Source organism: Methanomassiliicoccus sp. (assembly GCA_012719175.1).
Taxonomy (GTDB): domain Archaea; phylum Thermoplasmatota; class Thermoplasmata; order Methanomassiliicoccales; family Methanomassiliicoccaceae; genus UBA6.
On the sequence record JAAYAX010000013.1, the window covers coordinates 113896 to 171566 of the forward strand.

General features: G+C 56.9%; 49 protein-coding genes and 1 pseudogene (1 of these 50 running past the window's edge). 20 read left to right on the forward strand and 30 right to left on the reverse strand.

All coding sequences use genetic code 11. The annotated features are described in order from the left end of the window. Positions 1-55 carry the end of a cation:proton antiporter gene (locus GXX95_10010; GenBank protein ID NLT38473.1) on the forward strand. The gene continues 1232 nt to the left of window position 1, outside the view, so the window shows 55 of its 1287 coding nt (coding positions 1233-1287); its start codon lies off the left edge, out of view; the stop codon is at positions 53-55. A 95-nt stretch (positions 56-150) separates the two neighbouring features. Here the strand turns inward: GXX95_10010 and GXX95_10015 are convergent, their stop codons facing one another. The 3 genes from GXX95_10015 to GXX95_10025 form a co-directional block, all read right to left on the reverse strand. Next, entirely contained in the window at positions 151-1521 is a 1371-nt protein-coding gene (locus tag GXX95_10015; GenBank protein NLT38474.1) for a mechanosensitive ion channel family protein, read from the reverse strand. Further along, positions 1521-5633 carry a lamin tail domain-containing protein gene (locus GXX95_10020; protein ID NLT38475.1) on the reverse strand — a complete coding sequence of 1371 codons (4113 nt, stop codon included), beginning with the start codon at positions 5631-5633 and terminating at the stop codon, positions 1521-1523. Before GXX95_10020 ends, GXX95_10015 begins: the two co-directional genes overlap by 1 nt. Positions 5634-5747: 114 nt before the next feature. Next, the gene (locus GXX95_10025; protein ID NLT38476.1) at positions 5748-6494 is read right to left on the reverse strand and encodes a TrmB family transcriptional regulator; all 747 of its coding nucleotides are present in this window, start codon (positions 6492-6494) and stop codon (positions 5748-5750) included. Between the two features lie 80 nt (positions 6495-6574). Between GXX95_10025 and GXX95_10030 the strand changes: the two genes are divergently transcribed. The 4 genes from GXX95_10030 (at position 6575) to GXX95_10045 (ending at position 9955) form a co-directional block, all read left to right on the forward strand. After that, a complete protein-coding gene (locus GXX95_10030) occupies positions 6575-8128 on the forward strand; it encodes a radical SAM protein (protein NLT38477.1) in 1554 nt (517 codons plus the stop codon). 9 nt (positions 8129-8137) lie between these two features. Then, a complete protein-coding gene (locus GXX95_10035) occupies positions 8138-8305 on the forward strand; it encodes a 4Fe-4S binding protein (GenBank protein ID NLT38478.1) in 168 nt (55 codons plus the stop codon). Between the two features lie 4 nt (positions 8306-8309). Then, positions 8310-9500: an NAD(P)/FAD-dependent oxidoreductase gene (locus GXX95_10040; protein ID NLT38479.1), complete on the forward strand. Its 1191-nt coding sequence runs from the start codon at positions 8310-8312 to the stop codon at positions 9498-9500. A 263-nt stretch (positions 9501-9763) separates the two neighbouring features. Then, positions 9764-9955, forward strand: a complete 192-nt coding sequence (locus tag GXX95_10045; protein NLT38480.1) for a hypothetical protein — start codon at positions 9764-9766, stop codon at positions 9953-9955. Positions 9956-10086: 131 nt separating this feature from the next. Here GXX95_10045 and mvk read toward each other — a convergent pair whose 3' ends face one another. After that, positions 10087-11013, reverse strand: coding sequence for a mevalonate kinase (gene mvk / locus GXX95_10050; GenBank protein NLT38481.1), 927 nt, complete (start codon positions 11011-11013; stop codon positions 10087-10089). Between the two features lie 133 nt (positions 11014-11146). Here mvk and GXX95_10055 point away from each other — a divergent pair, with 133 nt between their 5' ends. Beyond that, positions 11147-11353 carry a hypothetical protein gene (locus GXX95_10055; protein NLT38482.1) on the forward strand — a complete coding sequence of 69 codons (207 nt, stop codon included), beginning with the start codon at positions 11147-11149 and terminating at the stop codon, positions 11351-11353. A gap of 131 nt (positions 11354-11484) precedes the next feature. Here the strand turns inward: GXX95_10055 and GXX95_10060 are convergent, their stop codons facing one another. The 4 genes from GXX95_10060 to GXX95_10075 all read right to left on the reverse strand — a co-directional run bounded on the left by GXX95_10060 (position 11485) and on the right by GXX95_10075 (position 14895). Further along, on the reverse strand, positions 11485-11805 hold the full coding sequence (locus GXX95_10060) for a hypothetical protein (GenBank protein NLT38483.1): 321 nt from the start codon (positions 11803-11805) through the stop codon (positions 11485-11487). Between the two features lie 27 nt (positions 11806-11832). Then, on the reverse strand, positions 11833-12993 hold the full coding sequence (locus GXX95_10065; GenBank protein NLT38484.1) for an MFS transporter: 1161 nt from the start codon (positions 12991-12993) through the stop codon (positions 11833-11835). A gap of 58 nt (positions 12994-13051) precedes the next feature. After that, a complete protein-coding gene (locus tag GXX95_10070; GenBank protein NLT38485.1) occupies positions 13052-13645 on the reverse strand; it encodes a hypothetical protein in 594 nt (197 codons plus the stop codon). Between the two features lie 143 nt (positions 13646-13788). After that, entirely contained in the window at positions 13789-14895 is a 1107-nt protein-coding gene (locus GXX95_10075) for an aminotransferase class I/II-fold pyridoxal phosphate-dependent enzyme (GenBank protein NLT38486.1), read from the reverse strand. 259 nt (positions 14896-15154) lie between these two features. Here GXX95_10075 and GXX95_10080 point away from each other — a divergent pair, with 259 nt between their 5' ends. After that, positions 15155-16891, forward strand: coding sequence for a Vps62-related protein (locus GXX95_10080; protein ID NLT38487.1), 1737 nt, complete (start codon positions 15155-15157; stop codon positions 16889-16891). 237 nt (positions 16892-17128) lie between these two features. On the opposite strand, the gene GXX95_10085 is transcribed toward GXX95_10080, so the two are convergent. The 5 genes from GXX95_10085 to GXX95_10105 form a co-directional block, all read right to left on the reverse strand. Beyond that, positions 17129-17278: a hypothetical protein gene (locus tag GXX95_10085; GenBank protein NLT38488.1), complete on the reverse strand. Its 150-nt coding sequence runs from the start codon at positions 17276-17278 to the stop codon at positions 17129-17131. Positions 17279-17418: 140 nt separating this feature from the next. Beyond that, the gene (locus tag GXX95_10090) at positions 17419-19134 is read right to left on the reverse strand and encodes a hypothetical protein (protein ID NLT38489.1); all 1716 of its coding nucleotides are present in this window, start codon (positions 19132-19134) and stop codon (positions 17419-17421) included. 276 nt (positions 19135-19410) lie between these two features. Continuing rightward, positions 19411-19641 carry a hypothetical protein gene (locus tag GXX95_10095; protein ID NLT38490.1) on the reverse strand — a complete coding sequence of 77 codons (231 nt, stop codon included), beginning with the start codon at positions 19639-19641 and terminating at the stop codon, positions 19411-19413. Positions 19642-20063: 422 nt separating this feature from the next. Continuing rightward, positions 20064-20234, reverse strand: a complete 171-nt coding sequence (locus GXX95_10100) for a hypothetical protein (GenBank protein ID NLT38491.1) — start codon at positions 20232-20234, stop codon at positions 20064-20066. A gap of 205 nt (positions 20235-20439) precedes the next feature. Continuing rightward, positions 20440-21231, reverse strand: a complete 792-nt coding sequence (locus tag GXX95_10105) for a TrmB family transcriptional regulator (protein ID NLT38492.1) — start codon at positions 21229-21231, stop codon at positions 20440-20442. A 100-nt stretch (positions 21232-21331) separates the two neighbouring features. On the opposite strand from GXX95_10105, the gene GXX95_10110 reads away from it, so the two are divergent. From GXX95_10110 to GXX95_10130, 5 genes and pseudogenes are all read left to right on the forward strand, one after another. Beyond that, the gene (locus GXX95_10110; protein ID NLT38493.1) at positions 21332-24262 is read left to right on the forward strand and encodes an MMPL family transporter; all 2931 of its coding nucleotides are present in this window, start codon (positions 21332-21334) and stop codon (positions 24260-24262) included. A 396-nt stretch (positions 24263-24658) separates the two neighbouring features. Beyond that, complete coding sequence (locus GXX95_10115) at positions 24659-25498, forward strand: hypothetical protein (GenBank protein NLT38494.1); 840 nt, start codon at positions 24659-24661, stop codon at positions 25496-25498. 121 nt (positions 25499-25619) lie between these two features. Then, positions 25620-26525, forward strand: coding sequence for a polyphosphate kinase 2 family protein (locus GXX95_10120; protein NLT38495.1), 906 nt, complete (start codon positions 25620-25622; stop codon positions 26523-26525). A 171-nt stretch (positions 26526-26696) separates the two neighbouring features. Beyond that, positions 26697-27245, forward strand: a complete 549-nt coding sequence (locus GXX95_10125) for a heme-binding protein (GenBank protein NLT38496.1) — start codon at positions 26697-26699, stop codon at positions 27243-27245. Between the two features lie 3 nt (positions 27246-27248). Continuing rightward, a pseudogene (locus tag GXX95_10130) lies at positions 27249-28235 on the forward strand (DUF1722 domain-containing protein). Between the two features lie 205 nt (positions 28236-28440). Here the strand turns inward: GXX95_10130 and heR are convergent. Beyond that, positions 28441-29217, reverse strand: a complete 777-nt coding sequence (gene heR / locus GXX95_10135) for a heliorhodopsin HeR (protein ID NLT38497.1) — start codon at positions 29215-29217, stop codon at positions 28441-28443. 412 nt (positions 29218-29629) lie between these two features. On the opposite strand from heR, the gene GXX95_10140 reads away from it, so the two are divergent. Next, positions 29630-31396, forward strand: coding sequence for a hypothetical protein (locus GXX95_10140; protein NLT38498.1), 1767 nt, complete (start codon positions 29630-29632; stop codon positions 31394-31396). A 119-nt stretch (positions 31397-31515) separates the two neighbouring features. Here the strand turns inward: GXX95_10140 and GXX95_10145 are convergent, their stop codons facing one another. Next, on the reverse strand, positions 31516-32097 hold the full coding sequence (locus GXX95_10145; protein ID NLT38499.1) for an NAD(P)-binding domain-containing protein: 582 nt from the start codon (positions 32095-32097) through the stop codon (positions 31516-31518). A gap of 248 nt (positions 32098-32345) precedes the next feature. On the opposite strand from GXX95_10145, the gene GXX95_10150 reads away from it, so the two are divergent. Then, complete coding sequence (locus GXX95_10150) at positions 32346-32600, forward strand: hypothetical protein (protein NLT38500.1); 255 nt, start codon at positions 32346-32348, stop codon at positions 32598-32600. Between the two features lie 104 nt (positions 32601-32704). On the opposite strand, the gene GXX95_10155 is transcribed toward GXX95_10150, so the two are convergent. Further along, entirely contained in the window at positions 32705-33295 is a 591-nt protein-coding gene (locus GXX95_10155) for a DUF2284 domain-containing protein (protein NLT38501.1), read from the reverse strand. Positions 33296-33401: 106 nt separating this feature from the next. On the opposite strand from GXX95_10155, the gene GXX95_10160 reads away from it, so the two are divergent. Beyond that, positions 33402-33884, forward strand: a complete 483-nt coding sequence (locus tag GXX95_10160; GenBank protein ID NLT38502.1) for a hypothetical protein — start codon at positions 33402-33404, stop codon at positions 33882-33884. Between the two features lie 63 nt (positions 33885-33947). On the opposite strand, the gene GXX95_10165 is transcribed toward GXX95_10160, so the two are convergent. From GXX95_10165 to GXX95_10180, 4 genes are all read right to left on the reverse strand, one after another. Beyond that, entirely contained in the window at positions 33948-35396 is a 1449-nt protein-coding gene (locus GXX95_10165) for a homospermidine synthase (protein NLT38503.1), read from the reverse strand. A 381-nt stretch (positions 35397-35777) separates the two neighbouring features. Continuing rightward, positions 35778-36068, reverse strand: a complete 291-nt coding sequence (locus GXX95_10170; GenBank protein NLT38504.1) for a GYD domain-containing protein — start codon at positions 36066-36068, stop codon at positions 35778-35780. A 174-nt stretch (positions 36069-36242) separates the two neighbouring features. Then, positions 36243-37673: a hypothetical protein gene (locus tag GXX95_10175; GenBank protein ID NLT38505.1), complete on the reverse strand. Its 1431-nt coding sequence runs from the start codon at positions 37671-37673 to the stop codon at positions 36243-36245. 140 nt (positions 37674-37813) lie between these two features. Continuing rightward, positions 37814-38275: a DUF3795 domain-containing protein gene (locus GXX95_10180; GenBank protein ID NLT38506.1), complete on the reverse strand. Its 462-nt coding sequence runs from the start codon at positions 38273-38275 to the stop codon at positions 37814-37816. Between the two features lie 76 nt (positions 38276-38351). On the opposite strand from GXX95_10180, the gene GXX95_10185 reads away from it, so the two are divergent. The 4 genes from GXX95_10185 to GXX95_10200 all read left to right on the forward strand — a co-directional run bounded on the left by GXX95_10185 (position 38352) and on the right by GXX95_10200 (position 42019). Next, entirely contained in the window at positions 38352-39920 is a 1569-nt protein-coding gene (locus tag GXX95_10185; protein NLT38507.1) for a lipopolysaccharide biosynthesis protein, read from the forward strand. Positions 39921-40087: 167 nt separating this feature from the next. Then, on the forward strand, positions 40088-40426 hold the full coding sequence (locus tag GXX95_10190) for a cupin domain-containing protein (GenBank protein NLT38508.1): 339 nt from the start codon (positions 40088-40090) through the stop codon (positions 40424-40426). Between the two features lie 141 nt (positions 40427-40567). Continuing rightward, positions 40568-41383, forward strand: coding sequence for an SDR family oxidoreductase (locus GXX95_10195; GenBank protein NLT38509.1), 816 nt, complete (start codon positions 40568-40570; stop codon positions 41381-41383). A gap of 195 nt (positions 41384-41578) precedes the next feature. After that, positions 41579-42019 (forward strand): universal stress protein, encoded by a 441-nt coding sequence (locus GXX95_10200; protein ID NLT38510.1) that lies wholly within the window; start codon positions 41579-41581, stop codon positions 42017-42019. Positions 42020-42190: 171 nt separating this feature from the next. Here the strand turns inward: GXX95_10200 and GXX95_10205 are convergent, their stop codons facing one another. The 4 genes from GXX95_10205 to GXX95_10220 form a co-directional block, all read right to left on the reverse strand. Next, positions 42191-43825, reverse strand: a complete 1635-nt coding sequence (locus GXX95_10205; GenBank protein ID NLT38511.1) for an acyl--CoA ligase — start codon at positions 43823-43825, stop codon at positions 42191-42193. Between the two features lie 190 nt (positions 43826-44015). Next, positions 44016-44321: a hypothetical protein gene (locus GXX95_10210; GenBank protein NLT38512.1), complete on the reverse strand. Its 306-nt coding sequence runs from the start codon at positions 44319-44321 to the stop codon at positions 44016-44018. 183 nt (positions 44322-44504) lie between these two features. After that, complete coding sequence (locus GXX95_10215) at positions 44505-46310, reverse strand: ABC transporter ATP-binding protein (protein NLT38513.1); 1806 nt, start codon at positions 46308-46310, stop codon at positions 44505-44507. Then, entirely contained in the window at positions 46307-48058 is a 1752-nt protein-coding gene (locus GXX95_10220) for an ABC transporter ATP-binding protein (protein ID NLT38514.1), read from the reverse strand. The genes GXX95_10215 and GXX95_10220 overlap by 4 nt, the downstream gene beginning before the upstream one ends. 154 nt (positions 48059-48212) lie before the next feature. On the opposite strand from GXX95_10220, the gene GXX95_10225 reads away from it, so the two are divergent. Beyond that, the gene (locus GXX95_10225) at positions 48213-48692 is read left to right on the forward strand and encodes a type IV pilin (protein NLT38515.1); all 480 of its coding nucleotides are present in this window, start codon (positions 48213-48215) and stop codon (positions 48690-48692) included. Between the two features lie 76 nt (positions 48693-48768). On the opposite strand, the gene GXX95_10230 is transcribed toward GXX95_10225, so the two are convergent. From GXX95_10230 to GXX95_10255, 6 genes are all read right to left on the reverse strand, one after another. Continuing rightward, positions 48769-48912 carry a hypothetical protein gene (locus tag GXX95_10230; GenBank protein NLT38516.1) on the reverse strand — a complete coding sequence of 48 codons (144 nt, stop codon included), beginning with the start codon at positions 48910-48912 and terminating at the stop codon, positions 48769-48771. After that, positions 48909-49679 carry a fibronectin type III domain-containing protein gene (locus GXX95_10235; GenBank protein NLT38517.1) on the reverse strand — a complete coding sequence of 257 codons (771 nt, stop codon included), beginning with the start codon at positions 49677-49679 and terminating at the stop codon, positions 48909-48911. The genes GXX95_10230 and GXX95_10235 overlap by 4 nt, the downstream gene beginning before the upstream one ends. A gap of 71 nt (positions 49680-49750) precedes the next feature. Continuing rightward, complete coding sequence (locus tag GXX95_10240; GenBank protein NLT38518.1) at positions 49751-50173, reverse strand: DUF420 domain-containing protein; 423 nt, start codon at positions 50171-50173, stop codon at positions 49751-49753. Positions 50174-50569: 396 nt separating this feature from the next. Then, complete coding sequence (locus GXX95_10245) at positions 50570-54619, reverse strand: hypothetical protein (GenBank protein NLT38519.1); 4050 nt, start codon at positions 54617-54619, stop codon at positions 50570-50572. Between the two features lie 207 nt (positions 54620-54826). Beyond that, positions 54827-55435, reverse strand: a complete 609-nt coding sequence (locus GXX95_10250) for a hypothetical protein (protein NLT38520.1) — start codon at positions 55433-55435, stop codon at positions 54827-54829. Between the two features lie 11 nt (positions 55436-55446). After that, a complete protein-coding gene (locus GXX95_10255) occupies positions 55447-56967 on the reverse strand; it encodes a hypothetical protein (GenBank protein NLT38521.1) in 1521 nt (506 codons plus the stop codon). Positions 56968-57671: the final 704 nt, after the last annotated feature.

Below are 57671 nucleotides of genomic sequence, written 5' to 3' on the forward strand. Positions count from 1 at the left end.
CTGGGCCTTCCGCAGGAAGTACGGGGAGTGCAAGCTGCCGGAGCAATCTGAGTGAGCCAGATCGCCCCTGGTGGTCCTGGGGAGGGGCTGGACGGAACGTCCTCATACAACTAGGGAGACCCCTATGACGATAGACCGCTACCTGGTGGATCAGGCCCCGAGGAACTTGTGCCCCTCAGTATGGAAGATGTCCTGGATACGATTGATCACCGCAGAGCGCAGGCTTGCCTCGCGCTGCACGTCCTTGGTGAAGAACACTAGTTTGTAGCGGATAACGCGACCTTTGATCTCCTCGGCCTGCAGCGAGGGCTTGGGATCGTTGAGTATGCCCTCCACCCCCTGCAGCGCCTCCTTGACGTAGCTCTCCACCATCTCATGGGGTATCTCGAAGGATACGTCGAAGTTCAGCACCACTCCATGGGAGGGGAGCCTGGAGAAGTTGGTTATATCCTGCCTTATGACCTTGCTGTTCGGTATATCCACAATCTCCCCCGTCAGCGTCTTAATCTTCGTGAACACCAGGCCCTTCTCGAAGACGTCCCCCACCATGTCGTTCATTATACGGATGCGGTCCCCCACATCGAAGGGGGTGACGTCCATGAGCACCAGTCCAGATATGATGTTCTGCACGGTGGAATGGGCCATCACGATGCCGAGGATTATGAAGATGAGGGTGACCAGGACCAGCAGCACGCCCACGTCGCCCATCTCGATTATGTAGAACAGGTTATAGAGGACGATGAGGACACCGATGATGGTAAGGATGTACCTTATCCCCACCTGGATGAGGTCGATAACCTGGGGATTGAACTTGCGAGAGCGGAACTTGACATCCTCGAGGATGGTCTCCTCCATCTTTATAGCGAGGTAGATGCCCACAATCACGGCGATGGTCCCCAGTATGGCAGGGTTCTTCGTCGAGAGGAAAGCCCCGATGTTGCTGAAGAGCAGGTCCAGGTCCTCGGTGAAGATCGAGACCGCGAGAAGCAGCACCACTATGGACGAGACGATGTAGATGATGTAGCTCAAGATCACGGCCGAGTACTCCAGGGCTGCAGGCATCCTCGTGCCGGCAGCCGTCTCGGTACCATGCTTGCGAGCCATCCTGTTGAGCACCATGACCACCAGTCTGGCCGCGAGTATTATGATTAGCATGGCGAACAGCTTGAACACAGCGCTGGTCACTTCGGGCCAGTCAGGATGGGTGGTCAGGTGGAACACCAGGGACACGACCACGTAGCAGCAGAGGAAGAGGAGAGACACTATGAAAATGAAGGCCATTCTCCTCGAGGCCTCCAGGACCTCAAAGTCGAAGTACCGGCCCTCATGTGCCTTCCATATCTCATAGTTCTTGCTGAGATATGACCACAGATAGAGGGAAACGGTCAATACTCCTACGAGAGCGAGGATAGGCCACCCCACATCGTTCATCCATTCGGCATCTCCCATCTCCAACATGGGGAGCGCTGGCACCCATACCATAGGGCGGAATATCGACGACCCCGTTATTGAACTTTGCATCACTCCGTCCTCAGCACCCCCTTCAGCAACCAAACGTCATAGCTGTCCACCGCTGCCAGGCCGATCGGCGTCCTTATGCTCGCGCCCGGGAATCCTCCCGCCACCAGTCCGAAGTGGACGGCCGAGCCCGGGTCTTGGCCTATGTGTACCACGTTTCCAAGGGCCACTCGGATCACTGCCTTGGCTGTGATCTTGATGCCCACTAAGTCCTCGACCAGGTCCGGGGCGCTGACCTGAAGGTAGGCGCCAGCCTCGATGAGAACATGCTCTGCCAGGGTGGCGATGGGGACGGGGGCGCGCGATCCCGCCACCTGAGGGTTGAGGGGGTCCCTGACCACCTCCCCGATCGTGTCCACGAACCACTCCAGGCAGTCGCGGATGGCCTTTCCATCATAAACGAGGGCCGCGAACAGCCCCCCTCCCAGGGACCCGGTGACATCGTCAAGTCCCAGTTCCAATGAGAACCGGAGGGAGGAGACGGCCTGTTCTACAGAATCCAGCAGGCGGTCCTCGAGACAGTACAGGGCATCGGCGATCACGTCCCTGAGGGTGGTAACGTCCATGCTCGAACCGATGACCTTCTGAGCCGACCGCTGGAAGCAGTCGACCATAAGGGCGGTCACCTCCGCCAGGTCCGCATCGGCCGATAGGACCTTGCCGTTGGACACTCCCTTGCTGCCCTCCCGCATCTCCCAGCTTGACGAGCCGTCGTAGGTGCGCTGCCATGTCCGTTCATCATCCTTCAGGTCCTGGAGCCACGGTGCGGAGTCCACCCTGTTGCCCTGCTCGTCCAGTAGAGCGAGCGTTTCCTGCAGGGGGAAGCCTTCGACGTCACCGTTGTCGAGGGCCTGCCCGGTGAACTGGTGGACCCAGATGCCATGGGCCTCCAGGGTCCCGCTCAGCTTTTCCACATGCGCCTGCCCCCGTGATGAGACCAGGGCCCATCCGTTCAGGTCCACCGCCTCGTCGGTGGGGTTGATCAGCTCTACCCATTCCCGTGAGCGGTCCGTACCCCGCGGGTTCAGCTCCACCTCGTTAATCATGACCTCCGGACGATGGGGAACGTTGAAGCTCAGCTCCATGCGGGCATCAATGTGGAACTTGGTACCCGGCAAAGGGGAGGGGATGCACCTCAGTAACTGGGACACACCCGGTATGTCGCTAAGTGCAAGGGAAATCTTCTCACTGCGCTCCACCTCCGGGAAGAACACCTCCAGGACGCTGCCGCCGAGATAACCGCGGACCTCCACCTCATGGGAGAACACCTTGCACGATGGATCGACGGTGATGCCGACCTTCCAGTCGTCCTCGCCCAGAGAGACCGCCGCAGCTAAGGCATGTTCGCCGGTGGCCAGACGGAGCACCCTCAGCGACGAGACCAGGGTCACGCCCATTAAGGATTGTTCAATATCCACCCTCATCAGGTCCTTGACCCCTGCCAGGACCGAATCCTGGGGAGCGATTTGCACGCTCAGGTCCAGGCCCAGAACGGTCAGGTCGATCACCGTTCCTCCCCATATGGTCAGGAAGCTCTCCGCCACCAGCCCCACCATGCTCTCCAGGTAGCCTTCGACAGCGGCCGTCATCCTGTCAATGATCTCCGTGAACAGGTCGTTCAGCGCCTCCAGGCCCTGGGTGGAGAAGGACAGTAGGCCTTCGACAAACCAGTTGAAGAGCTGGAAGGCGTTCCCTATCGTTCCCCCGACGGCGAGGACCGCCTCCTCAAGGAAGTCCCATGCTTTCAGCAGGAATCCCTGGATATCCCCTATAAGGGTGGCAGTGGGTTCATACGATACTCCTTTCAACCCCCATCCGCTGAAGGCCACGATGTTGAAGCTAGAGCACAGTGAAATTATGGCCGAGCAGCTGGTGGAAGGAGCGTCCGCAGAACCGGACCTGATCATTATGTCCAGCTGCCCCTCGTACGCGATGCTCCATTGGGTAAGGTAGGGGGATGAGGTCATGTTCATGACCTCGGTGACGTGACGGTTGGGGTAGGTGGAGTTGCGCTCGAAATCCCAGGGAAGGGTGATGTCCACGTCCAAGGATCCAGCCTGCCCCACGCTCGCAGAACGGAGAGCGGAACGGTCCACTGCGATGTTCTCGGTGCGTTGCTGACCATCGGCGAGGGTCAGCATCAGGCCGCCGGAGGACAGGGGCAGACGCAGCCCTCCGCCCTGGGCGGCCAGTCCGTTGGCCATGCCTTCCACGGTCTCCATCACTGAAAGAGAGGTGAGGGCGCCGACCCCGGGCAGGATGGTCAGACCGCTTGCGAGGAAGCCAACATCAGGATCAACTTCAGCATACCTCTGGGACAGGGCACGGTTGAGCATATCAAGTATGGGGTCGGCCCGGTCAAGGACACTTTCCATGATAGCCTCCCGCGCTCCCCATCCGTCCCCCATCAGGAACATCAGTATAGTATCCCGGGCCTCGGCGATGGAAGCAGATGAGAATCCGGGTCGGCCCTCCAGCTGGGCGGCGAGGGTGACGCTGAGCTCCTGAACGGCAGCGTATACCGAACGGTTTACCTGCATGAGCTCGATCCAATGGTTTCCCGTGAAATCGATGACCGCTTGTGCAAGCCCGTCGCGGACCTTGCCAATCTCCTCTATCTCTTGCAGGGCGGGGTCAAGCCAGGAGGAGCGGTCCGTGAACGCATCCTGCAGCTGTCTGTCGATCTCCTGAACGTAGCTAAGGTCGTCCTCCGGATCAAGCTCAAGGTGCATCAAGGGGAGGCTGCAGTGGGAGGCGATGCCCTGGGCAATGGCTTGGATATATCCTTTCATCCCCTCAGCGAGGATATGGGTCTCGGAACGATAGGTATCAAAGAGCTCACCCCACTCCTCGGAAGCAAAGAGGTCGATGCTGGGCAGATCAACCGCATAGGAGCCCTGGAAGTAGGGGCAGACCGCCTGTCCGGCGTCATCGTAGAGACAGATACGGTAGCTGGGAAGCGTCACGATGATATCCCCTCCACCATAGTTGTGCCACCGGTAGTTCTCCTCGGCGAAGCCCGCGTCCGTCATCGCCTGGGATATGTAGCCTATCATGCTGGCCTGGTCCCTATCCCCTCCAGTTACGAGATCGACAACGGACCACAGACCCCCTTCGATTCCCTTGCATAAGTCCTCAGCTTTATCGGCCAGCTCCAGGAAGCCAAGGTATTCCATCCACCGGAGGACTATGGCATCGGCCCGTGCATATAGGGACTGGGCTACAAGCGCGGTCAGATCTATACCGTCCTCGCCATAGGAACGCAGGAAGAGGTCGGCAGGATCCAAGTACCCCTCCTGCCCCAGGACCATATCGTCAACGGCCTCCCAAGCAGGACCGGCTGATGAGGGCAGGTCGTGGAAGTACCTCAGTTCCTGGAGCAGAAGCGCCATCTCCACCGCACGTACCACGTCCTCAGCGGTGAGGATGGCCTCCGTGCTCATGGGTCCGGTCTTGGCGTAGGAGCCATAGCCCCGGAGGACCCGGTCCTGGGCCAGGGCAGCCAGTTCGTACCTGACGATGTTCTCCAGCTCCCCCCGGGAGTCGAGGGAAGCGGACATCTGGCCGAGGCGGTAGGTCAGAAGAGGCATGGGTATGTAGACGTCCTTCTCGAGCTCCGTGGTCTTGGTCAGCATCCCCAGGGGACAGTGAACCTCGATGGTGAAGTTACCCACAACGGCTGCGTAAGCCGGTATGCTGCTTATCTTCGATGAAGAGAGGTCGTGGCTGCGCTGTATGAGCGGATCTATCATGTTCCCGTTAAGGTAGACGAGCGACAGGTTCGGCAGCACCTTCACGGACATGATTCCATCATCGGAAGAGAATGTGGATTCTAGGGATGAGGCGAGGGCAGACATGAATTTCTCCTGGACAACTGTGCTGTTCAGGGAGCGGACGCTTAGGACGGTATCCGCCGCTGCCGAATATGCCAGGCGGGCCACGTCCTCGCAACCTTCATCCATGACCCGCATCATGTCCTCCAGGGTCTCCTGGGGGATCCTCGCCCGTTCCTTCTGCATGTCTGAGCCGTAGATCAAGGCTATGCTTGCTGATGATAGAACCAGCAGCAGTACCGCTACTATGGAGAACGGCATCTGAGCCTTGTTGCCGGCCACAGACCAGCGCTTCCCTTTGCCTCTCCGAGGAGATCGTGTCATCGCTCATGGCACGTCCCCGCGAATAAAAAGGGAGAGAGCTAACTGCAAACTACGCTCATGCCCAAAATGCCTTCACCGTATCGAGTCCATCGGCCTCTCCAGCGACATCTGGAAGAAATTATCCAGATGAGCGGCTAGGAAGGCGTTGTCGGTGAAACCGCAGATGCTTAGGTCAGGGGTGGCCATGAGCGCCACCTCGCTGTCCATTACCACATCTGTAGCCAGAAGGTCCTTCCTTCGGATCACCTCAGTGGCGTCCGGGACGCGTGCCGATGGCTCTGCCACCACGGTGACCCTCACACCCCGTTTCATGGCATTGGCGAACTTGGTAGTGAAGGCATTAGTGATCTCCAGGAGCTCCGGCGACGACAGGAAGAACCTCTCATTGCATTGGTCAAGAAGGTCCCCGATCTTGGACAGTATCTTCTCTTTTCCCACGAGGGTGTATACGAGCTGGGGGGTTCCCATATCGGTGAGGGTCCCCCTGATCCTATCCAGGCTGGTGAAGGTCCGCTCCAGTTCAGCGGACATGCGGTCCCGTATCTCCAAAGGAGGCACGGGGTAGAACACCGCCGGGCGACCTCCCCGAGAGCTAACGAAGTTCTTTCTCTGCAACGACTCCAGGACCTTATAGGCGGAGGTTCTGGGGATCTCCGCTACATCAGCTACATCCTCGGCTGAGCCGTGGGAGCGCCTGACCAGGGCCAAGTACGCCTTCGCCTCATAGTCAGACAATCCCGTCTTTTTTAGGAGAATTATCAGGTCCTCCTTCTCCAGGGCGTCGGGACCCCCGGGTGTCAGAACAGTTTGATCGATCATTTCCCATCCTTGTCGCTTTATAGGCTACAATAGTATTAAATTATCTCATGGATGTTCTACGCCCGCGGGATGACACTCATATGATCGCAAAAGACAGCATGTTGAAGAAAGGATTGCCAAAGGAGACGCAATCCCTGTGTCCAGAGTGTAAGAAGGTAGTTGCGGCCAGGATATTCGAGTCCGAAGGCAAGGTCTTGATGGAGAAGACCTGTCCCGAGCATGGCAAGGTGACCGATGTCTATTGGTCCAATGTCGGTCTCTACACTAAAGCCGAGAAGTTCGCCTACGACGGCATCGGCGTCAGCAACGCCCTCATCCAGAACGCCAGGACCTGTCCCGACAACTGTGGCCTGTGCAACCTTCACCTCAGCCATACAGGACTGGCCAATCTTGATCTCACCAACAGATGCAACATGAGGTGCCCCATCTGTTTCGCCAACGCCAACCAGGCCGGTTACGTTTACGAGCCCTCATATGAAGAAGTGGTGAAGATGCTGGAGACGCTGAGGGCGGAGAAACCTGTCCCGTGCACCGCGGTGCAGTTCTCCGGCGGCGAGCCCACTGTCTACCCCCGCCTGTTCGATGTTATTAAGAAGGCCAAGGAGCTGAAGTTCGCCCAGGTGCAGATGGCCACCAACGGCATCAAGCTCGCCGAGGACCCGGAGTTCGCAAGGAAGTGCGCGGAAGCGGGTCTCAACACTATCTACCTGCAGTTCGACGGTATCACCGACGACATTTACATGAAGACCAGGGCCAGGCCCATGGTGGAGATCAAGAAGAAGGCGATCGAGAACGTGCGCAATCTCAAGGAGCACCGCCCCTCCATCGTTCTGGTCCCCACCCTGGTCAAGGGATTCAACGATCACCAGATAGGTGACATCATCAGGTTCGCCATCGAAAACCGCGATGTGGTCCGGGCCGTGAACTTCCAGCCAGTGGCGTTCACCGGCCGCATAGATCAGCAGGAGAGGGAGGAAGGACGTTACACCATCCCCGACCTCGTCCGGGACGTGGAGAGCCAGACCGGCTACGCCAAGGAGGAGGACTGGTACCCCGTGCCCGTGGTCGTGCCCATCTCCACCTACGCCTCTGCCTTGCTGGGCCATGACAAGGTGACCTTCACCTCCCATCCCCACTGCGGCATGGCCACCTATTGGTTTGTCAAGGACGACAAGACCGTCGTCCCCTTGACCCAGTTCGTAGACGTAGAGGGAATGTTCAAGGAACTGTACGATCTGTCCAAGAAGACCGCCGACGCCACGTTCCCCAAGCTCTCCCTGCTCAAGGCCAGAAAAATCTTGAAGGATCACATGGACGAGAGCAAGATGCCTGAAGGCCTTACCACCAGCCAGTTCCTGAACGTTCTCACCAACGTCTTCAGCAACAACACCAAGGAAGGGTTGGCAAAGTTCTCGTGGAGCATGATGCTGATCTCCTCGATGCACTTCCAGGACGATTATAACTACGACATCGAGCGCGTAAAGCGTTGTGTGATCCACTATGTGATCCCCGATGGACGCATCATACCCTTCTGCGCTTACAATGGAGGCCCTACCTACCGCACGGAGGTGGAGAAGAAGTTCTCCGTTCCCCTGGCAGAGTGGAGGAAGACGAAGGGCGATGAATATACCTGAGGTGTGTGGATGTTAGTATCGATTGAGAAGTGTCATCATTGCGGCGCCTGCGTGGGCTCCTGCCCCCAGAACGCCATCTTCCTGAACGACCTGGTACTGGTCTTCGGCGAGGAGTGCAACCGTTGCGGTCGCTGTTTGAAGGTCTGCCCCGTCAGCGCCATCACCATGGAGAGATGAGAGGATGAAGCGCGTAGAGCATGACGTAGTGGTAGTGGGCGCCGGTCCCGCCGGAAGCATGACCGCCAAGTGGGCGGCCCTGGGCGGCGCGGATGTTCTGATGATCGAGAAGCGCCAGGAGATAGGTTCCCCCGTGCGCTGCGGCGAGGGCATCTCCAAGCAGTGGCTGGAAGAAGTGGGCATCACCGTGGACCCTAAGTGGGTCGCTCGTGAGGTCCGAGGCGCCAAGATCGTCTCCCCGTCTGGACACACCTTCCTGGTGGACGAGAAGAACGCCGGCAACGAGGTGGGCTGGGTCGTGGACCGTGTCTTCTTCGATAAGGCCCTGGCCAGGGATGCGGCGAGGGCCGGCGCGGACATATTGCTGAAGACCTCCGCCACCTCCCTGATCAAGGAGGACGGTAAGATCGTGGGTGTGAGAGCTCAATCCTACGGCGAGCCCGTCGAGATACGGGCCAAGTGCGTGGTGGGCGCCGATGGGTACGAATCGCAGATAGGAAGATGGGCCGGGATCGACACCAGCCTGACCACGGCGGACATCGATACCTGCTACCAGTACCGCCTCACCAACATCGACTACGACCCTGACTACTGCGAGTTCACCCTGGGCTCCGCCGCTCCTGGCGGCTACGTGTGGGTGTTCCCCAAGGACGAGGACACTGCCAACGTCGGCATCGGGGTGCAGCTGTCCAAGGTCAAGAGCCCGGGCGATCCCAAGATGTACCTTGACCGGTTCATCGCCAAGAACCCCGGCCTGAAAAAGGGCAAACCCCTCGAAGCCGTGGCCGGAGCGGTGTCCATCTGCGCCCCGCTGGACTCGGTGTGCGTGGACAATCTCATGCTGGTCGGTGATTCGGCAAGGATGATCGACCCCATCACCGGAGGAGGCATCTCCATCAGCTGCGTCGCCGGCAAGTTCGCCGGGAAGGTGCTGGCGAAGGGCGTGATGGCAGGGGACCTGTCCATGAACGTGCTCCAGGAGTATGAGAAGGCCTGGAGGGACCGCTATGAGAACAAGCTGTGGAGGAACTGGATGGCCAAGGAGAAGCTCACCACCCTGAGCGATGAGGTGCTGGACCAGCTGGTCCACACCATGACCATGGTGGGCGTGGAGAAGCTCTCGGTGCAGAGCCTCCTGGCCGTGGTGAAGGCCCACCATCCTGACCTGGTCAAGGAGTTCGAGGACCTTATTTAGGCACCAAACCCCTTAGAACCCTCTTTCCTTACTTTTTGAAAAAAAGGACTGGCCTTGCTCAGATCGATACGGTCCAAGCTAACTATTTACATCATGAACCAAAGATTTCTGTATCTCTTTCGTGGGGGGTCCATACCGGTCCATCGGTTTTCCCTGGAGTATTGATGGGATGCCCTCTCCATAATGATCCATTATTGGATGATTTCTCCTAGCCAGACAATTAAAAAATAGGAAGAAGAACTATAATATGTCAAGGTGAACAAATGGTCTGCCTACCTCAAACAGCGCAACTATCTGTAGCAAATCTCAGCAAGATCAAGAAGCTCGAGGACGAGCTAGGCGTAGTCCTGATAGCGTATCAGCCGACGGAGTTCGCTAACCTTTCTGACGCGCAGGTAAAGGAGCTTCAGAAGGTCGAAAAGAGCTTGAAGGCCACAGTCATCGCATATCAGTGAACAGTGGCTTTTCAACAAACCCTTTTCTTCCCTTATAAAAAACACGTTTGGTAAGGACGATATGTTGGGATGTTGGTCTACAATATCGATCTTTCTAATGGATACGCATGGTCCCAAGATGTGAGTTCGCATCAGGTCTCGACCTTAACACCCTCAACTCCTGTATCGACGATGAACGGGATCCCTCCCCGATTTCGAATAGCTTTGGCGACCTTCTCGGGGGCATCGGTGAGAGCGATCATGCTACCGCCGCCTCCGGCACCGGTGAGCTTAGCACCATAGGAGTAGGGGAGCGCGGCGTTGACCAACTTCTGCAATGGAGGAGTGCATACTCCCAAAATGCTCAGAAGGCCGTGGTTCCGGTTCATGAGCCTCCCCAGGCCTTCGACGTCCCCTGATCCCATTCTTTGCAGTCCTTCCAGAGTGATTGCGCCTATCTCGTCGATGATCTCCCTGGCGAAGCGGGTGCGGTCGACGTACCGCTTCACCTTGGCCACCAACGGGCCCGTGGGCGCTTTGTAACCAGTGAACCCCACCACCAGGGTCATGTCCGGAACCGTGCAGTCGTGGATGTACCAGCTGCGAGTGTCCTTGGATATGTGCCATAGAAGATCGGGCCCGCGCTCAGAGGAGATGAATATGCCCTTTCCATGGGCGGACACGGATGTATCGATGGGGCTGGCCCTACCCTGCACCAGGGATTCGACGTCGAAAGCCTGTCGGGCTATGGCCTCTTCCGCGAACTCGTTCTTCAGGCTGGCGATGGCCCCCAGAGTGGCCACGGTCACTGCTGCCGACGAGCCCAGGCCTGAACCGGAAGGCAGTTCAGATTGGATCTCGACCTCTAACGGTCCCCCGTTCCAGCTTTGTTCGATGGCGGTATTGATGTATGAGCCTTGATGGGACATCGTCAGTCCTCCAGCGCCGGTCTGGTCATCAACGACCTGGGCCCTGCATCTTGACCTCAGACCGATGGCCAGGGCAATAGCCGGCCTCCCGAAGACCACAGCGTGCTCCCCCAGGAGGATCACCTTTCCAGGCGCCGATGTCACCACCATGTCCGTCCCATTCACTTCCAGGATTAAACCATTTCCTATTGTCCAGTCATCTCAGGACAAGGTTATGGACATTTGTGAATAAGGATATCTTAATATATGCCTAGTTCTAATAAAATTCCGTAAGAGAAAGGAGATGATGATGTTGACGGACAGGTGCGCGGTCATGACCACGCTGAATGGTGAGATGGTGGAGTGGAAGGTTTTCGATACGCCGGACCAGGCCATGCCCTATTACGTTTCGGGTATGTCCAAGCTACAGCGGTCCCTGAGGTCCCCGGAGAGTGACGGCAGGTGGGAGATAATGCTCTGCCAGATCACCCAATATGCCCTTTCCAGATGAACGGACGCTCAAAGCATAATGGTTTTATCCAGAACAACGCACCATGGAAGCCCAAGGAGGGGTCGACGCCGGCCTCCTTATACCAGGGCCGACAGGGTGCAGGCAATTTTTCATGACCGAGTGGTGTGAGCTCAACGCCCGCAACCCAGCAGGATGCGCATCTGGGCAGCGTCCATGCGCACGTCCTGATACTCCACGACGACCTTCTCCACGTTGCGCCCGGTGGACCTCTCGAAAAGCCAGTCCACTACCCTGCAGGCCCCGCGCTCTGACCGCAGCTCTACATCAAAATGGAGTATTATGGGGAAGTGCTTGACCCGGCCCGTGAACATCCTGCGGTAGGTCAAGTAGGCATCGTCACCTAGGGCCAGGTCGCAGCCTTCGGGAACGGACCCCATTCCCATGAGGACGCATATAAGTTCAGGATCGAAAGTGTGGACCTCCAGCTTCATGTCCTGATATCACTATCCTTGATGAGGTCATAAACGTTGAGCGGAGGCCTTTCGCTTCTCGGCGACAGGGTCCTTTATTCTTAGCAGCGGCAGCCCCACGAGCACCATCACCACGGCCGCCACCAGGAAGGGGGTTGTTCCTATCGGTGATCCCGCCTCCCCTGCGATGGAGGCCAGCGCTATCGGGGCGATGACGAAGCCCAGGTCCCCCATGGTTCGGAACAGGCCCATGGCGCCCCCCAGGTCCGCGGGGACGCAGACGTCGGCAATCCACGCTGCGATGGGGCCCGACAACCCTATCGTCAGGCCAATGGCCATGAGGATCAGGGTCAGTCCCAGGGCATCGGTCACCATCGGTATAAGGAGGGTGAGGAGGGCCAGCAGCACGATGGAACCAAAGAGGAAGGGTTTTCGCCCGTAGATGTCCGTCAACCTCCCTGCCAGGACCATCGTTACCAGGTTGCACACGGCTCCAACGGTAAGGATCGCTCCCAACGTCCCTTCACCCATGTTCAGGTTGTACTTGGAGAACAGGGGTACCATGGTGTTGAGGATGCCCTGGCGGGTCACGAAGATGCCTATGGTCGCAAGGTTGATGGCCAGGAGATCGAGGCGTACGAACAGGCTTCCCAGTTGACGTAGGGTTATGATCTTGGCCTCCCCAGGTTCAGGCCGCACGTCCTCTATCCAGTAGACCACCATGAGGGTGGATACGGCAGCGCACAATCCGTATACCAGGAAAGGAGCCCCCAGCCCGAAGTGGTCCGCGACAAAGCCTCCCACGGCTGGTCCGAAGGACGTGCCGACCAGGAACATGCTGATGTAGAAGGACAGGTGGACGCCACGGGACCCCTCGGGGGCCAGGCGGCTAACGGCGGTTATGGAGGTGGTGGTGTACAGTGCGGAGCCTACTCCTTCCATGATCCGGGCGGTGAGGAGCATCTCATAATTGACGGCGAGACCCGCCGCTATTGAGGAGATGGCGATTATAATCAGGCCCAGCAGCATGAAGCGTTTCATGCCCACCAAGGAAGCGAACATCCCCGCGGGGATGTCCAGAAGTACTCGGGCCACGGCGAAGGCGGAGATGAGAAGACCCACGAGGCCGAGGGATACACCAAATCCAAGGGCGTAGGCGGGCAGCACCGGTGAGATGATGGAGACCCCCATCATCACGAAGAACGCCACTACTGACAGTACCAGGGTCGGACGGAACTCAGGCCGCAGGGGCCCACCTCAATATCGTTCACAGGCTGTACTTGTCAGCCATCTCTTCCAAGGCATCGTTGGGGGTCTTTCCGTCCAGATCGTCACGAGGCTTGTTCCACCACTCCTCCTCGAACTGTGCGAGCGCCGATGTCAGATTCTCCTCATTGCTGAAGTTGTCACCCTCGCTCTTCTTGAAGTCCTCTCGAAAGGTCCTCAGGAGGTCCACGTCGTACTTCTGGTTCACCATGGTCACGGTGATGTAGTCATCGAGGTTGCGGGCGTAGGCCAGAGCCATGTCTTCGGGAACGACGTCCATGGTCATGTCCAGCAGGGCGTTGGTCAGGGTCAGGAACAGTACCTCTTCCCGGGATTCCTGGGGCACGGACTTGTCGGATATTACCTCTACAAGGCTGGGGAACCATGCATCCCTGAGTGCATAGCTGCGGTTCTGGTTCTTGCCGAAGATCACCCTCTCGGCCAACGTGTCCAGGTCCTCGACCAGCTCCTCGCATGAGGGGAGGTCATTGGTCTTCACCGGCTTCTTGCTGCGGATAGGCTTTCCCCTTACTGCCTTGTCCATCTTCGAGTTGCCTTTTTTCACTGGCCTTACGGTCTTCTTATCGCTCTTCAATTTTGATCTCCCCGTTCAGGTGCATTTCCCTCCGCCCCACCGTTCCTTCGCGCGAAGTGTCCAGTGAGCTAGAGGCGGGCGTTGGTCGTTCGAATAAAGGACATGCCGGTATAAAGACCCTCTTTATCACCTATAGTAGGGGGTCAAAGCCCTTCGACCACCTTTTTGACGATCTCCAGGCCCTTCTCGATGCTCTCCTCGGAGGCTGCGTAGGAGAAGCGCAAGTGTCCCTCCCCCCGCTCGCCGAAGGCTGAGCCCGGTGCGCTGATGACGCCGTTGGCGACCAGCGTGTGAGACAGCTTTCTGGAATCAATGTCCTTCTCGTACGAGGGGAAGGTGTAGAAGGCTCCCTCGGGCCTGTGGCATTTGAACCCCTCGATATCGTTGAGCCGGTCCACCATGATATCCCTTCGTCGCCTGAACAGCGGATTGAGGTCCTTGGTGAACTTCTCCTGGATATCGAACACCTTGGCGATGGCATACTGCGGCGTGGTGGGGGGACAGGCCACCAGCTGGTACTGCATCTTCGCGATGTGGTTCACCAGGTCCAGCGGTGCTGTCAGGTAGCCGAGCCTCCAACCGGGGACGGCGAATGATTTGGAGAAGGAGTTGAGTACCACCGAACGTTCGATGAGCTCATTGAAGGAGTGGTGCTTACCGTCGTAGATGAAATCCTCGTACACCTCATCGGACACCACCCACAGGTCGTTGTCGGTGGCCAGGTCCGCCAGGGCTTGGAAGTTCTCCCGCGTCAGCACCGAGCCGGTGGGATTGGACGGAGAATTAACCACCAGACCCTTGGTCCTCGGAGTGATCAGCTCCTTCATGGCCTCGATGTCGGGCTGGAAACCGTCCTCATCGAGGAGGGGGTATGGAACTGGCTTTGCCTCCGCGAGCATGCTGTCCGGCTCGTACAGGACGAATCCAGGTTCCGGGATCAGGATCTCATCGCCAGGATCGAATAGTGTCTGGAAGGTCGCCATCGTTCCCTGGGTCCCGGACGCGGTGATGATGACGTTCTCCCTCCCTATGTCCTTCCTGTACTTCTGGACCTTTCCCGCGATCAGATCCCGGAGCTCATCGATCCCCTTGGTGGGCCCGTATCGGTGGCAGTCCTTGTCCAGAGCCTCCTTGTACGCCTCCCGGGCTTCCACCGGGGGAACGCAGTCCAACTCGCCCAGCCCTAGGTTTATGGCGTTCCTGCTCGCCATCTCAAATATCTCTCTTACGCCCGAGGGCTTGATCGACATCACACGCTTGGAGACCATGAGGCGTGAGAACGTCTAACAGGGTATATGCCTTTTGCTGACCGAGGGGGTATCTGTCCGTTCACAGGACAGAAGAGAGCTTTTCCTAACTTCTCGTTCAGAAATGCCATCCCTGCAAGAATATGGATATCTGGATATTTATATTCCAAGAGCGATACGGATGTGGCTCAGGAACGGCCTGCCGTGGCCGATCACAAACTCGAGCCCTTTTAATTGGCTGTCGTAATCGGAGAGAGATCAAATGGGGATGCACGAACGTAGAACAGGTTTCTTAGTGGCAATGACCTTGTGGATGCTGGTGGTGGCGATGATCGCTCTCGCCATACCTTGGGGGGCAGGGGGCGCGGTGACCCTCACCCCAGAGCAGGAGGGGACCCTCGCTGAGAAGTACTCTCCGACATTGTACTTCCATGGCGGGGAGGAGGTGTATCCGGTCGCCGTATCGTATTTCATTAACAACAGCAATCTGAACGAGAGCGTGGCCGATACTGCCGTCCTGATAACGGCCGATCCCACGTCAGCAGGCCTTGCCAGCTACTCTAGCACCACTCGCAACTTTTACCTTGACAATCAATTGGGCACAATAGAGGACCGTGGGATCATCGACGCCTACAGGTCCAACGAGAGCTCTCTGGGATACACGGTGTACTCCCATGTGACCACAGATGGGACCCAGGTGGCCGTCCAGTATTGGTTCTTCTATGTGTTCAATTTCGGGACCTACAATGATCACGAGGGGGACTGGGAGATGATCGAGGTCATCCTCGACGATGACCTCGAGCCGATAATGGTAGGTTACAGCCAGCATGAAGCGGGCCAGCAGGCAGCATGGTCCCAGGTGGAGAAGGCGGGGGACGGTCCCGTGGCCTATGTGGCCAAGGGCAGCCATGCCAACTACTTCCGGTCCTTCCAGGGCAAGATGGGACCAGCCCAGGATGAGGTCGCCGGGAACGGGAAGGTACTGAGGCCTGTGGACTACGACCTCGTGGTACTGGGCGAGACCGGGGCCGGCAACCGCCCTGCGGACCAGGGCTGGATCGACTACTCTGGCCGTTGGGGGGACTGGGGGAACCAGACATCGGACTTCATGGGGCAAAGGGGACCTCAGGGGCCGGCCTACCGCATGGCTGGGACCATGTGGTCGGGCCTGGGTTGGGCCGATTCGCGGGAGGCCCTAGATGAGTGGGTTCTCACCCTGGAGCTCCTGCTATCGTTCATGTGGCTCATCCTTGTGGCCTTGTTAATCATAGCCCTGGTGCTCATGGTCGGACGGATAATGGTCAAGCGTAGGAAGGGAGAACAAATCAAGCCGATCATCTCCCTCTTGGATTTCAGCGGGGGAACCGGGCAGAAGATTGGCAACATCCTGGTCATTGCCGGGGTTGTCCTGGGTCTCATAGGCGCGTTCCTGCCCTTCTATGAGGCGTCCGCCAATGTTCAGACCGGCCAGTTCGCCACCGACGGCTACCAGCGGGTGCTTCTCGTGGATGGCATATCAGGGATAAGCATCAACACCCTGATACAGGGCGGGGTGCAGCAGATAGCGGCCCTGCCCTTCCCCATCTGGGCCTTGATAGTGGTCGGCCTCCTCGCTTTCATAATGTCGTTGGTGGCACAGCGCCCCCGACGAGCGGGATTAAAGTACCTGACCAGGGGGATCGCCCTGCTGCTCCCGCTGATCATCACATTGGTGGTCGTTGGATCGCTGGTAGGTCTCCTCAGCGGCTTCAATGTGCCGATAGGGGATGCTTCCATGGAGGAGGTGCTTTCGACCATTGCCAGCAATCCACTGGGTGGCGATGTGGAGGTGGTCACACCTGACTACGGAACTGTGGGGCTTCTGTGGGGCATCGGGATCGGCGCCTATGTTCTGACCGTGGCCGGGCTGCTGTTGATAGCCGGCGGGGTGCTGGTGCTGATGTCGCGCAAGAGAGAGGCGGCACCGGCGACGACGATGCCTCAGGAAATCCAGAGTTGATGTCAAAGGGCCTTCAGGGCCCGTCAAACCCTTTTCCATCATTTCTGACCCTGGTCCTCCAACTGCGAGGAAGGACCTTTGGACTGACCCCCCAATCACCGTCCATAATATGTGAAGGTGATATCTCGCTGTGGCCTGTCCTTGGAAAAAGGAACCGTGACTCCGGTAATGGTTCTTGTACTAGGATTTAAGAAAAAAGAACGTGTCGGCGTTCGCTCGCCGACAGAGAAATCGCCTTTACTTCTTTATTTTCTTCTTGATCTTGTCGCCAGCTTCAGAGAGATCCTTCTTCAGCTCACCACCAGCTTCCTTGATCTCTCCACCGACCTTCTTCGCTCCGTCCTTCAGCTTGTCGTCGAACTCGTACTTTCCCTTCTTCTCAGCCATTTATTAACCTCCATAGTAGTATCGAGTTCATGGTTAAATGATTTTTTTATCAACGGCCATTGCTCCCAGTTCTGTATGGCCCATGGAGAGATACTCTGGTATGAGAAAAAAATGTGGTCGGGGCTCGTCCCCTGACCACATTACTTCTTGCGTTTGAACACGACCAACACGCCAGCGATGGCGACAATGGCCGCTGCCACTATCCCCATCAGTACCAGGGGATTGCCCAGAATGTCCCCCAGCGGATCGCTCTCCGTCGCATACGCCACGTTGAAGCTCGTGGTACCAGTGGCGGTCTGACCGGAGGAATCAGTTGCGCGCACGGTCAGATGGTGGGTCCCATTGGAGAGGCCGCTAAAGGTGACCGAGGTGTTTGTCGCATCGATGGCGGTGTAGCTGCCGCCGTCCAGGGAGTACTCCAGCTTGGTGATGGAGGAGGACGTGAAGGGTGTGGTGAAGTTGATGGTCACGTTCCCATCTGGGTAGGTCACACCATTTTCAGAGAACACCACTATTGGTGTGGCATCGCCGAGAGTGAAACCTTCGCTCTTGATGCTCTCGCTGTTACCGGCCAGGTCGGTGGCGTAGAACTCCACGGTGTGCGTGCCATCGGTCATGACGGTGACGTCATCGTTGTATGTAGTCCAGCTGCCGCCGTCAAGGCGGTAGTGGATGCTACCCACGCCCGAGCTGCCATCTGTGGCCGTCAGGCTGAAGATGACGTTTCCATTGAAGGATCCGCCGTCCTTGGTGCCGTTGAGCGTGATGCTGCTGATCGGGGCCACACTATCCACGATCGTCCAGGCGTCAGCTGAGCTGGGGACGTCCTCCACTACATCGAGCTGGTCGGTGGCCCGCGTGTAGAACTCGTACTTTCCGTCGGAGGGAGCCACGAAGTCGATGGGGCTGGATACGAACTTCCCGTCAGGCCTCAGGGACGTTGTGTACTTCGTCCAGCTACCACTCTCGTCCACGCGGTACCACAGGGTGATCCACTTCAGCCCCACCTGGGGGTCGTTGTGCGTGTAGCTCACCGGGAAGCTGCGGTTCTCGTAGGCTGGGAGGTCGGAGACCTCGGAGGCCAGGGGAAGTGTGGGCAGAGGGTCCGAGCCGACAACGCTGATGTCATCAAGGAATACGCCCTCCTTCATGCCACCGTTGACGATGGTGATGCCCTCGGATGCGAATGCATTGCTGGCATCTCCTCCCACGGGCGCCACGGTTCCGGAAACGAACTCGAAGCCCACCATGGTGGCGTCCTTAGGCAGATCTAACGTTACCTGGATCCAGCTCTTGGCGATCGCCTGCTGATAGGTGTCATTCCACAGAACATGCTTCGTGAGGTTGCCTGCCGCCGTGGATCCCGTGTAGTATATGGCGTTCAGGAAGTCATAGCCGACGGTAGTGCTGGTTCCCGGCTGCTTGGCATCCGACTGGCCGGTGTCCGAGTAGAACCAGAAGGTCATTGTCAGTGTGCCATAGTACTTGACGTTCTCGTTAAGCACCTTGCGCATGATGGAGTCCTGTTCGGTGTCGTACCTCATCACCCAGTTGCTCTGATCGGTGCTGGTGTTCGCGGTGATGTTGGTGTCAAGGCACTGGGCACCGCTTCTGGTGTAATGGGAATTGTACCCTATCTTAGCGCAATAAACAGCATGGGTCCCTCCGTGTACCTCATGCATGGTACGGCACCAATAATCACTGTCGGTCGATAGATTGGCCTTGTTGCCGTCGTACCTTTCCCACTGCACGTTCCAAAGGTCGTAGGTCGCCTCTTCAGCGGTTTCCGAGATGAACGTTTCCGTGGGGCTAGATGCCGACGCGCCCATGGGCACCATGGTGATTATCAAGGACATGCAAAGTAGCAAAGAGAAAAACGAGCGGACTATGGTTGGTCTCACATCGGTCGAATTAACAATCGTGTCTCATAAAGTTTGCTATGTCTTTAGCTCAAAGGGGTTTTTATTTCCACATTAGGATAATTGATAATAATATTGTTTGGAACCGGTATCGATAGAGATAATAATTGTCGCTGTTAATTATAACAGTGAGGGACCTCTCACCATTCGCATGTTCTGCGAAGGAAGCTGCCCTGATGCATTAGTGAGTTAAGGAGATCAAAGGGGTTTAGCTCACTTCTTCCTGCGCCCGGACAGGAGGAAGTGAAGTGCTCCCACTGCCGCTACGGCGACCACGACGACGATTGCCAGGACCTTCATGCTGAATTCCCCTATGCCACTGCTAGCGGACAGGGTCGGCATTCCTACCAGGACTGCATGATACGAGTGGCCGTAGGTAAAGGTCAGCACCCAGTTATCACCCATCTCCGTGACCGTGTACCGATGTCGTCCTGGTCCAGCCATGGGGACCGCAGGCCCTAACACGGATACCAAGACTATTGTCAACAATATAATGTAGAGAAGCACAGATGATACGCGATCCTTCGTAATGATAATGCACCATTATCGGCCACGAACGGCAGCCCGATCGTCCATGGAGGTACCATCCAGATCATCGTACATGATCCCAAGAATAAGGGTTCGTACCATTATTACCGGTAGCTCAGCATGCATTCCATGCAAGGGCGTTCTCGTCATATCGATCTGTGTTTTAAAAAGGGACGATGACCCTATTTTCAACGATGAGGGAGATCATCTCATCTTATGTCCACTGCTTCGTTCCATGATTGTTATCCTTCGTGACCGTCCTTGCCGGCATGACCTATTCATTTACCTGAACGATGTCATTGAGTATATCTTGAAAAAAGCGGTGGAACGTATTCCTCTCATTTGCCGTCCTCATGCCGCATCTTGTTCCCACCCCAGAACGTCATATGGATGATGAGGCAGATGAAGCTCAGCAAGAAGGAAGAGATGCCCAGGTTCAGGAAGGTAAACCCTGGTATGCTGTCAATGAACTGATCGCAGGGGTACACGACCTCGCTGGTCGTGAACACTATCCTTATGCATAATGTATACCCAGAACAGCAGGCTGTAGAGGCAAGTGGAGAATACTATGGCCTTTAGATGGCGGGTCGTTAGGCTCATGCCCTCGACCCATACTTACCCTTTGATTTTAACCCACCTGTCCTTGGGGCGAAGGATGTTCATTTTTTCCATCATCCCCAAAAATATCCAGGTTGAGCTCTGACCTAAGGGGCGCTAGCCAAAATTTTTTTTAGTATTGTTTGGTGAGGCGTCCACTTCCTCTGACAGACCTAGTATTATCTTGGCGGTCTCCCTGCTCAGGAGGCTCATGACCGTGCCGGTGATAACGATGGCCCTGTGGGCATCCTCCTCCTTAGTAAGGACAAGGGTGGACTCATTATCTACCAGTAGCAGCAGCTCGATGCAGTAGCTGCTGTCCCCGGTGACGAACCCTTGATCGGTCATCTCCCCCTCCCATTCCCCAGGAGGGTCTTTTGGCACCAGCCTCATGATCGTTGCCTTACCAAGGTGTCCCGCGAAGCTCTCCGCCTTTTGCACCAGAACGACTGAGACAGGGATAACCTTCGAACGGTCCGCTAGCAGTTTTGCGTACTTTATCACGTTGCGGTTGTTGAAGCATATGAAGATGATATTATCCTTCGCCGTATTGAGGAGCTCCGATATCTTATGGTGGATGGAGTACTGGCCCATCAAGGTCCACACGGGGTTCTCAACCTTGTCGGCCTTCCGATTGATCTCGTTCAGCTCCTTCACGATCTCGTCGTTGGCATGCTTGATCTCCTCCATCAGGTTCTGGGATGCGATCAGGGGATCGTTGGCACGGTAACATATGGGCGTGGAGTTGCTGACCTGGACGAAACCTCTCTCCGCAAGACGTTCCATCACATCATAAGCTCGGGAACGGGGCACGCCGCTCTCCACGCTTATCTCTTTGACCGTGCCCTCCCCCAGAGCCACTGTGGCGACATAAGCCCGGGACTCGTACTCGCTCAGACCAAGCCTCATGAAGTGCTCAATTACTGAAATCATGTCACTGCACTAATGACAACAAACTTATTAACAATGGTAGGTTTGACATCCTTCAACCCCTGGGAAAGGTAAAAGAATGATATTCGAAAAGATCGCTGATTTTGTAACTAAGCGTTACAAGCTTATCATCGTGTTCTGGCTCGTTGCCTTACTGGTGTCGGTCCCTGCCATCCTGTCGGTGGACCAGGCGGTCCAGTATGATTCTGATTTCGGGACCGGAGATGGGTACGAGTCCCTCCAGGCCCAGAAGATAATCGAGGAGAATTTCCAAACATCTGTGGCCAACGGTACTTTGCTGGTCCTGCTCCAGGGAGATGATGTCACCGATGTCTCCGCTCGTGACTTCGTGCTGAATTTGCAGGATTCGATCGCCAATACTCAGGACCTGAAGTATTACCAGAATATGTCCAGCATCTACACCTATTACGAAAGCATGGTGCTGGAGAAGGGCATACCTCAGCTCGGAGCGGCCATGCGCCCTGCGGAACAGAGCGTGAACATGAGCGCTTTCCTCCTGTGGGGCATCCCGGGGCTGCATGTGAGCAATTGGGGCGAATCGGGCTCTGACGCCGCCGCGTATACAGCGACCAGGACGGCGCTTTCCTCCTACCTTGGACAGTCCCAGGCGGATGCTAACACCACGGCCCTCGCCTTCGGCTATTATGACGCGTTCGCAGGAGCATGGAATAATACTGTGGAACCTAATCCCGTAACGAGGGCGACCACGTCCGTGAACGCTGTTGCCCCGACGGTGATCAACAGCCTTCCCGATCAGCAGGCCAAGGCCCTCATGATGGCCGTTCTGAATGGTTTCGATCTCACCACTTTCAACAATCAGACCATCATCCGCTCGTTCGCCCTTAACACCGTAGGGTCCGCGGCCGGGATCACGAACATGACCTTCCTGCAAGAGGTGTATGATCTCGGGCCGATCTATGAGGCCGCAGACGTCCGCGAATACGCCCAGAACATCATCAAGAGCGGGACATTGGCCACCTACCCCATACCCATACCAGAGCAGCTGGTCAGCAACTTCGTATCCTCCAACAACAAGACGATGCTGCTCATGACCACCTTTGATGTGGGAGCAGAATATACGGAGGATAATGGCGAAAAGCCGATGCTGGAGAATGTCAACCTTCTGCGCGACAATATCGCCACCGTGAAGGAGAGCTCGGGATCTGATCTGAGCACCTACGTGACCGGTGACGCCGCCATCTCCTCGGACATGCAGGCGAGCTCAGAGAAGGACCTGATGATGATCGAACCTATCACCATCATCATCATCCTGGTCCTCATGGGCATCTTGTTCAGATCAGCCCTGGCGTGGTTCATTCCGCTCGGAGCGGTAGGGATCGCCATCGGCATCAGCCAAGCGTTGGTGTTCGTCATTGGCTCTACCATCGCTGAGATCAACTATACAGTGACCATCATGTTGTTCGCCATCCTCATGGGGGTCGGTACGGACTACTCGATCTTCATCGTCACTCGCTACCGGGAGGAGAGGATAAAGGGTGCCGCGAGAAAGGAGGCTGTTCATACATCCGTGACCTGGGCAGGCGAGTCCATCGTCACATCTGGAGCGACTGTCATAATCGCGTTCTTCTCCATGGCCATAGCTCAGTTCTCGTTCGTTCAGACCATGGGCCTGCTGCTGGGAATGGCAATAGTGGTCGCCCTTCTCATCGCTCTAACCTTCGTTCCAGCGCTTCTCATGCTGCTCGGCAACGGTGTCTTCTGGCCGAACAATGGGAAGAGGTTCAAGGACTATTCAGAGAAGGTGATGAAAAAGAAGGCGGCGGGAAACCACGGCTACTTCCATAGTGCAGCGTCCTTCTCAGTCAAGCATGCGAAGGCGGTCATCATCGTGGCCATACTAATCTCCATACCCTCCACGTACATCTTCATGACCCAGGAGACCAGCTTCGACTTTATCGGAAGCATGGGCGATCCTGAAAGCATACAGGGAATGAATGCCATGACCGATGACTTCGGTGCCGGTAAGATCATGCCTACACAGGTCGTGATCACCGGGGACACGGTGGTATACGACGGCAATTTCAATTATGAATATCTCGACGCCGTCGATAATCTAACGGCCACTATGGTGGCCGACCCCATGGTACAGCAGGTCACAGGCATCACTCGCCCATATGGCGAATGGATCGATTATCGCAATTTGAGCGCTCTGAGCGTTGAGACCCAGGCCACTCTACAGGCGGCAATGCTGCAGAACGTGGGAAGCGACAATACGAGCGTTCTGCTCACAGTGGTCCTCAAGGAACAGCCCCAGAAGGCTAGCGCCGTGGACTTCATGGCCACTCTCAGGGACCAACTCGCCGATGCAAAGGCCGGCCTGCCCGCTCTATCGTCCTCAGATATCCTGGTGGGGGGATCGACGGCGACCCTCTATGATATGAGCCTCAGTACATCGGAGCAGTTCACCAACATCGAATTACTGGTGATCGTCGGGATCTTCATCGTACTGATGATAGTCCTGGGCTCGATCCTGCTCCCGATCTTCGCCATCGTCTCCATCGCCATGAGCATCACCTGGGCCTTTGCCGCCGTTACCCTGGTGTTCGGCACGTGGCTGGGCCTGCCGATATTATGGATCATACCTTTGATCCTGTTCGTCATGCTCATGGGGATAGGTATGGACTACAACGTGTTCATCCTCACCCGCATTAGGGAGGAGGTCCACAAGGGCAAGGAGATCAAGGAGGCGGTCGTGGACGCCGTCGACTGGACCGGCGGCATAATCACCGCCCTGGCATTGATCATGGCGGGGGCCTTCGGATCGATCATGCTCTCCAGTAACACGATGCTCCAGATGTTCGGGTTCGCCCTGGCCCTGGCCGTCCTGCTGGATGCGATGGTGGTACGGACGTACATCGTGCCCGCGGCCATAGTGCTCATGGGAAAGTGGGCATGGTGGGCCCCTGGGCGTCTTCAGCGGGTAGGTCGGGCGGAAAAGATGGCCAAGAAGGATTCCAGGGAGGAGTAGGCGAGTATAGGGCCCGACCTCCCTCCAAACAATTTCCCATCAATATTTTCCAATATCATTTCTTCACTCTCTACCGCTTTCGGGCCAAAGGGATCTGATCGATGGAAGCTCAAATAGGCAGCTAAAGCCAGTATTATCCTCGGTTTGGAAAGAGCGTCATTCGCCCGTCCCTCAGGCCATAGGGATTCTATATGTTTCTTGATCGCATCCTTATGAGATGATCGAAGCGCAGAGATAATTATGGAACATATTAATAAATTAGAAGAATTAAGAGCTCTCCATCAATGTTATTACGAACAGGACGTTTTTTTTCGTCAGCTTACTCATTTTATCGAAAAATATTATATCATATTGAATACCAAGTATTGCATTACGTAAACCAGGAAGTGGTGAACAATGGTTGATCTAGTGCAAGTGTTGAACGATATGGTTGGAGACATAATCACCGCGATACCGGCGATATTGGGTGCAATAATCGTTATTGCGCTCGGCTATATCTTTGGATCGCTGGTCGGAAAGGCCGTCAATCATCTCGTAGAAAGGATCGGTTTGGAGAAGAGCTTTGACCAGAGTTCCGTTGGTAGGACGTTCCGCTCAGCAGGATTGGACCTATCTAACGTGATAGGGATGTTCGTCAAGGCATTCATCATCATAATCTCGATAATCTTCGCCATCGAGATACTGAACGTAGGAGGAACACTTGGATTCTACCTGCAGGAAATAGCGGCATACCTCCCCAGGTTACTGGCGGGTCTGCTCATAATCATACTGGGAGCGGTCCTGGTTGATTTCCTGGCCTCTTTCATCGGGAAGATGATCAGGCCTATGTTCCCCCCAGAGAAGGTTGAGATCGCGGATATGCTGAAGAACCTTCTGTTCATCGGCCTGATCGCTTTCATCCTTCTCCTGGCTCTCGACACCATGCTCCTATCGGGCAGCACTGTGTACCCCCTGATACTGGGCTTCGTCATCATCGGAGCAGGCATCTCGCTGACCGATGTTCTGATAAAGTCTATTATAGAGGACCACAGCGAGTTCAAGGCGGTCGCGGGATATGCGAAGTTCATCTTGTACTCGGTGTTCCTGATAATCGGTGCGGGGGCGATCTTCGCCACGTTCCCAGGTGTAACGAGCATCGTGGGCAATGTCTCCTGGGCCTTCGCCATCGCCCTAGCGCTTATGCTGGTGCCCGTGGCATACATGCTGACGAAGAGGATGACCAAGGAGATGAACTAGGCCATTCGGCCTACTCTTCAATCTTTTTTTATTTTACGATACAAGATACCGTATTTCTTGGCGGGCGACCGTCCACTAGCAATTATTTCTATTCACAACTGTTTCCACCGCTGGTGAATCGATGGGAGAAAGGAACAATGTTGAGGATCTGGTCAAAAAGGTGAGGGTTGAGCCAGGAAAAAAGGTGGACCTCGGTGACTATCCGACCTGCTGGGATGATTCAGAAAGATATTCCTTCAACGGCCTCCAGCTATCCAAGGACAACGCCGACGAGCTCCTTGCTAGAAGCCAGAAGGAACTCGTTAAGATGCAGGAGGTGCTGTGGGCTGACGGCCGCTTCGCCCTCCTGATCATCCTTCAGGGGATGGACGCTGCAGGTAAGGACGGTCTAATCAAGCATGTCATGGCGGGCGTAAACCCCCAGGGCTGTCAGGTGACCTCGTTCAAGACCCCAACGGCCGAGGAGGCCGGACATGACTTCCTCTGGAGATGTGTCAAGGTACTTCCTGAGAAAGGGAAGATAGGTATTTTCAACCGCTCATATTACGAGGAGATGCTGGTCGTCCGTGTCCATCCACAGTTCTTAGAGAACCAGCGACTGCCGCATAAAAAGGTGGACGAGAAGTTCTGGGAGGAGCGGTTCCGAAGCATCAATGACCTCGAGAGGCATCTGGAGAGGAGCGGGACGATGATCATCAAGCTTTTCCTCAACATATCCAAGGAAGAGCAAAGGGACCGCCTGCTCGATAGGATAAAGGAGCCACAGAAAAGGTGGAAGTTCAATCCCAATGATGTCCAGGAGCGGGACCAGTGGACCCAATATATGGAGGCGTACCGTCAGGTGCTCGAGAGAACAAGCACTGAGCACGTCCCATGGTACGTGCTGCCAGCTGATCAGAAGTGGTTATCCCGTGTTCTGGCATCCCTTATCGTCACCTCAGAGATCAAGAAGTTGGGATTGAAGTACCCTGAGATGTCAGATGCACAGATGAAGGATCTAGAGGAGGCGAGGTTCAAGCTCATGTAGAAATGAGAGCTCACGACCCATATGGTCTGGGTCTTAAACTCAATAAATAACCACCGGCACACCTGATGGTGCCACCTCTGCCCCCCGGCAAGAGTAAGTTAACTCCTATATGACGGAGGCCGTGAAGTTGTTTTAGTTGAGTTTAAGAGCCAATGGATCAATGACAAGGATATGGCCGAGAGCATCGAGTATAAGGTGGTGAGGAATTGGGGGACCGTGGAGATGCGCAAATATCCTCCTATGGTCCTCGCCACCGTCCAAAGCTCCTATGACGACATTGCATTCTCCCTGCTGTTCAGGTACATCACGGGCAATAACGAGGCCAAGGGAAAACTAGCGATGACCGCTCCAGTGATCTCACCCGCATCAGGGCAGAGGCTGGAGATGACCGCTCCGGTGCTAAGTGATTCCGAGGGATTCTCGTTCGTCCTTCCGCCGGGGACCGATATCGCGAACGCACCAAGGCCACTTGATCCTCGTGTGAAGCTCTCCGCCATATCGGCCCGCTATGTGGCCACCATCCGATTCGGTGGAAAGGCATATCTGCGTGATGTTTTGGAGAATGAAGGTACGCTCCTGAATGTGCTGAAGGAGAAGGGGGTGGTCGTGATAGGAAGGCCGTTCCTGATGCGGTACAACAGCCCGTTCACCCCGGGGTTCCTGAGGCACAACGAAGTGGGAGTGGAGGTGAGAGGTGAAGACAACGTCAAGGACGGGTAGTGAATGTCCACAGCATTGTCCTATCCCCGTCCCCGCATCGGCATAAGCCGCTGCATCGAGCTCGATCACTGCCGCTACAATGGCGACTCTATAGGTTCTGAGTTCGTCCGCCGGCTCCAGGACCACGTCGACCTGGTTCCGGTGTGCCCGGAGGTGGGCATCGGTCTGGGGGTTCCCCGGGACCCCATCAGGATCGTTGTCAGGGGAGGGGGACGTCACCTCGTCCAGCCCTCGACCGGCCGTGATGTGACCGCGTCCATGATCTCCTTCACAGACGGCTTCCTCGATCAGCTGGGGGAGGTGGAAGGGTTCATACTCAAGAGCCGCTCCCCTTCCTGCGGCGCATATGACGTTCGCATCTACCCTGACAAGGATAATGCCGCTCCCACTGAGAGAGGTGCGGGGATGTTCGGGGAGAGGGTTCGGGAGCGCCTGCAGGGCATCCCGGTAGAGGATGAAGCTTGATTGCGCAACATCAAGCTGGGGGAGCATTTCCTTACTCGTGCGTTCACCCTGAGAAGGTTCCGGGAGTTGACCGGGGACGGCGGTATCGCTGACCTTGTGGACTTCCACACCCGTAACAAGTTCCTGTTGATGATGTACAATCAAAAGGAGCTGAGGTATCTCGGTAATGTCGTCGCCAACCGCAACCGGCTGTCAACGACGGATATGGTGCAGGATTATCGATCGCACCTTAGGGACGCGCTCTCCAAACCTCCGAGGTGCACCAGCCCCATCAACGTCCTCATGCACTGCCTTGGTTACTTTTCCACGCATTTGAGGCCTCCGGAGAAGGCGTTCTTCCTGCAGAGCCTGCAGATGTACAAGGACGCGAGGATACCTCTCAGCGTCTGCCTGAACTTGATGCGGTCATACATCATCCGTTTCGGCAATGAGTACCTGGCAGCCCAGACCTTCTTCCAGCCTTTCCCCGAGGGCATTCTGGAGGTAGGTGTCACCGATTCCTGCGATTGGAGAGAGATGTCCTGAACGCGATTGTATACGTGTCTCTTCTCCGAGATTTAATAAAAAAATACTGCCGCCCGTTGTAGGGCGGCAGGTGTGGGGTCCCGGCGATGGTCGTTGCCGGGGGATCCTTCAGGACGGGGCTCGATACGGTTGGGGATGCTCTCGCTCTCGCCCCTCCTGTGCGGTCAATTCTCACCCGCTGTTCTTTTCAGCTGATTTCCGACCCTCACAGCGGCCTCAGAGTACCGGCGAACACCTGCCATGCCAGAAGGCTCTTGGCCACCAGGCTGAGGATGATGTAAACTTTCTCGCCGTAGAGGTAGTCCTTCCATTTCCCTACCCGCTTATACTGAAGCACCATATTGATGGCGAAGCTGAAGAAGAACACACCGATGCTGACGAAGATCCAGTAGACAAAGTCCGGGACACTTCCACCAGAGGACGATCCTGCCCCCGCCAGGTATATCGCGATTCCTATCCAGGGAACGATGCCGGCGAAGGAGCCGAAGATGAACGATGTCCAGTTGACCTTCTCAGACTTCTGGTTGTACTGCTCCATGGTCAGCCCGAACAGGTTCATGACAGCGGTTAGAGCGAACACACCCATCAGTGCCACGACCTCGTAGATGCCCACGAGCATGGCCACGACCACGATCATCACAGATGCGCTGAGAGCGTACTCGTACCAGCGGGCCTTGTTGATGTGGTTCCTCAGGTTCTCCTCGTACCACTTCCTCAAGGGTCCGGCCAGGAGGAAGTGGTCCGTGGCGCAGATGAAGAAGAACAGGGCGATCATTGGCGCGATCGGCAGATCATAGAGGGTTTGAGCTGTAGGTACCAACGACTGCGTGACGGTGTCAAAGTTGAGATAATAGGTCTTGATGGGCAACGTTACGTTGTTCGACAGGACCAATATCAGAATACCTTGCAAGAAATGTACTGCTGCCATCACGGCGTTGAACCGTCTTAGGTTCCGGAGCTTGACCTCCTCAGTCGATTCCATGTTTGTTATGTATCTGTTCTCGATATAAAATATTATCATTTTTCATAATATATTCATAGGATGGACTGGCAGGACAGCCTTATGGAAGGCTTAATGGAATATTTTCACGTTCTATATATCAGTATCCTTGCCGATTTATGCTCTATTGTTAGTCATTACGTGAGCTTTGTTCTTTCACCAGGTCGAAGTAACCCCAGAACATCGTTCTCGACGATTATTGATTATGAATGTAGAGAAGGTGTAGCGGGCTGTATGAGAACTTTGGCAATGGCCTGGCTAACACATCAGTACGGTTCGTAATCTCCATAGGCATCTAAACAATCGTTCATTATAAATCCTACCAGTGCCCATGGAGCTTGCATCAAGACCGTAAGTTATTTGAGAATGGGCTTTTTGTGGAAGGGTGTTCAAGATGAGATGTGAGAGGTTAATGGTCATATCCGCCCTGATGCTGGGTTTTCTCATGATCATGTCCGTGGTGCCGATGAACACATCGGCTGCGACGGACGGGGAATACGTGTTCTTTACTGAAGAAGTGGAGGAGCCTACATTCGAGGAGTGGCACTATCGGTGGCATAAGAGCGACCAGAACCTTGATTCCAGCTATGATGTCTGGTGCCGCAACATGCACGAGGCGCACGGCGGCACTCATTCGGCCTGGTGTGCACGTCAGGGCTACAATACTCACTACATCAATAGCACAGGGCTGCGCCCCTATAACGGTAACATCACCTCCCTTCAAGCCCCGGCCGACCCTTCCAAGCTGGTGCTTCGTTATGACACCGACATGGATTCCATCATGCGCCGGGAGCTGGTGGGCGCCAGCTACTATGATGCGATCACCATGACCTTCTGGTTCTACTCGGACACCGGTCACTCGGACGCGAGGCAGCCTGACGGCGGTAGCTACGTTGGCTACGATTTCCTCAATGTCATCTACTACACCACCAACAACGGCGTGCTGTCGAAGCACGTCCTGTGGACCAACACCTACGAGCAGGCCTCGGCCAAGACGTGGTTAGAACAGACCGTAACCATACCTAATGTCGCTACCTGGGTGGGCTTCGAGTTCGTTTCAGGAACGGTTCCGCCCGAAGGCGGGGACAGAGCAGATGCCTTCGCCGCCTACGGCGTCCGGACCAGCCCACAGGGTTCCACGGGCATGAAGGAGGGCGTCTTCATCGATGATGTGGTGGTCACTGGGACCGGGCCCAGCGACGATGTGCCGTTGATGACCCATGTCGACCCCCTGCCCGTCTATGAGCAGGTAAAGAACTTCACGATCCCCTGGAGCCACAACGATCCCGAGATCGCCAAGTTCCAGTATGTGGACCTGTACTACCGCATCGTCGGAACAGACCAGTGGACAAAGTATGCGAACGTGCAGAACCCCCAGGGGAAGTTCACATCCAGCCCCATAACGTTCAATGCAATCCAGGACGGCACCTACGAGTTCTTCACCAAAGGATATGACATCAACGGCGGATCGGAGTCCTGGCGCGGGATCGCGGATAGCTGGACGGTCCTCGACGGTACGCCCCCGGAGAGCACGATCGACATCAGCGGAGACCTCCAGAACGGTGCTTACTCCGGTTCCGCCACGTTCACGTTGAACAGCACGGATGCCGCGTCCGGGATAGACCATACATCGTACCGGGTGGACGGTTCAGAGTGGACCAATTACACGGGAGTGGTGGGTCTGACCATCGACGGGGAGCACCTGGTGGAATACTTTGCCGTCGACAAGACCGGCAACAGCGAGCCCATCAAGAAGACCACCATCAGCATAGTTGACGGTGTCCCGGGAGTGGTCTTCCAGAACTCTGGGGCTAACTCCGATGACGGCAACATCACCATCAGGTTCACCGTGACCTCCACAGCACCGATAGTCCAGTTGGAGTACTCTCTGGACGGCGGTGACTACGTGGGGATCGATGCCAATGCCACCTCGGTGTTGTTGAGCGGGCTTGAGGATGGGGAGCACACGCTGATGGTGAAAGCGAGGGATTCCTCTGGAAACGTCCTTATCAACGAGGCCGAGTTCACTGTAGGCAGTGGCACTAACCTGGAAGATCCCCCCTTGAAAAATGATCTTACCATGCTAGCAGTGGTCGGCGTTGTGGGAGTAGCGATAGTGGGAGGTCTGGTCTTCATCGGTACGAGGAAAAGGAAAGGTTAGGGGGGCGAGGCTGCGTGCATCTGACCGCCATCGGCCATAGGGGATCTGCCCTGCAGCAAGCATGGTGCTACCGAAAGTCCTCGACACCCTTCAAGGACAGATGACCGCCGGCACGAGCATCATTCTCGGGCCAGGCAGTACCCGATCGAAAGCCCCATCTGCATGCCGTAGCCCAGCTTGATCAGCTGCATCCCCATGGGCTCCAGGAACCTTGCTGATGTGAGCGGGCCACAGTCCACGGGCTCGAACCCGATCTCACCTGCCAGGGACATGACCGTCTGCTTGGCCTCGGCATCGTCACCCGCCACGAACGCTGCGAGCGTGGCATCTCCTATGCGGCCTGTGCTCTGGTTCTGTGCGAACACCGTGTTAAAGGCCTTCACCACCTTGGCCAGGGGAAGCGCTTTCTGGATCTGCTCCGCCCCCGAGGTGCTGAAGCCGATGGCCAGATCTCCATGGGGGTCCAGGCAGTTGGTCACGTCGATGACAACCTTATCGTCCACCACGTCCTTTAGCTCCATGGTGACGTTGCCCAGTTGGTTATAGGGCACGGCCATTATCACCAGCTCGCCCCACTCCGCAACCTTCTGAGGCCTGGCGTTAGGAGCCCTATGGCCATATTTGACATCATGGCCCGCTCTTGTTAAACCGGCGCCAAGGGCTGTTCCCACATGGCCTTTCCCGATCATCGCGATCTTCATAAAAATCCGCCGTTTCGTCCCTGGCATGATGTTCGTGGGATATAGAACTTGATACCCAGGGGTGCGGGCCTCTATCCTTTAGACCAGGAGGTCAGAGCCCTGAAGCCCATGATGGACCCTTACGCACCTCAGGAAGCTTGGTGACGCTGACGTCGGAAGTACGTCGACTTTTCGCGCTATTTCTCAGTTCCTGACATAAAGTATATGGACATCCAGCATTTCCCCCGTAGCACATTCTGAGTGAGACCATGGAAATGATAATGTTCACCAGTCCGGGCTGCAAATTCTGTGATCTAGTGAAAAAGAAGATGCCGTCCCAGTTCGTCGACAAGGTCCACTATTACGATTGCACCCTCAAGGAGAACGAGAACCTTGTGGCCTATTACAGCGCCTACCATGCGGTCAGGAAGGCCCTTCCGGTCCTGATCGTGGACGAGGAGCTGTTCGTGGGTCCTGAGGCCGCCCTGAATAGGCTGAGAGAGCTGGACGAGAGAGGGGCATGAGCGGCGATCCGGCCTCCCTTTATCCCAGACCAGCCATCTTAAGGTGATACGATGGGGTCTTGGCCACTAAAAACGCGGCCTCCTCTGGTGACCCTCTCCTAACGTCATTCGAGCAGGAGCAACATGAACGTAGGAAGCTGCTCTGGTGATGTCACGTTCTTGTCCTGAATGACCCTCGTCGGTATCCCCGCATTCTTCGCGGTGGCGAACACGTCTATCCCCGCCGCCTCCAGCGATGGCCTCGCCTTCACGGGGAACCTGCACTTGGACTGGCCATCCTCTAGGACGCATTTCTCGCACCGGTAGCACCGATGGGCCCCGTATAGATATGCCTTATAATAGCCAGATAGGAACGCGTGCCTCTCCATGTCGAAACCTGCGTCACAGGCCTTCACGCTCATCTTCTTGATGGCACCGTGAAGGTTCTGAGGCGGATAGGTTTCACAGTCCAGGAAGCCCTCGTAACGGATGAGGTATGCGGTCCTGTACTCGTCCAGGACCTTTCGGGTATCCTCCGGTGTGGGGCTGTATGGTGGGCAGGTCAACCGCGTGCCATAATACTTGCACCCGAACTGACACCGGAGCCGCACCCAGTGGGCTGTAACGACCTGCGATGTGTCCATGCGCACGAAGGCGTTGGCACCGCTCTCCCTCGCCATCTTCTCCAGCTCGTTCTCGATGTTCGGTTCGGCCATCTTATCCATCCGGGGATGACCTCGACAATTCTTAAAGCGAGCGTTCAGAGATCCATATAGGAAGTCCGGTCATCGTTCGATGTGACCTTATGCGGTAGGACCCTGCATGTTCGCTCCGGGCATGTCGAACGATAGTATCTCCTTTGGACTTGCCTGCGGTAATGGTGACGCATCAGTGTGGTGGTTAGGTGAAGACTTTTTATCGCTCCTCCGGGCTCTTGGACGGCGTTCAAATTGCACTAGGGGAGATGGTAAGATAACAGCGAAGGTCAAGGTCAACATGAGGCTCTGTGGCAAGACCCATCACATAACCGTGGACAGTACGGAGGAGGGGGACTTCAGATGCACTATCGAAACCGACTGCATCAATGTGAAGGAGTTCTCTCAGGGCGTTGAGAGGTTAACCATCATGGACCTCACGGACAAGAAGGCAAGTAAGATCGTTAACCGTTATTGTGACTGCGGGATGTCCGCCAACTGCCTGGTTCCCGCCGGTGTGATGAGCGCTGGTTGGATGGAGGCAGGCATGATATCGCGTACATTGGCCGGTAAGAAGAAGGCCAACGACGTGGAGTTCATCGTGGATTGACAATGAGCCGTTTCATCCCTCCGCTTTAAAGATCATCCCCGATCGGACCTTCAAGCGGTAGGTTCAGGGGACGAAGAGGAAATTGCTGAACTGCCACATATCATCATCATGATGGTTGGCGGGATTCTCCTTGAAGTACACCTTCCGGTTCTTCAAGGGGTTCCAGTCCGACGGCGCGGATATGAACCTTCCAAGGTATGGCATGGATATCCTCAGGACGTAGTCATGGGGAAGGTCCTCTGGTGTGCATAATCCCTCCCGGGGGTTCTCGATCATCCACATCAACGCGGATACCACGCCCAAGGCCACCTGAACAGTGGTGGCGTTCTGCCCTGGCGCGAGCCTCCTGGCCTCGTCCACGGTGAGAATGCTGCCGCACCACCAGGACCCATACTCATGGCCCATCAGCAGGGCGCCGAGTATGTCCGCTCCGCTCACGATCTCCTCGTCCTCAAGGATCCTCAGCTTAGGCTGCATCTCATAGTTCCTGCACCGCAGCTCGTGCAGCGACACCATAGTGTCATCGCAGGGCATGTAGGCATAATGTACGGTAGGCCGGTAGACAGGCGTGCCATCGTTCCAGACGGTGAGCGCGTCCGATAGGCCGAAGGCCTCCCCGTGCCTTATGGCCATTCCCACGATCTCGCAGTCTGGGACCCAGGACCTTACCCAGGTGTTCATCCCCATCTGCGCGAGCATGATCTGGTTCTTGGGACCGAAAGATGGTACAAAGGCCAGGGGCGGCAATATTCTCTCGTGAGTTCCCCAGCCCAGCTCTGCAGGGGCCGTACCCTCCTCCCTCAGACCTTCGATGCTCCACGTGCCCACGAACTCTCCCACCTTCTTAGGGTTGCTGGTAATCTGGGTATCCCTTTCGGAGCAATGGATGACCTTGATGTTCAGGAACATGGCCAGCTCCGCGAAGCGGCGGCTCCCCACCAGTTCCCTCAGATGCGTAGCCTCCTCCATGCTGACCTTCTTATCAGCTATCATCCTCTCGGAGATATCGGCGAGGGCCTGCTTCACAAAATGAGTGATGAGGCCGGGATTGGCTCCGTGGTCCACGATCGCGGTGGTTCCCCCCTCCCAGTCCTTGGCCAATTCCCGGAGTCCCAGCTGCCGATGGTACAGCGATTTCTCCACCGGGTCCTTGGATTCGATCTCCGCTAGGGAGTCCCATATCTCCACCGAGGTATTGATGTACAGCACCTCGGTGTCATGGCACCACTTGATTATGGTGCTAGCATCGATGTTCCACGACAGGTCAATCAGGAGACATCCAGGCGACAGGTGCTCCGAAAGGACATCATCTATGTTCTCCGGTGTTATCCGCTTCTGGAGGAACGTGATGCCTCTGTCCGTCCATTTCTTCAAAGCGGCCCTCTTGTCCTCAAAGTCGATTATGGTTATGTTCTCATGTGGAATCTGGATGTGCTCCAGAAGAATGGGGAGGGTACACCGCGCTACCGATCCGTAGCCAATGATCAGAACCTTGCCGTCGAACCTTATCATCTAGAAGGATCCTCTTTGACCTCGATGAGGTCGGAACCGAATACTCATAAAAAAAGTTTCGTTCGATCGCAAAATGAATACATCCTGGACATGTTAACGTGATTATGATCACCTATATGCTGACTTTGATCCGCGCCGGAACGTTGGCATGCCACCAGATGGCCATCCCCATGCTCTTGCGCCCCGTTGTCCATCCATCACATCTAAATAACGAACCTTCAGAGCGTGGATGGTTCATCATCTCCAAGGTGATCGCCTCCGACCGGGCATAGGCAGGGGTACGCTGAGTGAGACCTGAAGGTGACACCGCCGAGGCGGTCCGATCGCTCATCGTTGTGCTGGAGAGCGTTGATCACTCACACACTTTATTCCTGCAGGCGCCTACTTCAGTGATGCCAGGAAGTCATCCACGTTCATGGCGGCGAAGGTTACGGTCTCCAAGCTCCCCCTGGCCCCTAGCTCGACCATCAGCTTTGCCACCGTCTCGTTGTTGGGCGCCTCCAGGATGGTCAGGAAATCGTACTTCCCGAGGAGAGCGTATTGCCTCATCACCTTAGCTCCCATGGCATCGATCTCCTCGTTTACCTCCAGCAGTCGTTCCGGGTTGCTCCTCAGGGTCTTACGGCCATCGGCCGTCAACCGCGACAGTATGACGTATTCGGGCGTGGTCATCACCAGGAGATAAAAAGTGCCACATGTGGGATAATTAACTTGGTTTGTATCGCTCAGGACCTTTGAAGCATCGGCGGATCGTCCCGTCACACTCTCTGGTCAGGAGGTCTGCGACCGGCTGAACCTCGATGGGCGTTCATTCGAACGTTCCTGAGATATTACCCGCCAGGAAGTTCAGCCCACTGTCAACTGGGTCTTGATGCCCGCACCGGTCATCCCCCTTCCAGAGTCCGCAAAAGCGTCCAGGTTCCAATCCCCTGCGGTCAGAGGGCTTGTCGTTCCCTCCAGGGCGGTTCCTATGCCCGCGACCGCATAGGGCCTCAGCTCAACCCTCAACCCCTTCCCAGGGCCGGTCATCGTTAGATAACCACCCTTCATCCCTTCGACCCCGAGGAGCATGAAGGTAATCTCATCACCTGCTCTCGGCCTTCTTTCCGTATGGTAAGGCCAGTACGCGTTGAGTGATAGGGTTCGGCCGCCCGAGCTCACAGAGGACAGGTTCTTCCGGTCACCGAGCTTTCGCTGATATGCGTCGCTGAGGGGGAGGGAGACGGGCACCGGGACCCTGGTCTCGAATAACTTCGGGCCCCATCTCCCGTCCTTCTGGAAGGCCGGCCAGAAGGACCACTGTCCGGTCTTGTCGAGCTTCGTCCGTGCTTCGAACAGGAAGCTCGCGCGGGGAGATATCGCCAGGTTGGGGACGTGTCCGAAGTCCCTGTTCTCGTCCCCCGGTCCGCGGCACGCCACGAAGACCCCGGCCGGACCGAAGCGTATCTCGCGGGGAGTGGGATTGAGGATCTCGTACCTCACGAGGATGGTCGTCCCCTCCTTAATCTGAGGGTTGTCAGCGCTCACCACCGGGAACCGGATGTGGAACTCCTGCCCGGGAACGGCGATGGCCCCATTTATGCTGGATAGCTTGAAGTGTTTACCGTACTCTGCCTTCGAGCCCACGTTCAATAGGCAGTGCTCCTGCAAAGGCTCCCCTCTCCTCTGCCCCTCTCTGAATATGCGCCATACGTTCTCTAGCGCGGCCTCGTAGCTTTGGACCACTGACGGGGGTGCCTCCTTTCCCGCGGGCCAGGCGAGGGCGTCCCTGCATGGTTCCGCAAACGCCTCGCGGTTGTTCTCGCTGCGCATGGTCGAGGACATGACGATCCTCCCTGGAGCGCCCATCTTCTCGGCGAAACCTCCGCTCTGGCACTGGGTGAACACCCAAACCTGCGATCTGGCCCTTATCTTTCCGGCCAGCTCGTTCATCCTGGTGTCGGTGATGGTGCCGTCCTGGAGCTGGAAGTGGGAGGAGGATCCATCGAAGTGTCCATGGTCCACGAAGAAGCAGAACAGCTCGTCGTCCTCCTCCAGGGTGGATGCCAGACGGGACAGCTCCTTCTCCACGTTCACCTTGGTGGACAGCATTGATATGTCCGGCCCGGCGTTCATATCTTGGAACATGAGGATGGTGTTCTCCGGGGAGTATCCGTAGTCCCTCCTCAGGATGTCCCTCATGCCCGAGACCGCTCCCCAATACCACTTCAGCAGCTGCTCCGCCTGCCCAGGCATGGACCTCTGGAACCCCTCGACGATAAGCGCGACCCGCTTCATGTCCCCGATATGGGCCTCAAGGTTAATCTAAAGGAGAGCTGCCCACGCCTCGGCACGGGGCGAGCGCCTTCTCCGATCCCACTCCTTTCCGTGGCGGTGCTTGATTCTACTGGACATGAGGAGCCTGAGGGGTGCTATCATCAAGGAGCTTTTCTGGGCTGCTTGGTCTTGGCCGCAGGTACGTCCCTGGTCCAACCGCAGGTAAGGCATTGAGGGCGATGCACGCACAGCAGACCATGGCATGCCGGGCACGTGTACCGTTCGGCCTGGTGGGCCAGGAAGTTGTCCACACCTTGCTCCCTTATCTCTTCCAGGTTCTCCATCATGCTCATCTCGTATTTGGTGCGGTAGCGGGCGTCCAGCTGCTTTAATCTCCTGCAGGGGACCTTGCTGCACTCGTAACAGAAATGGGAGCTGTTGGCACTGATGGTAGGGCAGTTGATGATGGTGCACAATCGACAGTGATCGGGCTTATTAGGATCGTCTCCCCAGCACCCTGGGCACTTGTTCTTGGTCCGCTGGTACCCCAAGCACAGGGCGCAGTTCATCCCGCAGGGGGCGATATGGGAACGCTCCAAGACCGGACGCTCGATCCCGACCATGGTAGCGTTATGCTCCTGGAGAGGTATAATCCTATTGAGGATGCCGGTTCTTCCCCCAAGGCCGAACCTATTAGAGTTGGCGAGACTAATAGGTGGAGGGGAGCGCATCGGTCTGTCCGAAGGAATGCTGGCAGCGCCATCTTCAGGAGATGGTAACATCACTGACCCGGACCCTCCCGGGAGGCAGAGAGTTGACGGTAAGATGCTCTTGGGCACTATGTGGTCCTTCGGCATCAACTCCCTCCAGCAGATCCTCGTACTGACCCGCCTGGTCATCCTCGCCCGTCTCCTGCTACCTTCGGACTTTGGCATATTGGACATCGCCCTGCTCACCCTCTACGCCCTGGACGTCTTCTCACAGACCGGCTTCCAGCAGGCCCTGGTGCAGAAGAAGACCGACATCACCGAGGACCTCAACGCAGCTTGGACGCTGCTGGTAGTACGGGGTTTTGTCCTGTTCATCGTCCTGTTCCTCTTCGCCCCTTACATCGCCGACTTCTTTGCCACGCCCGAGGCCGCCCCAGTGCTCCAGGTCGTAGGCATTACCCTCATTTTCCAGGGGTTCACCAACCTGGGCACCATATTATTCCTCAAGAACCTGGATTTCCGCAAACAATACCTTTTCAAGCTCAGTGGGGTGGCGACAGAGTTCATCGTGAGCATAACTGCCGTCCTCATCTTCCAAAACGTTTGGGCCCTGGTCTTCGGCATCATTGCCAAGGACCTGATCCTCATGATAATGAGCTACATCATACATCCTTACCGTCCACGGTTCAACTTTGATCTTAAGAAGGTCCGTGGCCTATCCAGCTATGGCATCTGGATAATGGCGTCCTCCATCCTGGTGTTCCTCCTTATACAGGGTGACGACATAATCGTGGGCAAGGTCCTGGGCATCACCGCGCTGGGGCTCTATCAGATGGCCTATGGGCTGTCCAACACACCATCCACCGAGATCAGCCAGATCATTTCGCAGGTGGCGTTTCCGGTCTACTCCAAGATCCAGGACGACCTGGCGCAGCTCAAGGCCCTCTTCCTTAGAACGCTGGAGCTGACCGCGCTGATCTCCTTTGTCCTGACCGGTCTCTTGGTATCCCTGGCGCCGGAGATCACCCTAGTGTTCCTGGGTAGCAATTGGGCCCCCATCATACCTCTCATCCAGATACTGGCGTGGTGGGGCCTGGTGCGGGGATTGGAGGAGACCTCCGCAGCCCTCTTCTTGGCCGTGGGGAAGCCCCGCCTACATTCCATGCTCCAGTTCATACAGGTGATAATCCTCTTCACGTTGATCTACCCCCTGATGGATAATTACGGCCTAGTAGGCGTATCCCTGGCCGTTGCCTTCAGCTGCTTCCCGGTGCTGTTCCTCTTCATAAACTCGGTCAAGAAGATATTGACCATCGGCGTCTGGGAGGCCTATGCTCCATTGGTCTACCCCCTGGCCCTGATCATATGCTCCATCGGTTCCACGGCACTGGTCAGGACCGTGCTGTTCCCGACTCCCGACCTCTACTCCATGTTCATCCTACTGGGGACTTACGCCCTGGTGACGCTGATAGTGATCAATGTCCTCGACCGGTACACGCCCTACAAGGCCGTGTCAATGGTAAGGGGCTTCATATCCTCAAGAAAAAAGACCTTTTGACCCTACGTCACGGTTGATGAGATGCCGATGCACAGAGAGTCATTCCTATCGTAAAAAGAGATAGTGTGGTGAGAGGTGTTCTCGACCAAGACCGACCACTTAGTAGCCAAGGAAAAAACAATATCACACCACAGCATGGAAGAAATGAGAACAGAGGAGATGAACATATGAAGGTCACCAAGATTTCCGATCACGAGGACCGCCCCAATCCACACAAAGTGAGCGCCAAGACCATCTACGATCATGACCTGGCCCAGTGCGTCCATATCCTCCTGAGGCCAGGAGAATCCCTGAAGAAGCACATCACTCCGGTCGATGTCTTCTTCTACATCCTGGAGGGAGAGGGCATGGTGGAGATAGGGGAGGAGACCGCTACCGTCTCCAAGGACATGATCATAGAATCCCCGGCCAAGATACCGCACCGCCTCATCAATCCTGGAGACATGGACTTCCGGTTCCTGGTCGTGAAGACCCCCAAGCCAAAGGTAGGCACCAAGGTGCTGTGAGGGAGGACCTCGCGGCGCCTTCGACCCCATTTTTTGATCTGTGGTCCAGACCCTGAGATATATACGTCTGGACAAGGATGCGGAGGCGTGTTCAGCGGTGAGACCGGAAAGATCGCATTGATAACCGGGGCCAATTCGGGTATGGGAAAGGCGTCCACTGCGATCCTGGCGGACATGGGGTTTCATGTGGTGATGCTCTGCCGTGACCAGGCCAGAGGCAGGGCCGCCTACGAGGAGATAACCGGAGTTGCCGGACGCAGGGTCGACCTCATGCTGTGCGACCTTGGCAGCATGGCCTCGATCCGAAGTTTCGTCAGTAGCTTCAGGGAGAGGTTCGATAAACTGGATGTCCTCATCAACAACGCGGGCGTGATCACCCTGGACAGGCGGGAGACCATGGATGGCCTGGAGCTTCAGTTCGGGGTGAACCACATAGGGCATTTTCTGTTGACCACATCGCTCCTGGACCTCCTGGAGAGGTCGGGATCCGGCCGCATCGTGATCTACAGCTCCGGCGCCCATAAGATGGGGAGGGTCCACTTCGACGACATAAACCTCCAGCTGCGGTACAATGTTATCAGGTCGTACGGGCAATCGAAGCTGGCCAACCTCTACTTCACCAGGGAGCTGGCGTTGAGGTTGAGGGATAGGGGGAGCAGGGTCACCGTCAATGCCTGTCATCCCGGCGCCGTGGCCACACAGATGGGCGTTGACCGGGACACGGGTTTCGGAAGGTCCCTCGTCAAGATGTTGAAGCCCCTCTTCCAGACCCCGGAACAGGGCTGCCGGACAGCGGTGTATCTGGCCACATCCGAGGAGGTGGCAAACGTCAGTGGCGAATATTTCTACAAATGCAAGGTGGCGCGGACGTCCAGAAGGTCCAAGGACATGGAGGCGGCAGGTCGCCTGTTCGACCTGAGCGAGGCCATATGCCACCAGGGCGCGGCCGGTGGATGATACTGCGGCGCCGTTCTCCTCACTCCGCCGTCCGTCGATATGCTGGACCGCCTAGGTATGCACGGGGACCGCTCTCGGTCCCCCGTTTTTATCGCTCACCTTCATTCAATATTTCGCTCTGAAAGGAACGAAAAAGAATCCTTTCATATCCCTCCATCTACCCAATCTTTAAACGGAAAAAGGAGGTGTGGAAAGGTGCCCATGAAGAGGCTGTTGGTCTGCGTAGATGGTTCAAAGTACTCTGAAGAAGCAGTAAGGTATGCTGTGGATATCGCGAAGAAGTTGGACGCGACGATCACTCTGATCTTTGTCTGGACCCCACCGGCCTCCGCCGGGCAGAGGATGAACATCCCCTACGACATCCCTGACTCGGAGATGGAGCGCCTTAAGGGGGCCAGGGAGATACTGGACGCGGCAGGGATGAGATGCAATGTGGTCGAGGCCATAGGCAACCCGGCCGAGGAGATACTGGACGAAGCGAGGAAGGGGTATGATCAAGTTATCCTGGGGAGCAGGGGGCTGGGGAGCGTGGAGCGCTTCCTCCTGGGAAGCGTGACGGGCAGGGTTTCGCACCACATCACCATCCCCATGACCATCATTCCCCCCAGGCGGGATGAAAGGAAGGGGCCGTTCTAGGGGGTAGGTCTGACCGCCTCATCTGACATCCTAACTTGTTGCCAAGCCTAGAGGGGTGATCGTCTCTCATCGGTCCATGTCCACAGATCGTGCCCGAGGAGGGGTCCCGATGTATCACCTGCGACTGCGGGAGCATCTTCCCCACAGATGGTGAAGAACCGCAAGAGGACTTCAGGTCTCCTTGGTCTGTGCCTCCACCAGGCTGCCGCCGATGTACTTCTCACGGAGACGGGGCTTCTCGATCTTCCCTGTGGGGTTGCGGGGCACCCTCTCAAAGATTATCCTGCGGGGGCGCTTGTAGCGGGGCAGGGCGTTGCAGAACTGCATGATCTCGGCCTCGGTGCAGGACACGTTCGGCTTCAGCTCGATGATGGCCACGGCGATCTCCCCCAGACGGTGGTCGGGGAGACCTATTACGGCCACGTCCTTTATCGCGGGATGCGTATGCAAAAAGTCCTCGATCTGCACAGGATAGAGGTTCTCGCCCCCAGTGATGATCACGTCCTTCTTGCGGTCGACAAGGAAGACAAAACCGTCCTCGTCCATTCGTGCCATGTCCCCCGTGTACAGCCATCCGTCCTTGAGGACCTCGGCGGTGGCCTCGGGGTTGTTGTAGTAGCACTTCATAACGCCCGAACCTCTCACACAGAGCTCACCCACATCGCCCTGCTTCACCGGCCGCCCGGCCTCATCCACGATCTGCAGCTCCCAATTGTAGCCGGCCTTTCCGATGGCCCCCACCTTGTGGATGTTCTCGATACCGAGATGGACGCAGCCCGGTCCGATGGACTCGGACAGGCCGTAATCGGTATCGTAATCATGGCTAGGGAAATACTCCTTCCAGCGCTTTATCAAGCTTGGCGGCACCGGTTGGGCGCCGATGTGCATTAGCCTCCACTGGTCGAGCTGGTAGTCCTCCAGCCGCACGTCCCCGTGCTCTATCGCATCCAGGATGTCCTGTGCCCACGGCACCAGGAGCCAGACGATGGTGATCTGCTCCTCGGACACGGCCTTCAATATCCATTCAGGATTGACACCGCGAAGCAGCACGGCCTTGCTCCCGGACAGGAAGCTCCCGAACCAATGCATCTTCGCACCGGTGTGGTAGAGCGGTGGGATGCACAGGAAATTATCGTCCCGCCTCTGCCCGTGGTGGTCCATCTCCACCTCGCACGATGATACAAGACCGCGGTGCGTGTGAAGGATGGCCTTGGGGAAGCCAGTCGTACCGGACGAGAAGTATATGGCGGCGTCGTCCTCATCGGTGATGGGGACCTTGGGTGCGATGGAGGAGCAGCACGCGGTGAGCGCGTAGTAGTTCTCGGCAAACGACGGGCAGTCCTGCCCCACGAACAATCGCATCTTCACTTCGGGGATGTGCTCACGGATGGCCTCGACCCGGTCGATGAACTCCGGCCCGAAGATCAGCACATCACACTCGGCCAGCTCCAGACAGTATTTGATCTCGTCCTCCGTATAACGGTAGTTGAGCGGAACGGCCAGGGCGCCGGTCTTCAACACGCCGAAGTAGATCGGCAGCCATTCCAGGCAGTTCATCAGGAGGATCCCGACCTTGTGCCCCTTTTCCAAGCCCCGCTCCATCAGGAAATTGGCAAGTCGGTTGGCTTTATCGTCAAATTCCCGCCAGGTCATCTGTCTCCTGTATTTTCTCTCCGGATTGAGCTCTACCAGCTCGTAGTCCTTCCAGCTCCTTCGAACCTCGGTGATCTCGGGGTTGATCTCGATCAGGCTGACCTCGTGACCATAAAGGGAGGCGTTATGAGCTAGGATATCTGTGATAGGCATTTCCATTCCCACTTTCTCTGCATTATTTCTGTAAGACGTTACTATGACAAAATGTAACACGTCTCCCCTCTTATCGTTTATGTCGGCAGTACGACCTTTCTTGGCCGCGTTTTGGTTCATAGCTCACAACAGAGCCGGAGCGGCCGCTCTAAGTCATCTTCACACGATGATGTCCCTGAACGCTCAGAGGTCAACGTGAGTCGCTTCGACCCATGTTCCTATTGTGCGTGGCCACGACGTTGTTGATGTAATCGGCAAGAAGCTTCTGGTCCACACGGTCCGTTGCCAGCGTACCTTCCAGGGGGAACTCGTGATCGCACCGGATGCAGCGGGCCAGCTGGCAGCCGAATGCACCTTTCCTGCACCCCTGGCAGGCGATGGCCCGCGACTGGAAGAGGGAGAACATTTGACCGCACCGGGGGCACCTGATCATCCTGGTCGTCCTCTCAAAGGCCGGGGTGATCCCCGCCCCTCTCATATCATGACCGAACGGCAACTGGCATCCTCCGTCGTAGGGATTGCCTCCATGTTACAAATACTCATTTCCATGAGTGCTCTCGAACCTGAAGCTCTAACGAAGTGCTTATGTCACCGTCGCTGTCACAGCCTTATTTATTGCCCTCGAGTGAGGGGCAGAGATATGTTAAATGCCCTTTGAGGCGGCGTTCTAGAGTCGAGCTCAATCGCATTCCTCGAACTGGCTGTTGTAGAGGTCGCGGTAGAATCCGCCCCGGCTCAGCAGTTCATCGTGGCTCCCGCTCTCCACGATGCTTCCGTCCCTCATGACGAGGATAACATCAGCATCCTTGATCGTCGAGAGGCGGTGGGCGATGATGAAGGAGGTCCTTCCTACCGTTAGATCGTTCATCGCCTTCTGGATGATCCTTTCCGTCCTCGTGTCCACGGAGCTGGTGGCCTCGTCCAGTATAAGGAGGGGTGCGTTCTGTACCACCGCGCGGGCGATGGTCAGCTGCTGCCTCTGCCCGATGGACATCTGGGACTCGTCGTCGAGGACGGTATCGTAACCGTCCGGAAGGGTGTTGATGAAGTGATGGATGCCCACTGCCTTGCACGCGCTCTCCACCTGCTCGTCAGTGACGCCTTCCTTGCGGTAGGCGACGTTCTCCCGTATGGTGCCCTGGAAGAGCCAGGTGTCCTGTAGGACCATGCAGAACATGTCGTGCACATTCTCCCTCGTGAGCTGTCTGGTCGATACGCCGTCGATGAGTATATCGCCCGAGTTCACCTCGTAGAACCTCATCAAGAGGTTGACTATCGTGGTCTTGCCTGCACCGGTGGGACCGACTATCGCCACCTTCTCTCCGGCACTGACCTTGACCGAGAAGTTGTGAATGACCTCCTTCTCGGGCGTGTATCCGAAGAACACGTTCCGGAACTCCACGTCCCCTCTCACGTCCTTGTGGACCAATTTTTTATCGTCCTCGTTCTCCAGCTCCGGCTCGTTAATGAACTCGAACACGCGCTCCGAGGCCGCTGCCACCGACTGCAGGCTGGTCATGGCCTGTCCCAGCTGCGTGAGGGGCTGCGTGAACAATCGCACGTACACGATGAACGCGACGATCGTTCCGATGGATATGGCGCCGTTGATGACCTGCACCGCGCCCACGATGCACACCACCACGTAACCCAGGTTGCCGATGAATCCCATGATGGGCATCATCATGCCCGACAGGAACAAGGACTTGAACGCGCTGTCGAAGAGGTCGTCGTTGAAGGAGTTAAACTCCCTCTGTGCAGCCTCCTCGCCGTTGTACGCCTTGACGATGTTGTGCCCGGTGTACATCTCCTCGACAAAACCGTTTATCTTGCCCAGATAGAGCTGCTGGCGTCTGAAGAACTTCTGCGACTTGGTCATTATCACGATCATCAGGCCGAAGCCGGCCAGCGCGGAGAGGACCGCGGCCACGGTCATGGTGACATCGGTGATGAGCATCATGACCAAAGCTCCGATGAGCAGCGCGGAGGCGCTCATCAGCGTGCCGATGCTCTGGTTCAATGACTGCCCGATGGTGTCCACATCGTTCGTCGCCCGGCTGAGGACGTCACCGTAGCTGGTCCTGTCGAAGTACCTTAGCGGGAGGCGGTTGATCTTCTCCGATATGTCGGTGCGGAGACGCTTCGACAACTTCTGGACCACGGTGGCCACGATGTAACCCTGCCCGTAGGTCTGCACCGCCGATATGACGTATATCGTCACCAGGAACGTTCCGATGCCCGCGACCGCGGTAAGGTCGATAGACCCGCTCCTCATACCGTCGAAGATGAGGTCGGTCATCTCGCTGAGCTTGTCGGGCCCTATGACCGTGAACACGGTGCCAATGGTCACAAGGACTGAGGCCAAGATGATCGCCGGTATGTACGGCCTCATGTAGGCCAGCATCCTGCTCCAGGCCTCCTTGAAGCTCTTGGCCCTTGCCTCCTGGTGCATGCCCGGATGACCGCCTGGAGGACCACCGCGCATCATCTGCAGACCTCCTCCTCGGACAGCTGAGAGTAGACTATCTCCTTGTACACGGGACAGGTTTCCAGAAGGTCTTGATGCCTGCCGATCCCGGCGATGAACCCATTGTCCAGGACGACTATCTTGTCAGCGTCCATTATCGTGCCGACCCTCTGGGCGACGATCACGCTGGTCACATCCGCCGTTTCCTTCTTCAGGGCGCTCCTGAGCATGCGGTCCGTCCTGTAGTCCAGCGCGGAGAACGAGTCATCGAAGATGTATATCTCGGGCCGTCTGAACACCGCACGGGCGATGGAGAGCCGCTGCTTCTGACCCCCGGAGACGTTGGTTCCCCCCTGAGCTATGGCCGCGTCGTAACCGCCCTCCATGTTCTCCACGAAATCCGTGGACTGGGCGACCGCGACCGCCTTCCTCACTTCCTCTTCCAAGCTCTTAGACGTCCTATCGCCGTAGGCGACGTTGGAGGCGATGGTGCCGGAGAACAGGTTCGCCTTCTGCGGCACGTATCCGATCTTACCATGGAGCGCCTTGAGAGTGTAGTCACGGACATCCACACCATCGATCCTTATCGCCCCTTCGGTGACATCGTACGAGCGCATGATGAGGCTAACTATGGTGCTCTTCCCGCTCCCGGTGGAGCCGATGAACGCTATTGTCTCACCCTTCTCCGCTTTGAAGCTGATGTCTTTCAGGACGTAATCGGATGCCCCCGGATACTTGAAGCCCACCCTGTCGAACACTATCTCGCCGTTCGTCGGTCCTGGCGATGCCGTGACGTTCCCGTCCTTGATCGACGGCTCCGTATCCAGTATCTCCTCGATACGCCTGGCGGCAACCATCGCCCGGGGTAGTATGATGAACACGATGACCAGCATCATGAACCCCATGACCACCTGCATCGCGTACGCCAGGAAGGTGATCATGTCCGAGAACAGCAGCATCTGCGAGCCTATACCAACAGTGGCAGCGATGATGATGCCCCCTATCCAGTATATGGAGAGGGAGAGCATGCTCATCACTGCCGACATTACCGGCATCATCAGCGCCATCGCCCGGCCTGTGAACAGGTTATTGGACGTGAGGTCCTCGTTGGCCTTCTCGAACTTTTGCTCCTGATAGTCCTCGGCGTTGTACGCACGGATGACGCGAATGCCCTTTAGGTTCTCCCTCACGTGCCGGTTGACCTCATCGGTGAGCCACTGGATCCTCTTGAAGCGCGGGACCACGAAATACATCAGCACAAAGATGACCACAAGCATCACGATGATGGCCACGGCCGTGGCGGTGGTCCACTGCCAGCTTTTTCCGGATATCTTGATGATGGCCCATCCCGCGAGGATCGGCGCCTTGATGATGACCTGCAGGCCCATGGCCACGGCCATCTGCACCTGGGTGACATCGTTGGTCGCGCGAGTGATCAGGCTTGCCGTGGAGAACCTGTTGACCTCGGCGGCGGAGAACGACTGCACCCTACTGAACTCCAGAGAGCGGATGCGCTTGGACAGGGACGTGGCGACATAGGCTGCCAGGTAGCCGATGGCCAGCGCTGTCAGAAGGCTCCCGAATGCGAGGACCAGCATCATCCACCCCTCGTTCATGACCTGGTCCACCGTGCCGCCGGTCTGGATAAGGTTGGTGATCGCGTACATGTGGTCCGGGATCATCAGGTCGAACCACACCTGGACCACGATGAAGGCCGTGATGATGATGACCAGTGCCCACTCTCTAGCCTTCAGATATTTCAGGATCATCCTACACCAGCGCCATCATCATATCGGTGTGCAAGGGGGTCGGAGGATTCAGACCCTTGACAAGAGCACCCTACACCTGAATGGGCGGTGAGGCGCTTGGTCCATTAAATAAGTTCTTTTACGCATGAGACGATAACAGCCCAGAGGGAGGGATGTGAAGATCATGAACAAGTGGATGGGGCGCTCCGGCGTATCCCCGGTCATCGCCACCATCCTATTGGTCGCTATCACCGTGGTCCTATCCTCGGTCGTCTATGTGATGGTCACGGAGCTAGGCAGCAACAGCCCCCCGCCCCCGTCCGGTGGGTTTGGCATTGCGGAGAAGGTCTCCAACGACACCATGAGGGTCTCCTTCGGCTCGTTCAGCAAGGACACCGATCTCACCGACTGCAAGGTGACCATCGAACACGATGGTGCCACCCCTGCCGCCGTGGCAATGGCCCCGTCGGGCAACATCACCGTCGGTCCCTACAACATGATGGTCACGGACCTGGGAGGGGACGGGAGGATCAGCCCAGGCGACCATCTGACGATCTCCAACACCAACGGCGGTGCGATGAATGGGAAGTACATCGTCTATCTCATTTGGACCCAGGACGGGTCGGTGATGGCGTCGGCGAGCCTGAACATGTAGGCACCTTCCACCTTTTTTTCTTATATGGTGGAACGAGCGATCGCTGTTGAACGAATGCACACATCATATTGATAGTTCATGGAGCGCCGTGATGGTCGCGGAACGCGATCGGTTCCTTTGATGCATCTGGACGGCAAATGGCCACGGCTGCCAGAAGGATCTGCCTATAGGAGTGAGGTGTCACACGGCGATCGTTCAGGTCCTGACCGCCCAGCTTCATTTCCTACGCGTCTGTATCAAGTACACCGCTGAAATGATTATTACAACAACTATGATGCCGGCCACGATCAAGAGGGTCTGGCCCATACCGTCGGGGGCGGCTAAATTAGGGATCACGCTGACCTCCTCTGATAGGGCGCTCTCCCCCGCGGCGTTCATCGCGCTCACCTTGTAGAAATAGGTCTCGTTATTGTTCAGGCCAGTATCGACGTAGTTACGCACGTTCCCCAAGGTTGTGAGAAGGCTCTCATTACCACTGCTTGACCCGCGATAGACCACATAGTTCGTCACCGAGGAGCCCCCATCATCGGCGGGAACCTGCCAGGTCAGAGAAGCTTGGCCGTCGCCGGCACGCACCTGAAGGTCCCGCGGTGAGCTGGGAACAACGGCCTGGGGGTTCAAGGTCAGCGTCTCCACGACGCTCCAACCATGGACATTGCAGTGGACCCGGGACCGTATGGTGTTTAACTCCGTGATCGGGCCGAGATCGAAGGTGACTGTGAAGGTCACCGGTTGCAGCCCGGGCGGGGGTGAGACCATGTATGTGTCCGTACCCGTGCTGTTGGTCACCTCGACCTCGATAAGGTCAATGCGGTGGGAGGTAGTGGGGTCCTGGTGTGTGACCGTGATCACCAGGACCGTATCAGCTCCAGAAGTCGTGGTGCTAAGGGTGTGAATAGGCACGTCCGCCGATACCGGGACGCTCCAGAGCGAGACCAATGCGAGCAACAACATCAGGGAGATGAGGGTCGGCTGGAAGCGTCTCAAGAGAACACCAATTTTCGATTCGAGCTTACCCTATTTTTTTCTTACTAATATGCACCGTCCAAATACGAGCATCAGTACCATGCCCTGTAGAAGATGAACAGGCCTATGATGTAAGTGATCAACCAGAGGGCGATGAACAGAGCTCCGACGATCCTGTGCACGCGACCTTGTTTGGGCATGAACATCTTTCCTCCTCGCTTTACCACCTTCCTGAACCCCAAATAGATGGCGAGGAGGCCCAGCGCAGCCACGATGGAAGAGATGATGAGGTGCAGGAGGATCGAAGAGCCTTCCCAGGGGAAGAGGCCGTTCGAGCCGTTGAAGGCGAGACTGAACATGATGGGCTTGAACACCAGCAGGTCCACTGTGAAGACGGTCAGCATCAGGTAATGGTGAATGTGCCCCTTATGAGCGGCGGCCAATAAGAGGGCCGTTACCATGAGTATAGCTAGGACCGTCTCTCCCAACAGGTTCAGGTCGACCAGCAATGGCACGTTCGCTCCGAAGATCCCCATAGTTTCCCGAAATAATTGCAACCGGGCTGATATAAAGTCCACGCTAGGCATCTTACAATGGGCGTATCATCCATGGCCAGGGCGGCGTGTATGAATGGAGGAGCTGAACCTCGGCTATCCTGTAAACTTACTGCTGCTGAAAGAACTGGGGGTCGGAAAGAGTTACGTCCATTTCTGTCAGCTTATGTGGAATGGACATTCCCAGCAAACGACCATATGCATCTCCAGTGAAAGAGCCACCTTCTCCGGATGATGCGAGGTGGGAGCATCGACCGGGGAGATGACGGAAAGGCAGGGGCCACGGTCTGCTCGCCTACCTCGTGGTCAACGTGGCCGATACTTCCTCGGGGCCGCGTAGACCTTCGTCGTCCCCCTCTACTCGAAAGGCACCATGCTGATCGATGGCTGCAGCCGCTTCCAGTCGGTGACTGCTATGGTCATGTCGTTGTCCTTGGGGATCGTCAGCCCCGGGACATTCTGGTTCAGCTTCGCGCCCGTCGACTTGTCGAGCATGAACGCCCGGACCTCTATGTTGGAGCGGTCCGCCCCCTGGTTCCCCACTCGTATGAGCGAGAGGTCGGGAGAGGAAGCGATATCGATGTCGGAGCCTGGTCCGCCCCCCACACCGGTGACCGTCAGTGCTCTCGCCTGATCGCCTACCATCCGGCAGACGGAGAGGTCCACCCTCTTCTCCACCGCCGGGGAGAAGCGTAACAGGGTGCCGTCCGCTCCGATGGAGAGGGAATCCTCCTGCCCCGCCACCGTGTCCACGTTCTCCAAAGCGATGGACATGCCCTCGGGCATGATGGTGTTGAACGTGTACTTGCCGCCGGCAGTCCCCACGAACTTTCGCACGTAGGCCTCCCCCGGCGGCAGCATGTATCCTCCTTTGATCAGGTACAACGGATGACTTCCTGGAATCTCGCTCAGTATCTTGCCGCCGAAGGTGCCTGTCCTCTTGCCTTCGGCGTTCGTGACCTGCAGGTCCGCCGGGGACAGGATGAAATCGACGATGAACCTGGTGAGTCCGAACGGACCACTGAAGGGCAGGTCCACATCGGACAGGTGATACCTTCCGTTGGTCATCATCCCCAGGGTCACCCCCTGCTCGAAATTGAACTGCGGGTTGGTCCCGTCGGGCAGGTAGTCGTACAATATCCTGTTCCCATCACGGCGGAAGCGGACCTTGGAGGTCGTTGTGACCGGATTGTTGCAGTCCCAGACGAACATCTCCACCCCGTCGAGGTCGGAGGTGGTGGACGAGCCGTCGGGCGTCAGCTGCGGCAGGGGCCGTCCGGTCGGGTACACGAACCGGTAGGGCATGACGCAGTGGGAGCGTCCCAGCTTATCGAAGTACCCGGAGTCCCACACCTCCCCCGATGGTATGAAGAAGAGGAGAGGCGCGTTCTGACGGTCCGTACCTCGTAAAAAGGTGGCCTCTATCTCCCGAGCCGACCTCTCGATCCTTTCCGCCTCCTCCCGCCCCTGATCATGGAAGGTCAGGAGCGCCTCCCTGCTGAGCAGCCGCCCGTGTATGGCCGTAAGGGCCTTGTGCACCTGGCCCTTCTGCAGCGTCACGGTGTCCTCCAATCCCTGCCACAGTCTATCGGCCACCATGGCGCTCATGGATGTGCAGAACCCCGTGGCCAATCCGCCGTTGGCCTCCCCCTTGAGGAAGTAATGGTAGAAGGCGTAGAAGGCCGCGGTGAGCACGGGATGTCCAAAGATGGGATCTAGGAGCTCGTGCCATACCTCTGCGGCACCGTAGGTGTCCTCATAGGTGCTCCAGTCGGGGATCCCATCGGTGAAGTTCCTGAAACTTAGGTTGTGCTTTCCGTAGGTGAAGGGGATCTCCAGGATGCCGGGCAGGGACACCGTTCGCATGTTGCTCACCCGCCCGTCAGGGTTCCGCACCTGCACCTCCACCGTGCCACCAGAGCTTCCTATCCCGCCGGTCCCCGGCATGACGAACTTGAGGCTTGTAGCGGTGGACACCGTCGCGGGGATGGAGGCGCCGTTGACCAGCACCGAGGCCCCAGTGCTGAAGGCCCTCCCCGACACCTCGCCCTCCGCTCCCTGGACCAGCGCTCTGGCGATAGGGTCCAGCTGTGGTTTGATTCCTACGTTGATGCGGTTGCTCACCACCCCGTCGCTCCTGCGGACGAACACCGCGGCTAATCCTCCCGTGGCGTTTATAGGTACAGTGATGGAGATGCTCTCGTCGGCGTTGACGGCCGGCGTGAGCTCGCTGGTACCGAGGACGACGCGGTCGTCGGTGGTGAAAGCGCTCCCTTTGATGGTGAGCTTGTCTCCGGGGAAGACCTCGTCCGGAGCGATGTCGGTGATCCACGGGCGCGTGAGCTGCTCCTCCCATTCCTCCTCGGTGAACTCGAAGAAGGTGATGTCGCCATCGTCCCCGTCGCGGCTACCGTCCGCTCCCGCCGCCCCCGGCTGCCCGTTGGCGCCCTGAACGCCGTTCTTGGCATCGCGGCAGGTCTCCCCAGCCCCGCTGGCTCCTCCCCTGCCGCCAAGACCGCCGGGGCCTCCGTCCCCACCCCGACCCCGGGGGCCTCCCTGGTTCTTGATCTTGAAGGACCTGCTGGTCACGGTGGATTCCAGGGTTCCCTCGAGCACGCCGATGGTGATCTTGCCTCCGTTGGCGCCACGCCCTCCGGGACCGCCCGGACCTCCCGGGCCGCCGGAACCGCCGTTGCCGCCGTCCCCGGGGTCGCTGACGCATGTCCAGCCGAAGACCCAGATGCGTTTTCCGCCGCTGCCGTTGCCGCCGGAGCCTCCGCTCCCGCCCCGTTGTCCGCGGCCTCCTTTGATCCCTCCTTCGCCGTTCAGGTCGATGGTGGGGATGGCGTCCATGCTCTTGACCCAGATCTCGAGCTTGGGAGCGTGGTTCCCCGCGCGTCCGGCGATCCCGGTGCCGCCGGGGCTGCCATGTCCGCCGTCCAGGCCGTCCCTGGAGTCGGGCTTGGTCTGCACCCCGCTCCACCCTCGGCCATTGAGGTTGGGGTCGTCCGCCCTCGCCGGCGTGGCCCCACCCGGCCGGCTCCAGGTGATAGTGGCGTTGGGCCCGCACACTATCCTCTCAGCGATGATGTACAGGGTCTCCACATGTGAGTCGACCGTAAGCTTTATGTTCGTCAGGTCGAGGATTCCGGCTATGATCACCGAGCTATTCACTGGCAGGTTCTGGAGAACGAGCGTCTGAGGAGGTATGCTGGTGCTGATGGGCCATTTGAACGGCAGCGGCTCCTTGAGGGTCTCTAGGATCTTTGGGCTCCGTATCTCCAGGGCCTCCCCTCTGATGGTGACGGAATCTGCGATCCTATCCAACGGCTCTCTGACCACCGCCACGCCCGCGCGCCCCACGGCCGCTCCCCGGACGGTCCGACCGACGAGCGCACCGCTGCGCGTGGTGGCTATCGTGCCTGTTCGGGTTACTGCCCTTCCCTCCTCCGGTCTGGTCTCGTGTACTATGGTAGCACTGCGCTGCAGCACCTTTACGCTATGGCGGTTGGGCAGCATGGCGGCCAGCATCTCCTGCTTCTTGGCGGGCGTGGCCATCACGAACCGGTCCGGCACCGTCTTCCAATCGGTGATCGCCTTACCTTTCCGAGGTCCCACCAGCACCATGTTGGGCGTCATGGTCACCGGCTTGGTGACCTGGAACGTAGCGAGATCGTTGATGCGCTCCACCCCAGCCGCGTTCATGATGTCCTTGATGTGCTGCAGTCGAGCAGCACTTTCGTCTACAAGCAGGCGGACGTGGACCTTGGTGAGACCCGTCCTCTGCGTGAAATCGGCCTTGATCTTGTCGGCCAGGGCCTGCTTCTCTTTGAGCAGGGCCGCGGTCACCGCCTTGTTCTTGACCTGAACATCGAACATCTTGCCGTTGAAGGTGCTGCCCCCATCCACGGCCGCGCCCAGGACCATGCCTTTGGCCCCGATCTTCTTGGGCGGTGCCACATTGGTCTGTGAGCCCACGACCTGCCCGTCGATCTCCAGCCCCAATGACCCTGCGTCGTCCCTCCATAATCTGATCTCGTACCTCTTATCAGGCTGGAGCAGCTTGTCCCCGCTGCGGATGTCCACCTGCCCTCCTTCGGTGTGGATAGAACCTACGACCTGCCCATTAGGCTCCACGTACAGTTCTATGGCCGGGTCCTGGGAGACCAGGACCGATTGTCGCTGCGGCCCGATCCGGTCCAGCGCGATGCTGGCACTGATTGTGAACGATTTCAGCTCCTTGATATCGGGGCTCTCCGCGAACTCCAGACCCCCTCTGTCAAAGCTGACCGCGCCTCCTTGAAGCTGCACCTTGCTCGAGTCCTTTATATCGATGCCCTTGCTGGAACCATCGAAGACAGAGCTACCGTCATTTGCCAACCTCAGTATTGTCTTAGCTGTCACCAATTGAAATCCCCCACAGTTCTTTTCCTCAACTCTCTGGAGCGAGAATGATTAATTGTTGGCCGCATGTTCTATATATCCTTAGTGAAAAAATATCGCTCCGACCAGTAGTCTGGATGCCCTCGCGGAGGGTGTTCATACGAACTTCCCGCGAGAGCTTCGGCTGAATGCAGGGAAAGGCTGTTCGAACGGTGGCGCCTGCGCTCTCCTCTATCCACCCATCTCGTCCGATGTGTACAGCGCGAGCAGCTCCTCGGCCTGCTTGCCGACCACCTCCAGGAACTCCTCTACGGACATCTCCTTGTTCGCTACCAGCGGCGGCGGGGTCGGTTCTATGGGCATGATGATGTCCTCGTTACCGTCATCGTCCTTTAACCATAGGGCTACGATCCGCAGCGCCGGGATGGTAAGGACGCGGGCCTCGAAGTCCTTCCTCTGGACCACTTCCGTCTCCGTCACACTCGTTAAAGCTTTACTGATCCCACGGACGTATGGACCTTCGTTGGTCTGAGCGAAGACCGGCTGCTCGTTCCGTTTCGTAAGGATGTCCACCGAGGCGATGACCTCCTGATCCTCCTTGAGCAGGTAACGCCATCCGACCTCCTTAGCCCGTTTCATGTCCCTCTCCCTCGCCAGGTCTTCCAGCCCCAGGTTGTATGTGGGTAGGGCCGACTGCACTTCGGGGATGCGGTCGGCGCGCTCCCTGCTCAACCGTGATAGGTTGGGGGTACGGAACGCCTGCTTGGCCATCATTTTTGTGAGGTTCGTCCTCATCATCTCCTTGGCCTCTATGGGGTCCTTTCGCATCTTAATGGACAAATCATCACCTCCTAAGGCTCCACCCGGTAACGGTGGGTGGTCGAACCTGTACCCTGATAGGCGGTCTGCAGCACGTTCAGAGCAACGTCAGACGCTCCGAACCAGGGATCGTCCACGGCCACCATGTCCAGGTCGCTGTTGTATCCGTCGATGGCCACGAAATGACCTCCACCTCCGGACCAGCCTATACGGACACATAGCGGGCGGTTGTTGTCGACGTCCTGACGGACATCGTTCATGGTGGGGGAGCCGGACGTCATGGACCTGAGATTGCCGGTACGTGTCAGCGCCCTATCGAGGAACCAGGGTACGTTGCAGTTGGTGCTCGATCCCTGGGTGCAGCAATCGGTCCTCCCCAGCTCCCCGTTAACGACCCGGCACTGGGTCCATGTGGTAGCATTATCAAAGAAGGCGGAGACGCTGGTTGAGACCGCCGCCCAGCACCAGTTGGTCTGCTGCTGTGCTTGCATAGCAAAGTTAATACGTCTCCACTCCGACCACCAGCCGTTGCTAGGCGATGTCTGCCAGGTATGCCATATCTTATCGTCAGGGGCGACGCCGAACACCTCGATGCGGCCATCGGCGTTGCGGATAGCGGCCAGTTCCCTCAACCGGTCAACGTCCTGGAACATCATATGCCATCTGCCGACCCAGCCATTGTTGGGTGCTGTCTGCCAGGTATGCCAGATCTGGTCCTGGGAGTTCGTTCCGAAGACCTCGAGGCGCCCATCATGGTTGCGCGTCACCGCCAGGTTCCGTAACCTGTCGGATTCGCTGTACAAGATGTTCCACCTGCCGACCCAACCATTGCTTGGCGAGGTCTGCCATGTGAACCATATCTGGTCCTGGGAGTTCGTTCCGAAGACCTCAAGGCGTCCGTCCTGGTTCTGCACCACCTGCAGGTTCCTGAGCCTGTCGGATTCGTTGTACAGGATATTCCACCTGCCGACCCAGCCGTTGTTGGGCGCCGTCTGCCAGGTATGCCAGATCTGGTCCTGGGAGTTCGTCCCGAACAGTTCCAGACGTCCGTCCTTGTTCTGTATGGCCACCAAGTTCTTCAACCGGTCGGCATCGCTGTACAAGATGTTCCAGCCTTCGTTCCAACCATTGCTCGGTGCCGTTTGCCAAGTATGCCATATCCTATCGTCCGACCCGATGCCGAAGACCTCAAGGCGTCCGTCCTGGTTCTGCACGGCCGTCAGCGATTTTAAACGATGAGAGCTGCCGTGCATAAGGTTCCAACTACCGACCCATCCATTGTTCGGTGCCGTTTGCCAGGTATGCCAGACCCTTCCATCTGGAGCGATGCCAAACACCTCAAGGCGGCCGTCCTTGTTCCGTGCCGCTGACAAAACGCGAAGACGGTCGACATCGCTGTATAATATATTCCACCTTCCAACCCATCCGTTGCTGGGTGCCGTCTGCCAGGTGAACCATATCTGGTCCTGAGAGTTCGTCCCGAAGACCTCAAGGCGCCCGTCCTGGTTCTGGACAACCTGCAGGTTCCTGAGCCGATCGCTACCGGTGTACAATTGTCCCCACGTTCTTACCACCCAGAATATTATTTTGAGTGCGAGACTATTTAATGATTGTTAAGACTCGGCTGAACTGGACAGGATGCATGCTTTTTCGTGGGGATGCACGGCATGATGTGGGAGCCTTATCGATAAAACCCGCGTTTTCATCCTTTAGAACGGCGCTTCATGAGCCGCTGCTGCTTGAAGCTGTATGTTGGGCTGACCCAATTGCGGCAGAAACCGTCTTCTGGAACTTAATCAAGATATTATCCATGATCGAATATTTGCCGACGAGAACCTCGTGGCGATGCAGGGCGACTTGCAGTCGGTTGTGGTCAACGAACGATCCGCAGGGCATTCATTTCTTCGAGAACCACTTCTATCTCGGTACCACAGTAAGGGCATCGTTGAAGGGGGATGTTGTCTAGCCAGCAACCGAAGGAAAAAATGAGATTACCCGCCTTATCAAGCTCTACCCCTCCCTCCTCAAGGCGCTTTTCCATGATCTCACAGCATATACGTATCTGACGCTTCCCCATGATAACTCCGACCTCCAGATCATATTACCCATCCAAGTTGTTTTCAATGTTTATTTTATTATATAATATTACACTTTTAAAATTTCAATATTGGATATCATTCTTAAATCAAGGCCATCCCGACCTGGCTGCATTCGGCCGTGACCAGCAGCATCCCTGATCTCGAACAAGGATGGGTAA

Excerpts from the sequence above, each read along its gene's own strand:
- GXX95_10015 (NLT38474.1), bottom strand. The coding sequence starts at position 1,521 with ATGCAAAGTTCAATAACGGGGTCGTCGATATTCCGCCCTATGGTATGG.
- GXX95_10060 (NLT38483.1), bottom strand. The coding sequence starts at position 11,805 with ATGAAGCTGGAGGTCCACACTTTCGATCCTGAACTTATATGCGTCCTC.
- GXX95_10120 (NLT38495.1), top strand. The coding sequence starts at position 25,620 with ATGGGAGAAAGGAACAATGTTGAGGATCTGGTCAAAAAGGTGAGGGTT.
- GXX95_10115 (NLT38494.1), top strand. The coding sequence starts at position 24,659 with ATGGTTGATCTAGTGCAAGTGTTGAACGATATGGTTGGAGACATAATC.
- GXX95_10155 (NLT38501.1), bottom strand. The coding sequence starts at position 33,295 with ATGGCCGAACCGAACATCGAGAACGAGCTGGAGAAGATGGCGAGGGAG.
- GXX95_10165 (NLT38503.1), bottom strand. The coding sequence starts at position 35,396 with ATGATAAGGTTCGACGGCAAGGTTCTGATCATTGGCTACGGATCGGTA.
- GXX95_10220 (NLT38514.1), bottom strand. The coding sequence starts at position 48,058 with ATGATCCTGAAATATCTGAAGGCTAGAGAGTGGGCACTGGTCATCATC.
- GXX95_10080 (NLT38487.1), top strand. The coding sequence starts at position 15,155 with ATGGGGATGCACGAACGTAGAACAGGTTTCTTAGTGGCAATGACCTTG.
- GXX95_10215 (NLT38513.1), bottom strand. The coding sequence starts at position 46,310 with ATGATGCGCGGTGGTCCTCCAGGCGGTCATCCGGGCATGCACCAGGAG.
- GXX95_10025 (NLT38476.1), bottom strand. The coding sequence starts at position 6,494 with ATGATCGATCAAACTGTTCTGACACCCGGGGGTCCCGACGCCCTGGAG.
- GXX95_10180 (NLT38506.1), bottom strand. The coding sequence starts at position 38,275 with ATGGTCGGGATCGAGCGTCCGGTCTTGGAGCGTTCCCATATCGCCCCC.
- GXX95_10085 (NLT38488.1), bottom strand. The coding sequence starts at position 17,278 with ATGGCTGAGAAGAAGGGAAAGTACGAGTTCGACGACAAGCTGAAGGAC.
- GXX95_10095 (NLT38490.1), bottom strand. The coding sequence starts at position 19,641 with ATGGCTGGACCAGGACGACATCGGTACACGGTCACGGAGATGGGTGAT.
- GXX95_10195 (NLT38509.1), top strand. The coding sequence starts at position 40,568 with ATGGGAAAGGCGTCCACTGCGATCCTGGCGGACATGGGGTTTCATGTG.
- GXX95_10125 (NLT38496.1), top strand. The coding sequence starts at position 26,697 with ATGGCCGAGAGCATCGAGTATAAGGTGGTGAGGAATTGGGGGACCGTG.
- heR (NLT38497.1), bottom strand. The coding sequence starts at position 29,217 with ATGGAATCGACTGAGGAGGTCAAGCTCCGGAACCTAAGACGGTTCAAC.
- GXX95_10075 (NLT38486.1), bottom strand. The coding sequence starts at position 14,895 with ATGTCGATCAAGCCCTCGGGCGTAAGAGAGATATTTGAGATGGCGAGC.
- GXX95_10110 (NLT38493.1), top strand. The coding sequence starts at position 21,332 with ATGATATTCGAAAAGATCGCTGATTTTGTAACTAAGCGTTACAAGCTT.
- GXX95_10160 (NLT38502.1), top strand. The coding sequence starts at position 33,402 with ATGTTCGCTCCGGGCATGTCGAACGATAGTATCTCCTTTGGACTTGCC.
- mvk (NLT38481.1), bottom strand. The coding sequence starts at position 11,013 with ATGGTGGTGACATCGGCGCCTGGAAAGGTGATCCTCCTGGGGGAGCAC.
- GXX95_10150 (NLT38500.1), top strand. The coding sequence starts at position 32,346 with ATGGAAATGATAATGTTCACCAGTCCGGGCTGCAAATTCTGTGATCTA.
- GXX95_10035 (NLT38478.1), top strand. The coding sequence starts at position 8,138 with ATGTTAGTATCGATTGAGAAGTGTCATCATTGCGGCGCCTGCGTGGGC.
- GXX95_10045 (NLT38480.1), top strand. The coding sequence starts at position 9,764 with ATGGTCTGCCTACCTCAAACAGCGCAACTATCTGTAGCAAATCTCAGC.
- GXX95_10030 (NLT38477.1), top strand. The coding sequence starts at position 6,575 with ATGATCGCAAAAGACAGCATGTTGAAGAAAGGATTGCCAAAGGAGACG.
- GXX95_10055 (NLT38482.1), top strand. The coding sequence starts at position 11,147 with ATGATGATGTTGACGGACAGGTGCGCGGTCATGACCACGCTGAATGGT.
- GXX95_10230 (NLT38516.1), bottom strand. The coding sequence starts at position 48,912 with ATGAAGCTGGGCGGTCAGGACCTGAACGATCGCCGTGTGACACCTCAC.
- GXX95_10090 (NLT38489.1), bottom strand. The coding sequence starts at position 19,134 with ATGTCCTTGATAATCACCATGGTGCCCATGGGCGCGTCGGCATCTAGC.
- GXX95_10205 (NLT38511.1), bottom strand. The coding sequence starts at position 43,825 with ATGCCTATCACAGATATCCTAGCTCATAACGCCTCCCTTTATGGTCAC.
- GXX95_10105 (NLT38492.1), bottom strand. The coding sequence starts at position 21,231 with ATGAGGCTTGGTCTGAGCGAGTACGAGTCCCGGGCTTATGTCGCCACA.
- GXX95_10190 (NLT38508.1), top strand. The coding sequence starts at position 40,088 with ATGAAGGTCACCAAGATTTCCGATCACGAGGACCGCCCCAATCCACAC.
- GXX95_10175 (NLT38505.1), bottom strand. The coding sequence starts at position 37,673 with ATGAAGCGGGTCGCGCTTATCGTCGAGGGGTTCCAGAGGTCCATGCCT.
- GXX95_10140 (NLT38498.1), top strand. The coding sequence starts at position 29,630 with ATGAGATGTGAGAGGTTAATGGTCATATCCGCCCTGATGCTGGGTTTT.
- GXX95_10170 (NLT38504.1), bottom strand. The coding sequence starts at position 36,068 with ATGACCACGCCCGAATACGTCATACTGTCGCGGTTGACGGCCGATGGC.
- GXX95_10145 (NLT38499.1), bottom strand. The coding sequence starts at position 32,097 with ATGAAGATCGCGATGATCGGGAAAGGCCATGTGGGAACAGCCCTTGGC.
- GXX95_10040 (NLT38479.1), top strand. The coding sequence starts at position 8,310 with ATGAAGCGCGTAGAGCATGACGTAGTGGTAGTGGGCGCCGGTCCCGCC.